The organism is Sphaerisporangium album, from assembly GCF_003323745.1.
GTDB classification, from domain to species: domain Bacteria; phylum Actinomycetota; class Actinomycetes; order Streptosporangiales; family Streptosporangiaceae; genus Sphaerisporangium; species Sphaerisporangium album.
Genome location: NZ_QOIL01000011.1, coordinates 1 through 57,671, shown reverse-complemented (window position 1 = coordinate 57,671; position 57,671 = coordinate 1). Strand labels below are relative to the sequence as shown.

General features: G+C 71.5%; 52 protein-coding genes (1 of these 52 running past the window's edge). 20 read left to right on the top strand and 32 right to left on the bottom strand.

Going from position 1 to position 57,671, the window contains the following annotated elements; all coding sequences use genetic code 11:
• Positions 1-735: the 3' portion of an aggregation-promoting factor C-terminal-like domain-containing protein gene (locus DQ384_RS44205; RefSeq protein ID WP_181871301.1), read on the top strand. The gene continues 462 nt to the left of window position 1, outside the view; only the last 735 of its 1,197 coding nucleotides appear in the window; its start codon lies off the left edge, out of view; it ends in the stop codon at positions 733-735.
• Between the two features lie 53 nt (positions 736-788).
• Here the strand turns inward: DQ384_RS44205 and DQ384_RS20110 are convergent, their stop codons facing one another.
• Positions 789-1,520 carry a TetR/AcrR family transcriptional regulator gene (locus DQ384_RS20110; protein ID WP_114030404.1) on the bottom strand — a complete coding sequence of 244 codons (732 nt, stop codon included), beginning with the start codon at positions 1,518-1,520 and terminating at the stop codon, positions 789-791.
• Between the two features lie 89 nt (positions 1,521-1,609).
• Here DQ384_RS20110 and DQ384_RS20105 point away from each other — a divergent pair, with 89 nt between their 5' ends.
• Positions 1,610-2,725: a ferritin-like domain-containing protein gene (locus DQ384_RS20105; RefSeq protein ID WP_114030403.1), complete on the top strand. Its 1,116-nt coding sequence runs from the start codon at positions 1,610-1,612 to the stop codon at positions 2,723-2,725.
• Positions 2,726-2,788: 63 nt separating this feature from the next.
• Here DQ384_RS20105 and DQ384_RS20100 read toward each other — a convergent pair whose 3' ends face one another.
• From DQ384_RS20100 to DQ384_RS20075, 6 genes are all read right to left on the bottom strand, one after another.
• Positions 2,789-3,124, bottom strand: a complete 336-nt coding sequence (locus DQ384_RS20100) for a DUF202 domain-containing protein (protein ID WP_114030402.1) — start codon at positions 3,122-3,124, stop codon at positions 2,789-2,791.
• 93 nt (positions 3,125-3,217) lie between these two features.
• Positions 3,218-3,559 (bottom strand): YidH family protein, encoded by a 342-nt coding sequence (locus tag DQ384_RS20095; RefSeq protein WP_114030401.1) that lies wholly within the window; start codon positions 3,557-3,559, stop codon positions 3,218-3,220.
• A gap of 58 nt (positions 3,560-3,617) precedes the next feature.
• On the bottom strand, positions 3,618-3,983 hold the full coding sequence (locus DQ384_RS20090; RefSeq protein ID WP_114030400.1) for a hypothetical protein: 366 nt from the start codon (positions 3,981-3,983) through the stop codon (positions 3,618-3,620).
• A gap of 24 nt (positions 3,984-4,007) precedes the next feature.
• A complete protein-coding gene (locus DQ384_RS20085) occupies positions 4,008-5,204 on the bottom strand; it encodes a Gfo/Idh/MocA family protein (RefSeq protein ID WP_114030399.1) in 1,197 nt (398 codons plus the stop codon).
• Between the two features lie 63 nt (positions 5,205-5,267).
• Positions 5,268-6,887, bottom strand: a complete 1,620-nt coding sequence (locus DQ384_RS20080) for a Na+/H+ antiporter (protein ID WP_114030398.1) — start codon at positions 6,885-6,887, stop codon at positions 5,268-5,270.
• Positions 6,888-7,042: 155 nt separating this feature from the next.
• Entirely contained in the window at positions 7,043-8,917 is a 1,875-nt protein-coding gene (locus tag DQ384_RS20075; RefSeq protein WP_147268837.1) for a hypothetical protein, read from the bottom strand.
• Between the two features lie 293 nt (positions 8,918-9,210).
• Between DQ384_RS20075 and DQ384_RS20070 the strand changes: the two genes are divergently transcribed.
• Positions 9,211-11,460: an ATP-dependent DNA helicase gene (locus DQ384_RS20070; protein ID WP_245966629.1), complete on the top strand. Its 2,250-nt coding sequence runs from the start codon at positions 9,211-9,213 to the stop codon at positions 11,458-11,460.
• Positions 11,461-11,511: 51 nt separating this feature from the next.
• Here DQ384_RS20070 and DQ384_RS20065 read toward each other — a convergent pair whose 3' ends face one another.
• From DQ384_RS20065 to DQ384_RS20025, 9 genes are all read right to left on the bottom strand, one after another.
• Complete coding sequence (locus DQ384_RS20065; RefSeq protein WP_114030396.1) at positions 11,512-12,315, bottom strand: SGNH/GDSL hydrolase family protein; 804 nt, start codon at positions 12,313-12,315, stop codon at positions 11,512-11,514.
• Entirely contained in the window at positions 12,312-12,746 is a 435-nt protein-coding gene (gene aroQ / locus DQ384_RS20060; RefSeq protein ID WP_114030395.1) for a type II 3-dehydroquinate dehydratase, read from the bottom strand. Before aroQ ends, DQ384_RS20065 begins: the two co-directional genes overlap by 4 nt.
• Before the next feature lie 36 nt (positions 12,747-12,782).
• Positions 12,783-13,859, bottom strand: a complete 1,077-nt coding sequence (gene aroB / locus DQ384_RS20055) for a 3-dehydroquinate synthase (RefSeq protein WP_114030394.1) — start codon at positions 13,857-13,859, stop codon at positions 12,783-12,785.
• Positions 13,856-14,389: a shikimate kinase gene (locus tag DQ384_RS20050; protein ID WP_245966628.1), complete on the bottom strand. Its 534-nt coding sequence runs from the start codon at positions 14,387-14,389 to the stop codon at positions 13,856-13,858. Before DQ384_RS20050 ends, aroB begins: the two co-directional genes overlap by 4 nt.
• Positions 14,386-15,564 (bottom strand): chorismate synthase, encoded by a 1,179-nt coding sequence (gene aroC, locus DQ384_RS20045; protein ID WP_220183030.1) that lies wholly within the window; start codon positions 15,562-15,564, stop codon positions 14,386-14,388. The genes DQ384_RS20050 and aroC overlap by 4 nt, the downstream gene beginning before the upstream one ends.
• Positions 15,565-15,769: 205 nt before the next feature.
• Entirely contained in the window at positions 15,770-16,486 is a 717-nt protein-coding gene (locus DQ384_RS20040) for a prepilin peptidase (protein ID WP_114030392.1), read from the bottom strand.
• Positions 16,487-16,587: 101 nt separating this feature from the next.
• Positions 16,588-17,163: an SseB family protein gene (locus DQ384_RS20035; protein ID WP_114030391.1), complete on the bottom strand. Its 576-nt coding sequence runs from the start codon at positions 17,161-17,163 to the stop codon at positions 16,588-16,590.
• 78 nt (positions 17,164-17,241) lie between these two features.
• Entirely contained in the window at positions 17,242-18,348 is a 1,107-nt protein-coding gene (gene bar, locus DQ384_RS20030) for a barbiturase (protein ID WP_114030390.1), read from the bottom strand.
• Between the two features lie 164 nt (positions 18,349-18,512).
• Positions 18,513-19,430, bottom strand: a complete 918-nt coding sequence (locus DQ384_RS20025) for a carbamate kinase (protein WP_245966627.1) — start codon at positions 19,428-19,430, stop codon at positions 18,513-18,515.
• 209 nt (positions 19,431-19,639) lie between these two features.
• On the opposite strand from DQ384_RS20025, the gene DQ384_RS20020 reads away from it, so the two are divergent.
• The gene (locus DQ384_RS20020) at positions 19,640-19,978 is read left to right on the top strand and encodes a hypothetical protein (RefSeq protein WP_114030389.1); all 339 of its coding nucleotides are present in this window, start codon (positions 19,640-19,642) and stop codon (positions 19,976-19,978) included.
• A gap of 182 nt (positions 19,979-20,160) precedes the next feature.
• Positions 20,161-23,388, top strand: a complete 3,228-nt coding sequence (locus DQ384_RS20015; RefSeq protein ID WP_114030388.1) for a S8 family serine peptidase — start codon at positions 20,161-20,163, stop codon at positions 23,386-23,388.
• 115 nt (positions 23,389-23,503) lie between these two features.
• Here DQ384_RS20015 and DQ384_RS20010 read toward each other — a convergent pair whose 3' ends face one another.
• A complete protein-coding gene (locus DQ384_RS20010; RefSeq protein WP_114030387.1) occupies positions 23,504-24,670 on the bottom strand; it encodes a pyridoxal phosphate-dependent aminotransferase in 1,167 nt (388 codons plus the stop codon).
• Between the two features lie 78 nt (positions 24,671-24,748).
• Here DQ384_RS20010 and DQ384_RS20005 point away from each other — a divergent pair, with 78 nt between their 5' ends.
• From DQ384_RS20005 to DQ384_RS19980, 6 genes are read left to right on the top strand one after another with little or no spacing between them, the layout of a single operon-like run.
• Positions 24,749-25,789, top strand: coding sequence for a DUF418 domain-containing protein (locus DQ384_RS20005; protein WP_114030386.1), 1,041 nt, complete (start codon positions 24,749-24,751; stop codon positions 25,787-25,789).
• Positions 25,790-25,814: 25 nt separating this feature from the next.
• Entirely contained in the window at positions 25,815-26,636 is an 822-nt protein-coding gene (locus DQ384_RS20000; RefSeq protein ID WP_181871300.1) for a carbon-nitrogen hydrolase family protein, read from the top strand.
• Positions 26,637-26,646: 10 nt separating this feature from the next.
• A complete protein-coding gene (locus tag DQ384_RS19995) occupies positions 26,647-27,105 on the top strand; it encodes a hypothetical protein (RefSeq protein WP_245966626.1) in 459 nt (152 codons plus the stop codon).
• On the top strand, positions 27,102-27,530 hold the full coding sequence (locus tag DQ384_RS19990) for a hypothetical protein (RefSeq protein WP_220183029.1): 429 nt from the start codon (positions 27,102-27,104) through the stop codon (positions 27,528-27,530). The genes DQ384_RS19995 and DQ384_RS19990 overlap by 4 nt, the downstream gene beginning before the upstream one ends.
• Positions 27,527-28,036, top strand: coding sequence for an RNA polymerase sigma factor (locus DQ384_RS19985; RefSeq protein WP_245966625.1), 510 nt, complete (start codon positions 27,527-27,529; stop codon positions 28,034-28,036). Before DQ384_RS19990 ends, DQ384_RS19985 begins: the two co-directional genes overlap by 4 nt.
• Positions 28,029-29,294 carry a hypothetical protein gene (locus DQ384_RS19980; protein ID WP_114030383.1) on the top strand — a complete coding sequence of 422 codons (1,266 nt, stop codon included), beginning with the start codon at positions 28,029-28,031 and terminating at the stop codon, positions 29,292-29,294. The genes DQ384_RS19985 and DQ384_RS19980 overlap by 8 nt, the downstream gene beginning before the upstream one ends.
• On the opposite strand, the gene DQ384_RS19975 is transcribed toward DQ384_RS19980, so the two are convergent.
• The 3 genes from DQ384_RS19975 to DQ384_RS41335 form a co-directional block, all read right to left on the bottom strand.
• Positions 29,258-30,772: a carboxyl transferase domain-containing protein gene (locus tag DQ384_RS19975; RefSeq protein WP_114030576.1), complete on the bottom strand. Its 1,515-nt coding sequence runs from the start codon at positions 30,770-30,772 to the stop codon at positions 29,258-29,260. The genes DQ384_RS19980 and DQ384_RS19975 overlap by 37 nt on opposite strands.
• A gap of 11 nt (positions 30,773-30,783) precedes the next feature.
• The gene (locus DQ384_RS19970) at positions 30,784-31,941 is read right to left on the bottom strand and encodes a CaiB/BaiF CoA transferase family protein (protein ID WP_114030382.1); all 1,158 of its coding nucleotides are present in this window, start codon (positions 31,939-31,941) and stop codon (positions 30,784-30,786) included.
• Positions 31,942-32,239: 298 nt separating this feature from the next.
• Positions 32,240-32,386, bottom strand: a complete 147-nt coding sequence (locus DQ384_RS41335; RefSeq protein ID WP_181871299.1) for a hypothetical protein — start codon at positions 32,384-32,386, stop codon at positions 32,240-32,242.
• A 224-nt stretch (positions 32,387-32,610) separates the two neighbouring features.
• On the opposite strand from DQ384_RS41335, the gene DQ384_RS19965 reads away from it, so the two are divergent.
• The gene (locus tag DQ384_RS19965) at positions 32,611-33,570 is read left to right on the top strand and encodes a DUF2786 domain-containing protein (RefSeq protein ID WP_181871298.1); all 960 of its coding nucleotides are present in this window, start codon (positions 32,611-32,613) and stop codon (positions 33,568-33,570) included.
• A 249-nt stretch (positions 33,571-33,819) separates the two neighbouring features.
• Positions 33,820-34,140, top strand: coding sequence for a hypothetical protein (locus DQ384_RS19960; protein WP_147268836.1), 321 nt, complete (start codon positions 33,820-33,822; stop codon positions 34,138-34,140).
• A gap of 125 nt (positions 34,141-34,265) precedes the next feature.
• On the opposite strand, the gene DQ384_RS19955 is transcribed toward DQ384_RS19960, so the two are convergent.
• On the bottom strand, positions 34,266-35,468 hold the full coding sequence (locus tag DQ384_RS19955) for a S8 family serine peptidase (RefSeq protein WP_220183028.1): 1,203 nt from the start codon (positions 35,466-35,468) through the stop codon (positions 34,266-34,268).
• Between the two features lie 184 nt (positions 35,469-35,652).
• Positions 35,653-36,876 (bottom strand): S8 family serine peptidase, encoded by a 1,224-nt coding sequence (locus tag DQ384_RS19950; protein WP_220183027.1) that lies wholly within the window; start codon positions 36,874-36,876, stop codon positions 35,653-35,655.
• Positions 36,877-37,503: 627 nt separating this feature from the next.
• Here DQ384_RS19950 and DQ384_RS19945 point away from each other — a divergent pair.
• Both DQ384_RS19945 and DQ384_RS40470 read left to right on the top strand, forming a co-directional pair.
• On the top strand, positions 37,504-39,528 hold the full coding sequence (locus DQ384_RS19945) for a hypothetical protein (protein WP_147268835.1): 2,025 nt from the start codon (positions 37,504-37,506) through the stop codon (positions 39,526-39,528).
• A gap of 574 nt (positions 39,529-40,102) precedes the next feature.
• Positions 40,103-40,405 (top strand): hypothetical protein, encoded by a 303-nt coding sequence (locus DQ384_RS40470; RefSeq protein ID WP_147268834.1) that lies wholly within the window; start codon positions 40,103-40,105, stop codon positions 40,403-40,405.
• Between the two features lie 304 nt (positions 40,406-40,709).
• Here the strand turns inward: DQ384_RS40470 and DQ384_RS19940 are convergent, their stop codons facing one another.
• Entirely contained in the window at positions 40,710-42,056 is a 1,347-nt protein-coding gene (locus DQ384_RS19940) for an NsdA family TPR-like regulatory protein (RefSeq protein WP_147268833.1), read from the bottom strand.
• 240 nt (positions 42,057-42,296) lie between these two features.
• On the bottom strand, positions 42,297-43,634 hold the full coding sequence (locus DQ384_RS19935; protein WP_147268832.1) for an NsdA family TPR-like regulatory protein: 1,338 nt from the start codon (positions 43,632-43,634) through the stop codon (positions 42,297-42,299).
• A gap of 304 nt (positions 43,635-43,938) precedes the next feature.
• On the opposite strand from DQ384_RS19935, the gene DQ384_RS19930 reads away from it, so the two are divergent.
• The 3 genes from DQ384_RS19930 to DQ384_RS19920 all read left to right on the top strand — a co-directional run bounded on the left by DQ384_RS19930 (position 43,939) and on the right by DQ384_RS19920 (position 45,728).
• Complete coding sequence (locus DQ384_RS19930; protein WP_114030376.1) at positions 43,939-44,361, top strand: ATP-binding protein; 423 nt, start codon at positions 43,939-43,941, stop codon at positions 44,359-44,361.
• 171 nt (positions 44,362-44,532) lie between these two features.
• Positions 44,533-44,964, top strand: a complete 432-nt coding sequence (locus DQ384_RS19925) for a hypothetical protein (RefSeq protein ID WP_114030375.1) — start codon at positions 44,533-44,535, stop codon at positions 44,962-44,964.
• 41 nt (positions 44,965-45,005) lie between these two features.
• The gene (locus tag DQ384_RS19920; protein WP_342769443.1) at positions 45,006-45,728 is read left to right on the top strand and encodes a sulfotransferase family protein; all 723 of its coding nucleotides are present in this window, start codon (positions 45,006-45,008) and stop codon (positions 45,726-45,728) included.
• A gap of 162 nt (positions 45,729-45,890) precedes the next feature.
• Here DQ384_RS19920 and DQ384_RS19915 read toward each other — a convergent pair whose 3' ends face one another.
• The 3 genes from DQ384_RS19915 to DQ384_RS19905 form a co-directional block, all read right to left on the bottom strand.
• Positions 45,891-46,418 carry a hypothetical protein gene (locus DQ384_RS19915; protein ID WP_114030373.1) on the bottom strand — a complete coding sequence of 176 codons (528 nt, stop codon included), beginning with the start codon at positions 46,416-46,418 and terminating at the stop codon, positions 45,891-45,893.
• A gap of 147 nt (positions 46,419-46,565) precedes the next feature.
• A complete protein-coding gene (locus DQ384_RS19910) occupies positions 46,566-48,395 on the bottom strand; it encodes a hydantoinase B/oxoprolinase family protein (protein ID WP_114030372.1) in 1,830 nt (609 codons plus the stop codon).
• Positions 48,392-50,632, bottom strand: coding sequence for a hydantoinase/oxoprolinase family protein (locus DQ384_RS19905; RefSeq protein WP_114030371.1), 2,241 nt, complete (start codon positions 50,630-50,632; stop codon positions 48,392-48,394). Before DQ384_RS19905 ends, DQ384_RS19910 begins: the two co-directional genes overlap by 4 nt.
• 155 nt (positions 50,633-50,787) lie before the next feature.
• Between DQ384_RS19905 and DQ384_RS19900 the strand changes: the two genes are divergently transcribed.
• A complete protein-coding gene (locus DQ384_RS19900) occupies positions 50,788-52,077 on the top strand; it encodes a YncE family protein (RefSeq protein ID WP_147268830.1) in 1,290 nt (429 codons plus the stop codon).
• 149 nt (positions 52,078-52,226) lie between these two features.
• The gene (locus DQ384_RS19895; RefSeq protein ID WP_245966623.1) at positions 52,227-52,901 is read left to right on the top strand and encodes a thymidine kinase; all 675 of its coding nucleotides are present in this window, start codon (positions 52,227-52,229) and stop codon (positions 52,899-52,901) included.
• Between the two features lie 80 nt (positions 52,902-52,981).
• Here the strand turns inward: DQ384_RS19895 and DQ384_RS19890 are convergent, their stop codons facing one another.
• The 5 genes from DQ384_RS19890 to DQ384_RS19870 all read right to left on the bottom strand — a co-directional run bounded on the left by DQ384_RS19890 (position 52,982) and on the right by DQ384_RS19870 (position 57,092).
• A complete protein-coding gene (locus DQ384_RS19890; protein WP_114030572.1) occupies positions 52,982-53,884 on the bottom strand; it encodes a hypothetical protein in 903 nt (300 codons plus the stop codon).
• 302 nt (positions 53,885-54,186) lie between these two features.
• On the bottom strand, positions 54,187-55,008 hold the full coding sequence (locus DQ384_RS19885) for an SRPBCC family protein (RefSeq protein ID WP_114030369.1): 822 nt from the start codon (positions 55,006-55,008) through the stop codon (positions 54,187-54,189).
• 168 nt (positions 55,009-55,176) lie between these two features.
• Positions 55,177-55,428, bottom strand: a complete 252-nt coding sequence (locus tag DQ384_RS19880) for a hypothetical protein (protein WP_114030368.1) — start codon at positions 55,426-55,428, stop codon at positions 55,177-55,179.
• A gap of 12 nt (positions 55,429-55,440) precedes the next feature.
• Entirely contained in the window at positions 55,441-56,349 is a 909-nt protein-coding gene (locus tag DQ384_RS19875) for a hypothetical protein (RefSeq protein ID WP_114030367.1), read from the bottom strand.
• Positions 56,346-57,092 (bottom strand): Crp/Fnr family transcriptional regulator, encoded by a 747-nt coding sequence (locus DQ384_RS19870; RefSeq protein WP_114030366.1) that lies wholly within the window; start codon positions 57,090-57,092, stop codon positions 56,346-56,348. Before DQ384_RS19870 ends, DQ384_RS19875 begins: the two co-directional genes overlap by 4 nt.
• Between the last annotated feature and the right edge of the window lie 579 nt (positions 57,093-57,671).

The window sequence follows — 57,671 nt, the reverse complement described above, 5'->3', positions numbered from 1 at the left end:
AGCGCGGCCATCGCGGCGACCGCGCCGACCGCAGCGGAGCCGGCAGAAGCGCCCGCGGCAGTACCCGCGGTTCCCGCGGCAGCGCCCGAGAGCGTCCCCGCGGCCCACCCGGCCTGGACGCCCGTCCGGCCGGTCTGGACGCGGGCGGGCGCGGTGAGGCTCCCGTCCAGCCCGGCCCGGCCGCCGGTCGCGCAGGCGGGGCTGAGGTCCAAGGCCGTCTCGAACGCCATGGCGTGGACGCCCGCCAAGGCGCGGGCGGCGAAGAAGGCAGCGGCGGGCAAGGCCGCGGTGAAGGCCACAGCGAAGGCCCCAGTCAAGGCCCCAGTGAAGGCCGCGGTCGCGAGGAAGGCGTTGCCCTACCGGGTGCACAGCCGCCTCTGGACGACCTCGGCCCGCCCGGCCGTGCGGGCGGCGTGGGCGCCCAAGACGCCCAAGGGCAGGAACAAGGCGATCGCCTATCGCCTGGTCACCAAGCGAGCCTGGCCGGTGACCCAGTTCCACTGTCTCGACAGCCTGTGGACCAGGGAGAGCAACTGGAACCACAAGGCGCAGAACCCGTCGTCCGGGGCCTACGGCATCCCGCAGGCGCTGCCGGGCGACAAGATGGTCGGCGTCGGTCACGACTGGCGCGTCAATCCGGCCACCCAGATCCGATGGGGGCTGAAGTACATCCGGGGCCGCTACGGCTCGCCCTGCGGCGCGTGGGGCCACTTCCAGTCGCACAACTGGTACTGAGGCCGCGCGTGGGAGTGCCCAGGGGAAGGACGCACTCCGGGCGCCCGGGGGGATCACCCCCGGGCGCTTCCGTTTCCCCCGCTCCCGGCGACCGCCGCGTCCCCCCGGCCCTTGACGCCGCCGCCCGCGCCCGCCTCGCCCGCCGCCCGGGCCTCCTTGACCTCCTGGAGGCGTACGACCGCGGCCCGGATCAGCATGTCGAGCCCGTATTCGAACGCCTCCTCGTGGTCGCACTCCCCCAGCAGCGACGCGAGGCCGTGCACCTCCGGGAACAGCGCGGGGTCGGCGTGCGGCGTGTGGTCCTGGCCGGGCACGGGGGCGAAGGTCGGCGTGACCCCGACCTCCCGCAGCAGCGAGCCGATGATGTAGGCGATGAACGTGCGCAGCATGCGCACGGCGTCCTCGCCGTCGAACCCCGCCTGGCGCAGCGTCGCGAGCGCGTGCTCGACGGGCAGCAGCCCGGCCGGTGACCTGAGCTGGCGGCTGACCACGACCATGGTCGAGCGCGGGTAGTGGTGGGCGATCTGCCGGAACGCCCTCGCCTGGACGCGGACCCGCGCGGTCCACTCGGCCGAGGGGTCGTCGGTGAACTCGATCCGCGAGTAGACGCTCTCGGCCACCGCGTCGAGCAGGGCGGCCTTGTTGGGTACATGGTTGTAGAGGGACATGACGCCCACCCCGAGATCGGCCGCGATGCGCCGCATGGAGATCGCGTCGGCGCCCTCCCGCTCGATCAGATCGATGGCGGCGGCGACGATGCGGGCTCGGGTGAGAGGTGTGGGCATGAGCTGATCGTCTCCTCGCATTGACGTACGTACAGCGTACGTGTCAGTCTCCACGTATACGTACGGTGTACGTCCCCTCTGGAGGACCCGTGTCGACCCACGAGATCTACACCATCCCCGCCGAGCTTTCGACCTGGGATGTGACGATGGCCGGCTCTTCCCGGTTCACCTGGGAGTACGACGAGGGCCGCGACCGCATGCTCGCCCTGTACCAGAAGGGCAAGGACAAGCAGTGGGACTCGGTCAAACGCATCGACTGGGGCCTCGAGGTCGACCCGTACGACGTGCTCGGCATCCCCGACCAGTCCATCGCGATCTACGACACGCCGCTGTGGCACAAGATGGACGAGGCCACGCGCAAGGAGGTCAGGCGGCACGGCGCGTCCTGGCAGTTCTCGCAGTTCCTCCACGGCGAGCAGGGCGCGATGATCTGCTCGGCCCGCATCGTCGAGTCCGTCCCCGACCTGGACTCGAAGTTCTACGCCGCCACGCAGACGATGGACGAGGCCCGGCACGCCGAGACCTACGCCCGCTTCCTGCAGGAGAAGGTCGGCATCGCCTACCCGATCAACAAGTACCTCAAGGCGCTGCTCGACGACACACTCGGCGACTCGCGCTGGGACATGCCCTACCTCGGCATGCAGGTGCTGATCGAGGGCCTGGCCCTCGCCGCGTTCGGCGTGATGCGCGACATCACCACCAAGCCGCTGCCCAAGCAGATCCTCGCGTACGTCATGCAGGACGAGGCCCGGCACGTCGCCTTCGGCCGGATGGCCCTGCGCGACTACTACAAGCAGCTGTCCGACGCCGAGCTGCGCGAGCGCGAGGACTTCGTCATCGAGGGCTGCTATCTCATGCGCGACCGGCTGCGCGGCGTCGAGCAGTGGGAGAACCTCGGCCTCTCGCCCGCGGAGGTCAAGGACGCGATGAAGGCCGTGGACGAGTCGCAGTACCTGCGGCTGTTCCGGTCCCTGCTGTTCAGCCGCATCGTGCCGTGCGTCAAGGACATCGGCCTGTGGAGCGAGCGCCTGCAGAAGGCGTACGCCGACATGGGGGTGCTGGACATGGCCGGGCAGAACCTCGACGCGCTGATGAGACAGGACGAGGAGATCGCCGAGAAGCTCGACGTCGAGCGGTTCGCCGCCGAGGAGGCCGAGCGTCAGGAGGAGGTCGCCGCGACGATCGAGCTCGGGGCCACGACCTGACGCCGCCCGGCGGCTCCGCCGCACACCCTCGGGTGCGCACCCGGCCCGCGGGGGGGCGCGGGCTCAGGACGTGAGCACGAAGGCGACCGCGCCCGCCGCCACGGCGAGCGCGCCGAACCAGGCGAGGAGCGCGTCCGCCTGGTCGTCCAGGGAAAGGCCGTCGCGCAGCGCCCGGTGCACTCGGCGGTGGCGCACGCCGGTCCGCGCGAGTAGGATCGCGCCGCACAACGCGGCGAGGACGAACGGGATCGCGGCGCCGCCGTGCCCGAGGTGACGCCCGGCGGCGCCCGCCGCGACGAGCCCGCCGGCGGCCAGCGCCGCGGCCGTGCGGATCCACGCCAGGAGGGTGCGCTCGCCGTGCAGGCCGGGGCTCTCCTCCCGCCGGCCCGGCCCCGTCACCGCCTCACCTGGGGGCTCCGATGTCGCCGGCTCTCATCCGGTCTCACCCCGTCTCATCCGGTCTCACCCCGTCTCATCCGCTCTCATCCGCTCTCATCCGGCGACGACGATGAGGACGAGCGCGAGCAGGGCCACCGCCGCGACCCCGTAGCCGAACACGGGGGCCAGCGCGAGCCCGGGCAGCGGTGCCTGGTGCCGTAGCGCCCGCTGGACGTTGCGCCAGCGCGGGTAGGCCAGCACGGCCGCGACCGCGGCGAGCACCACCAGCACGACGGCGAGCGCCGTGCGCATCCAGGGGACGAAGATGCCCCTCGGCACCGCCGCCATCGCCACGCCGCCTGCGCTGAGCGCGAGCGAGGTGCTGAGCCACGTCAGAAACGTGCGCTCGTTGGCGAGCGTGAACCGGGGGTCCGGCTCCCTTCCTTCGACGTCCATGGAAATGAGATTAATTCACGCCCATTTCCGCTAGTGATGTCGGGTTTTCAGGTCGGAATCAGGTGCATTCCTCGGCGATGGTGCGCACCGTCCGCGCGGTGTCCGTGGTCACCTTCTGCGCCGCGGCCGCCGCCTCCTCGGGGTTGTCGATGTTCAGCTTCTTGAGGCTGTCCGCCAGGCTCTGCAGGGCCTCGTTGAGCGTGGTGTTCCCCGCCGTGCCGGCGACGTCCTCCAGCTTCGCGGCCCCGTCCTTCAGGGCCTTCTCCATCGCTGCGGGATCGCCGGCCACCTCGGTGACCTTCGCCCCCATGTCGGCGAGGGCCTTGTTGGCCTCGATGCAGGCCTGGGCCTTGTCGACGGTGCTGCATCCGGTCAGGACGGTGAATCCGATTGCCGCGGCCGCGGCCAGGGGGAGGCTTCGCATACCAACGACCCTATCCAAATTCGCTCAGGACTGGCCGTTCCCGAAATACTCCACCAGCTCCGCCGGCAAGGGCGGCACGTCCAGCGGCACCGAGCCGTTGCGCAGCGACTCGGTGGCGAGCAGACCGGCGGCGACGCTGTCCCTGGCCGCCACCGGGGAGGTGTCCGTGCGGCCGCCCGTCCGCGCGAACCGGACGAACTCGTCGACCAGCTCCTGGTCGGCCCCGCCGTGCCCGCCCTCCCCCGTGACGACCGGCACGGTCAGGTCGCCCTCGGGGTCGTAGGCGCGGCGGCCCGCGTTCCAGACGCGCACGACGCTGCCCGCGCCGAGGTCGCCGAAGTTTTCCAGGCGGCCCTCGGCGCCGATGACGGTGTAGTTGCGCCAGTAGTCCGGGGTGTAATGGCATTGCTGGTAGCTGGCGTACACGCCGTTCTCCAGCCGCATGTGCATCATCGACAGGTCCTCGACGTCCACCACGGGGTTGAGGCCCTTCTGCGCCAGCGGGGGCCAGTTGCGCGCGGGGTCGTACCAGTCCTCCGGCAGCTCCGGCGTGCGGTCGGCGATGCCTCCGTAGAGGGTGAGGCCGCCCATGCCGGTGACCCGCGTCGTCCGCGACCCCGCCAGCCAGTGGATCACGTCGATGTCGTGGGCGCCCTTCTGCAGCAGCAGCCCGCCGGTGTTGCGCCGGTCGGCGTGCCAGTCCTTGAAGTAGTAGTCACCGCCGTCGCCGACGAAGTGACGGCACCACACGGCCTTCACCTCACCGATCGCCCCCTCGGTGATCAGCCTCCGCATGACGCGCACCACCGGCATGTGGCGCATGTTGTGGCCGACGTAGAGCCGGACGCGCCGCTCCTGGGCGGTGCGCAGGATCAGCTCGCAGTCGGCGAGGGTGGTCGCGAGCGGCTTCTCGACGAAGGTCGCCTTGCCCGCCGCCAGGGAGCGCACGGCGAGCCCGGCGTGGGTGTGGTCGGGCGTGAGGATGAGCACCGCGTCGACGTCCGGGCCCAGCAGCTCGGCGAACTCGCCGGTCATGCGGGCCTCGGGGCCGATCTCGCGGCGGGCGGCCTCCAGCGCCGCCGGGGAGGTGTCGCAGACGGCGACGACCCGGCTGCCGCGCCCCGGCCGGTGCGCCTCGACGGCCACCGACCGGCGCAGGCCGAAGCCGGCCACGCCGATCCGCAGATCCGCTCCTTCGAAGCCTTCCACGTCCTGCGTCATCACGCCTCCTGCCTGTTTATGCCGCTTTATAGGCACAAACAGGCAGATTATGGCAGACGACCGCTACTCGCGCGCCAGGGTCGCCTCTTCGTAGTCCAGCTCGCGGGTCACCCGGCGCAGCACCTCGTCGTCGATGCGCCGCTCGTCGCGCATGCGCACCAGCACCGAGCGCTCGGCCTCCAGCATGGCCCGCCGCAGCCTGCGGTACAGCGCGCTCGGCGTCTCCTCACCGTCAGGGCCGGTGCCGCCGCCGAGCCGCTCCCACGCGCCCATCGCGCGGCGCTCGGCCAGCGTGCGCAGTCGGTCGACCACCTCGGTGTGCGTCTCCAGCACGCCGTCCTGCGTCAGCTCGTCCAGCCGCGCCAGCGCCGCCCCGGCCGCCGCCTGCTGCGCCGCCGCCTCCGAAAGGTTGTCGCGGTAGGTTTCGCCCTCGCTGGTGACGCGCAGCCGCCGGATAAGCCACGGGAACGACAGGCCCTGCACCAGCAGCGTGCCGGTGACGACGACGAAGGTCAGGAAAAGGATCAGGTCGCGGCCGGGGAAGTCGGCCGCCAGCGTGAACGCGGCCGCCAGCGACACCACGCCCCGCATCCCGGCCCAGCCGATCACCATGATGTGCGAGGCGGGCGGCCGTTCCTCCCGCTCGCGGATCTTGCTGGAGAGCACGCGCGGCAGGTGGGTGCCGGCGAACACCCAGACGACGCGGGCGACGATCGCCGCGGCGAACACGACCGCCGCGTACCCGGCGACCCGCCACGGGTCCTGCCCGGCGAGCCCCTGCAGGATCAGCGGGAGCTGCAGGCCGATGAGCAGGAAGACCACGATCTCCAGCAGGAAGTCGAGCACCTTCCACACCGAGTACGACACCACCCGGGTGCCGTACGTCGTGCGGTTCATCCGGTGGCCGAGGTAGACCCCCACCACCACGACGGACAGCACCCCCGACGCGTGCACGGCCTCGGCCGCGAGATAGGAGGCGAAGGGGATCAGCAGCGAGACGGCGTTCGTGATCAGCGGGTCGCGCACCTGGTTCATCAGCCAGCCGAAGGCGAGCGCCAGCACCAGACCGATGGCCAGCCCCGCCCCGGCCGCGTACAGGAGCTGGCCCGCCGCGCTGAGCAGGGTCACGCCCACGCCGCCGGTGACGACGCCCAGCCCTCCGGCCGCGGCCACCGCGACGCGGAAGGCCGTCAGCGCGGTGGCGTCGTTGAACAGGCTCTCGCCCACCAGGATGGTGATGATCTTGCGCGGCAGGCCCAGCCTGCGGGCCACCGCGACCGCCGCCACCGCGTCCGGCGGCGCCACGATCGCGCCCAGCGCGAAGGCCGCCGCCAGGGGCAGGCCCGGCACCATGGCGTACGTCAGCAGGCCGATCACCGCCGCGCTGAACAGCACGAGCCCGACCGACAACAGCGCGACCGGGCGGCGCACGTCGCGCAGGCGCAGGTAGGAGCTGTCCAGAGCGGCCGAGTAGAGCAACGGCGGCAGGAAGACGAAGAGCACGATCTCGGGGTCGAGCTCGTACTCGGGCATGCCGGGGACCCGCGCCGCGATCAGCCCGATCACCAGCCCGGCGAGCACGAGCAGCAGGGGCACCGACCAGCCCCGCCAACGGGCGAAGCCCGCGACCGCCACCGCACACGCCGGGAGCAGCACGAGCTGGAGGACCGTCGTTACATCCATGATCCGAAGGATATGTGGGAATCAGGTGCGGGACAGCTGGTCACCCGGGCGACGGCCTCGTACGCCCCGGACGGCCGCGCGCCACCCGCCGGGAGCCCACCGGTGAGGGACGCGCGCCCCTCACCGGCCGCGGCGGGCGCGCCCGCCGGCGCCGCTCACCACTCGCGGCCCTTCTCCTCGGAGTACGGGCGCCCGCCCTCGTCCGGCCGGGGACGGCCCGCCTCCGGGCGCGCCCGCTCCCCCGTGCTGTTCATCGCGTCGGGGACGTACGGCCGCGAGAGCTGCGGATCCGTGTGGTCCATGGGTCGCTGGCCGATCGCGCCGAGCCCGAGCGGGTCCGCCGGGTCGACGGACCCCTGTCCCTGCCGTGGAGTCCCCCAGCCGTATGCGGAGGGGTCCGCGCCCGGCTGGTAACCCGGGTCCGCGTGCCCGGCGGGCGGCGAGCCGTAGGGCAGGGAGTCGTTCACGATGAGGTTCTCCCTCGGCACGACGTCCCCCGGATCGGCACCGTACCGCGCCCCGCCGTACTCGCCAGGAGGCGGGTACTCCGTCGAGTCGGGGTAGCCGGGACGGCCGGAGTAGTCGAGGGGGGGCGTGCCGTAGCCGCCACCCGGGTACGGGTCGCCCGGCTCGCCGCCGCGGCCGTAGCCGCCCGGCTGGAAGTCTCCCGTCGTGCCGTAGCCCGCCGGGGAGTACTCCTCCCGGGTCGCGTACTCGCCCCCGGGGCCGTACTCGCCGCGCGGGGGCCGCCGCTCCTCGCCGCGCGGGGCGGCCGGGTCGGGCGTGAGCTGCTCGGCGGAGAAGCTGTAGCCGGTCGGCGGTGTGAAGTCGGGGTTGACGCCCGCGTCGGGCGAGCCTCCCGGCTCGGGGTACTGAGCATCGGGGTACTGAGCATCGGGGTACTGGGCGCCGTACTGGGCAGAGCCCGCGTACTCCGGACGGGCGCCGTACTGCGCCGGGCCGCCGGGCTCGGGGGCGCCGCGGTACTGCGGCGATCCGTACTCGGCGGGGGTGGCGGGATCGGCGTATCCCGGTCGCGCGCCGTACTCGGGCTGGGGCGCGGCGGCCCCCCGGCCGTAGTCGGGCGGGCCGTAGTCGGCGGACGGCTCGTACCCGGCGGCGGGCGCACCGTACTCCGGGGAGGCCGCCGCGTACTCCGGAGACGGCGCCCCGTACTCGGAGGCGGGCGGGACGTACTCGGGCTGGGCGCGGCGGCCCGGCGCCTCGGCGGGCGCACGGCGGGCGGAGGGCTCGCCGTACCCGGACGGGACGCCGTAGTCGCCCGCGCCCGGCGGGACGGCCTGCGCGCCGGTGCTCGGCATGGGCACGCCCCCGGGGAACTCGGCCGGCGACGGCAGGGCCTGCGGCGGCACGTGGTGGGCGGCCCGGTCGCGGAAGTCGACCGGCGGCGCGGGGCGCTCACCCTGGGGCGCCTCGGCGGGACGGCCGCCGGAGGCGACCAGCTTGTCGGGGGCGGGCGCCGCGCCGCGCGCCACGAGGACGTCCTTCGGCCCGCGCGCGGGGACCGGGGCCTCCGGGTCCTGCGGGACCCTCCCCTGCGCGTACGCGGGATCGTGCCCGTAGTCGCCCTGGTCGTCGGCGTAGGGCTCCTGGTAGGAGTCGCCGTAGGAGTCCTGGTAGGCGTCGTCATAGGACATGGCCTGGGTGTACTCGCCGTCGTCCGGCGCGCCGGCCGGGCGGGCGTACTGCCCGGTGCCCGGATACTCCCGGTACTCGCCGTACTCGCCCTCGTCGGCGTACTCGCCCTCGTCCCCGTCGTCCTGGTGCCCGTGCTCGCCTTCGTGGCCCTCGGCGTACTCGCCGCCCGCGTCGGCGTACCCCTCGTCAAGGGTGTCGAGGAGACGCCCGACGTCCTCCATCGGCATGCGGAAACTGGCGGTGCACATCTCGCCCCGCCACAGGCTGAGAACGAGCGTGCCGTCGTGCCAGGTGACCCGGAGGACTCGCTCCTGGCCCCGGGCGTCGAAGAACACCTCACCGAACGATGGCAGTGGGACAACTTCCGACATGGCAGACATGTTGCTTTAACCAGCCTTTATTCGTCCACTCAACCTCAGGAAACCCTACCGAACCCATAACGCCAGCGTCATGCCAGACCCCATGGACCACTCCGGACACATGCGCCCTCGGCACGGGCAGGCGTATGGTAGATCGTCATTGACCCCCCAGAACCGGTGCGGCAAGTCTGCCACGCGCAGAGCCGTCCGGCTTCCGGAATGCCGAGATGCACCCGGAACGCACCGCGAGTCGCGGGACCGCTCCAGGCACGGCGACCCCTCCGGGGCGGGTAGCGTTGCGTGTCGTGCTCGACGACTCCCTCAACCCCATGGACACCTCGGATACCTCTCACATCTCAGGCACCTCCGGCACCGTGGACGCGACCGGCCCGGCGTACGACGCCCTGGACGACCACGAGGAACTCTCCGGCGACCTTCCCGGCGACGCGGACGAGGACGCCTTCGAGGACGAGCCAGAGGAAGACGAAGAAGAGGAAGAGCTTCCGTCCGTCGAGCAGTTGCTCGGCGCGGCCGTCGAGGGGGTCGGAGGCGCCGAGCGTCCCGGCCAGGTGAAGATGGCGCAGGCCGTCCGGCACGCCATCGAGAACGACGAGCACGTCGCCGTCCAGGCCGGCACGGGCACCGGCAAGTCGCTGGCGTACCTCGTCCCCGCGATCCGCCACGCGATCGAGTCCGACAGCGCCGTGGTCGTGTCCACCGCCACCATCGCCCTCCAGCGTCAGCTCGTCGACCGCGATCTGCCTCGCCTTTCGGAGGCCCTGGCCGATTACCTACCCCACGAGCCACAGTTCGCCATCCTCAAGGGAAGGCGAAACTATCTGTGTCGGTACAAGGTCACCGCCGCGTGGCCGGAGGACGAGGACGAGCAGCTCTTCGACCCGCGCGAGGTCAGCGCCACCGGCCGCATGGTCCAGCGCATCCAGGACTGGGCCGAGGAGACCGAGACCGGCGACCGCGACGAGCTGGTGCCGGGTGTCAACGAGCAGGCGTGGCGGCAGTTCTCCGTCAGCGCCCGCGAGTGCCTAGGCGCGCAGCGCTGCCCGAGCGGCGCCGAGTGCTTCGCCGAGCGCGCCCGTGAGCGGGCGGGCAAGGTCGACGTCGTCGTCACCAACCACGCGCTGCTCGCGATCGACGCGATGGAGGAGTTCGCCGTCCTCCCCGAACACGACGTCGTCATCGTGGACGAGGCCCACGAGCTCGTCGACCGCGTCACGAGCGTGGTCACCGACGAGCTGTCCGAGATCTCCGTCTCCACCGCCGTGCGCCGGGTCGGCCGGCTCATCGAGCAGGCCGTCGCCGACCGCCTCCAGGAGGCCGGGGAGGACCTGAAGGCGTTGCTCGCCGCCGCGCCGCCCGGCCGCATCGACCAGATCCCCCAGGTGCTCGGCATGACACTGTCGCTCGTGCGGGACGCCGCGTGGGCGTGTATCACCGCGATGGGCCCGCGCGGCGGCGACATGTGGGGCGGCGGCAAGAACGACGACCCCGAGAAGGCCGGGCAGCGCAAGGCCGCCTTCACCGCCCTGGACGAGGTGCACGACACCGCCGTCCGCATCCTGGAGGCGTTCGGCGGCGACTCCGAGGTCGACCGGGCCGAGGTCGTGTGGCTCGACGGGGCGACCGACCGCCGTCCCCCGGTGCTGAGGGTCGCGCCGCTGAGCGTCGGCGGCATGCTGCGCGACAAGCTCTTCGCCGACCGCACCGTGATCCTCACCAGCGCCACGCTCGCCCTCGGCGGCACGTTCGACGGCATGGCCCGCCAGTGGGGGCTCGGCCCCGCCCGCGCCGAGCAGGCCGCCCCCGCCGAGACCGAGCAGAAGCCCGACACCCAGCAGAAGCCCGACTCCGGGCAGAAGCGCAAGCCGTGGATCGGCCTGGACGTCGGCTCGCCCTTCGACCACGCGCGCAGCGGCATCCTCTACATCGCCAAGCACCTGCCCCAGCCGGGGCGCGACGGGCTGCCCAAGGAGTACCTGGACGAGATCGCCGAGCTCATCGAGGCGGCGGGCGGCCGCACGCTCGGTCTGTTCTCCTCCATGCGCGCCGCCAAGGCCGCCACCGAGGCGCTGCGCGACCGCCTCGGCACGCCGATGCTGTGCCAGGGCGACGACTCGACGTCCTTGCTGGTCAAGCAGTTCGCCGAGGATCCCGCCACGTGCCTGTTCGGCACGCTGTCGCTGTGGCAGGGCGTCGACGTGCCGGGCCCGTCCCTGAGTCTGGTGATCATCGACCGGGTGCCGTTCCCCCGGCCGGACGACCCGCTGGCCTCGGCCCGGCAGCGGCACATCGCGGCCAGGGGAGGCAACGGCTTCATGGCGGTCGCCGCGACCCACGCGGCGCTGCTGCTCGCCCAGGGGGCCGGGCGCCTGCTGCGCAGCCAGAACGACAAGGGCGTGGTGGCCGTCCTGGACCCGCGCCTCGCGACCGCGCGCTACGGAGGCTTCCTGCGCGACTCGCTGCCGCCGTTCTGGACCACCAGCGACCCCCAGAAGGTACGCGCGGCCCTGCGCCGCCTCACCTCGACCGCCTCGTGAGGCTCAGGGCGTGCGCGCCCTGAGGTACAGGGCGGTGGCGCGCCGTAACGCTCAGGGGGTGCGCGCGTCCCCAAAGGGGGAGTCGGCGTCGGCCATGGTGAGATACGGGCCGAGGGAAGGACGCTTGGGGTCCACCGCGTCGCCCGAGGACGTGCCGCGCAGGCGGCGGCCGACCCAGGGCAGCAGGTGCTCGCGCAGCCAGAGACGGTCCTCGCGCAGCTTCACCCTGCGGTCGACGCGCTCGCGCGGCGGCCAGGTGTGGCGCCAGTCGTCCTCGGAGGGAACGCCGAGCACCTCGCACACCTTCGCGGCCACCAGGCGGTGCCCCTCGGCGTTCATGTGCAGGCGGTCCTCGCTCCAGGCCCGCCAGTCGCGCAGGGACTGCATCGACCACTGGTCGACCACCCGGCAGCCGTACAGGTCGGCGATGGACCGGACGTGCAGGTAGAAGGTGGCGCAGCGGCCGCGGACGTGGCGCATCAGCGGCGTGTCGCGCGGGTCGACCCCGGTGAACAGCACGACCTCGGCGCCCGTGGCACGCAGGTCGCGCACGGCGCGCGCGAACGTCTTGGCCATGCGGTCGGGGTCGCCGCCGGGCCGTAGCAGGTCGTTGCCGCCGGCGCAGAGGCTGACCAGGTCCGGCTTCAGCTCGACGGCGGCCGGCACCTGCCGCTCGACGATCTGGTCCAGCAGCTTGCCGCGCACGGCGAGGTTGGCGTACCGGAAACCGGGCTCCAGCGCGGCCAGCCGCTCGGCCACCCGGTCGGCCCAGCCGCGGAAGTGCCCGTCGTGGCCCGGGTCGTTGAGGCCCTCGGTGAAGCTGTCGCCGATCGCGACGTAGGACCTGTACGTCACGCGGCCTCCTCGGCGATGGCGCGCAGCGCGAGCTCGTACGAGCGCAGGCCGAACCCGGCGATCGTCCCCGACGCCACGGCCGCGACCACCGAGGTGTGGCGGAACTCCTCGCGTGCGGCGGGGTTCGAGATGTGCACCTCGATCAGCGGGGCCGTGCGCTGGGCGATAGCGTCGCGCAGCGCGTACGAGTAGTGGGTGAAGGCGGCCGGGTTCAGCACCACGGGGACCGCGCCGTCGGCGGCCTCGTGGATCCACCCGACCAGCTCGGCCTCGTCGTCGGTCTGCCGGACGTCCACCGACAGGCCGAGCTCCCTGCCCGTCCGCCGGCACAGCGCCTGGAGGTCCTCGAACGTCTCCGCGCCGTACACGTCCGGCTCGCGCGTGCCCAGCCGCGACAGGTTGGGGCCGTTGAACACGAACACTGTCCTCATCGAACCGTCCTCATCGCACCGTCCTCATCGCACCGCTCACCGGGCGACCTCGTGGTAGGCCGCCTCCAGAAGCTCCTCCGGCGGGTCCTCCAGCCGGGTGACCTTCGCGACGTCGTCAAGGATCACGAACCGCCGCTTGGCGCCGCGGTTCTTCTTGTCGACCCGCATGTGGTCGCGCAGCTCGGGCCATGCCTCGCGGCGGTAGGCGGTCGGCAGGCCCACCGACGTCAGGATCGAGCGGGTGCGCTCGACCAGGTCCACCCCGGCGTGCCCGGCCAGCCGGGACAGCTCGGCGGCGTACACCATGCCGATGGACACGGCCTCGCCGTGCCGGATGTGGTAGCTCTCGACCCGCTCGATCGCGTGCGCGAGCGTGTGCCCGTAGTTGAGGATCTCACGCAGGCCCGACTCACGCAGATCGGCCCCGACCACGTCGGCCTTGATCTGGATCTTGCGCTCGATCAGGGCGCGCGTGTGGCGGCCCTCGGGCAGCCGGGCGCCCTCGGGGTCGTCCTCGACCAGGAGCAGGATCGTCGGGTCGGCGATGAAGCCGCCCTTGATGATCTCGGCGAGCCCGGCCACGTAGTCGTCACGCGGGACGGAGACCAGGGTCGCGAGGTCGCACAGGACCCCGGCGGGCGGGTGGAAGGCGCCGACCAGGTTCTTGCCCTCGGCGGTGTTGATGCCGGTCTTGCCGCCCACCGCGGCGTCCACCATGCCGAGCAGCGTGGTCGGCATCTGGACGACCTCGACCCCGCGCAGCCAGGTGGCCGCGGCGAACCCGGCGAGATCGGTCGTGGCGCCCCCGCCGACGCCCACCACGGCGTCCGACCGGGTGACGCCGTAGCGGCCGAACGCCGACCACAGCTCGGCCGCGACCTCCACGGACTTGGCGTGCTCGCCGTCCGGGACGGGCAGCTCGACCACGGTGTACCCGGCGGACCGCAGGACCCCGCAGACCGGGCGGGCGATCTCCGGCAGGCCGGCGGGATGGACCACCGCCACCGTGCGCACGCCCTCGCCGAACAGGCCGGGCAGCTCGGCGAGCACGCCGGTGCCGACGACCACGTCGTACGGACGCTCGCCCTTGACGGTGATGCGGGTGCTGGTCACGCCGTGAGCCCCTTGACGATCTCGTCGGTGATGTCCTCGGGAGTGCGCCCGTCGGTCGCCACGATCAGGGACGCCAGCCGCTCGTAGATGGGACGGCGCTCGTCCATGAGCTGCTTGAGGCGGCTGCGCGGGTTCAGCACCAGCAGCGGGCGCGCCGAGGCGAGGCCCACGCGCTGCACGGCGTCCGCCAGGCCGACCTGCAGGTAGACCACCGGGTGCCCGGCGAGCAGGCTCTGCGTGGCCTCGCTGAGGATCGCGCCGCCGCCGAGCGACAGCACCCCGGCGTGCTCGTCCAGCGCCCGGCGCACGGCCTCGGCCTCCAGCTCGCGGAAGCGCTCCTCGCCGTCGTCCACGAAGATGTCGGAGACCGGCTTGCCCGCCACGGCCTCGACGTCGGCGTCGGTGTCGCGGAACGACGTGCCGAGCCGCTGGGCCAGCAGGGTGCCGACGGTCGACTTGCCCGACCCCGGCGGGCCGATCAGCACCGCCCTGGGCGTCGCGCGTTCATCGCCGGGTGCAGGAGACGTCACTTGATCACCATAGACGAGAGGTAGCCGGACACGTTGCGGGCAACCTCCTCCACGGAGTCGCCGCCGAACTTCTCGACGGCCGCGTCGGCGAGCACCAGCGCGACCATCGCCTCAGCGACGATACCGGCGGCCGGAACGGCGCACACATCCGACCTCTGGTTGATCGCCTTCGCGGGCTCGCCGGTCAGCACGTCGACCGTGGACAGGGCGCGGGGCACCGTGGAGATCGGCTTCATGGCGGCGCGCACCCGCAGCGGCTCGCCGTTGGTCATGCCGCCCTCGACTCCGCCCGCGCGGTTGGTGACGCGCCGGACGCCCTCGGGGGTGTTCTCGATCTCGTCGTGGGCCTGCGAGCCCCGGCGGCGCGCGGTCTCGAACCCGTCCCCCACGCCGACGCCCTTGATCGCCTGGATGCCCATGAGCGCCGCCGCGAGGCGCGCGTCCAGGCGCCGGTCCCAGTGGACGTAGCTGCCCATGCCCGGCGGCAGGCCGTACGCCACGACCTCCACGACACCGCCCAGCGTGTCGCCCTCCCTCTTGGCCGTGTCGATCTCTTCGATCATGGCGGCCGCGGCCTCGGCGTCCAGGCAGCGCACGGGGTTCTCGTCGATCACCGCGAGGTCGCCGGGGCCCGGGATCACCCCGGGAGGCGCCTCGGCCGCGCCGACGGCGATCACGTGGCTGACGATGTCGACGCCGAGCGCCTGCTTGAGGAAGTTCCGCGCGACCTGGCCGAGCGCGACGCGGGCCGCGGTCTCACGGGCGCTGGCGCGGTCGAGGACCGGGCGGGCGTCGTCGAAACCGTACTTCTGCATGCCGGACAGGTCGGCGTGGCCGGGGCGGGGGCGCGACAGCGGGGCGTTGCGCGCCTGCGCGGCGAGCAACTCGGGGTCGACCGGGTCGGCCGCCATCACCGTCTCCCACTTGGGCCACTCGGTGTTGCCCACGCGGATCGCCACCGGGCTGCCCAGCGTGCGGCCGTGGCGGACGCCACCGACGATGGTCACCTCGTCCTGCTCGAACTTCATGCGCGCGCCCCGGCCGTACCCCAGCCGGCGCCTCGCCAGAGCGTCCTGGACATCGGCGGTCGTCACGGCGACGCCGGCGGGCAACCCTTCGAGGATGGCGACGAGCTCGGGGCCATGGGACTCGCCTGCGGTCAACCAGCGCAACATGATGACAAGTCTTCCATGCACGGCCCACTGCCCTCACCCACCTCCCGGCGACGCCCCGCGGCAGCACGTACCCGCACGCCACGTACCTGGACGCCCTCGGACCCTCCTTCCCGCACGGACACGCCACCCCGGACGGCGCCGAAGCGGTGAGGAGGGACGACGGCGAATCCGGCGCCTTTTCGGGGGCGGTACCGATGGCTTTCGTTCAGGTGAGGATGGGGGCGAGGGTTCCGAGGAGGATGAACGGGCCCAGGGGGAACTGGGTCTTGGCGGTCGCGCGGCGGGCGAGGAGCAGGGTGACGGCGTACAGGGCGCCGAGGAACTGGCCCGCGAGCGCGCCGACGAGCCAGGCGTCCAGGCCGAGCGCGCCGAGGAGCATGCCGACGAGCCCGGCCAGCTTCACGTCCCCGAACCCGAGCGCGTCGGGACGGACGAACCACATGATCGCGTACGCCCCGGCCAGCGCGAGGCCGCCGAGCAGCCCGCCCCCCAGGTGCCCGGTCGGGACGAGCAGGATCGCGAGGATGGGATAGGAGGGCAGCGTGATCGCGTCCGGCAGCCGTCGCGTACGCCAGTCGATCATCGCGAGCGCACAGCCCGCGAGCGCCGCGTACAGCCAGGCGGCCAGCTCCCACGACCCCGCGAACCTCCAGGCCACCACCCCGCACGCGACGGCGGCCCCTGCCTCGGCGACGGGCGGCCACACGGGCCTCGGAACGGCGCGCACCAGAGCGCGGAAGGCGTGCCGCGCTTCCTCCCGGTGTGCCCGCCGCATCGCCTCACGAGCCGTTGCCTCGTCCGGGCCCGGCCGGGCGGCGGCCGGGGCGGTGAGCTCGGAGGGGCCGAAGCCGTGCGCCAGGGCGCGGATGTAGGGCCCGGCGAGGAAGCCCATGAGGGCGGCCCCGGCGACGATGAAGCTCACGAGCCGACCCTAGCCGCCGTCATCGCCCGGCGAGGCTCGGCCGCAGTCTCCGCGCGGACGCCGGAACGACCCGCGGTCGGCGGGAGGGACGCGGGCGACGGTCAGCCGCGGTCTCCGCGCAGGCGGCGGAACAGCCCGCGCTTGGCAGGGGCGACGCGGGCGACGGTCACGTCGGCGTGCGGGGCGAGTCCTCGCAGGAGCGCCTGGACACCGTCACGGTCGGCGGAGGTCTCACCGATGGAGGCCAGGGCGCGCAGCACCCCTCCCTCGATCGCGAACGGCACCGGACCGGCCACGTCGATCATCACGGCGGCGGCGTCCTCGCCCAGCGCGGCCCGGCAGACCTGAGGAGTGAGGGCCTGGATCGGCCGCGCGTCGGCGCGCCACAGCCGCAGCGACTCGGCCCCCGTGAACGCCGGCACCGCCTTCCTGCCGTCGGCGCCCACCAGGACCGGCAGCGCCATCTCGCTTTCCTTCTCCCGCCGGAGCCCGTTCTCTCCGAGCTCGGACTCGGTCAGCAGCGCCACCACGGGCACGAGCAGGCGCGCGGTACTCAGGGCGGACGCCACCTCGGCGGCACCCCCCGTCCCGGACGCGAACGCGGCCAGCGCGGCGGCCACCGACGGATCGGCGCCACCGTCGTCGCCGGGAACCAGCGGCTGCGGAATGCTCGGCACGACCCGCGAGCCTACCCGCCACCGCGCCGGCCCGACGCCACGAGACCCGCAGGGCCGCGCTCCCACCGGACGGGCGGGTCAGCCCAGGTCGGCGATGGCGGCCACCGGACCGCCGCCCGAAGGGCCCTGGTGGACGGCGGCCACCGAGACGAAGACGGCCGGGTCGCCGGTGACGCAGGCGGCGACGCCGCCGACCGTGGCCTTGATCTGGCGGTGCCAGTGGACGTCGGAGTCGTCGAGCATGATGTTCCTGCGCCCGCGCACCCGCCCGCTCGGGTCGGCCTCGCACTTCATGAACACGTTGACGAGGCGGCCGCCGAGGTCGCTCGGGTGGGGACGACCGGGCAGGTCTATGCCGCTGGCGCGGATCGCCTCCCAGATGCCGTCGGCGTCCAGGGCGTCCTTCATCACGCTGTGCCCGATGCGGTACCGGCCGCCGATGCCGCGCACGTTGCCGACCACGACGATCTGCGCGCGGTCCAGTTCGACGCCCGAGGAGCAGGAGGCGACGCTGGAGTACAGGGAGAGGTCGCGGTGGATCTGCTCGGCGCTCGGCATCTCGATCTCGCCGAGCGCGACGGCGATGCCAAGGGCGGTCGTGGAGTTGGAGATGTCCATGGAGGGGCCGGTGTCCTCGATGACGACCTCCTGCCCGCGCGACCTCGCGTCGGTGATCGTGGCGAGGGTGAGCAGCGGCGTCTTGGTCTGCACGTAGTGGACGTCGGCCGGGTCCTCGATCCCCGCGATCTTCATGGCCTCCCGCACGCCGGCGGCGACCTTCTCGACCATCGCGGGGCGGCCGATGTCCTCGGGGAGGATGACGTCGCTCATCGCGACGCCGACCGAGACGCGCGGCTCCTCGGACGGCTCGACGGTGGCGGGGTCGACCGAGGCGAAGATCGTGGCGTGCGGGCTGAGCACGCCGTCGGTCCCTCCCGACCACACCAGCGGCACCTGCGCGACCTCCTCGGGCGTCCGCGTCCCCTTGGCGATCAGCACCTCGCGGAAGGCGCGGTCGGCCAGGATGCGGGTGTAGTCGTTGACGCCGCCGTTGCCCTCGGTCTTGCCGATCACGGCGAGCACGCGGTCGGCCTCGATCACGCCGTCGTCGATGAGCTTCTCGAGCCCGGAGGCGTCGGTGACGCTCTCGATGGCGACCTTGCGCACCTCGATCGGATCCGGCATATCTCTTTCCTCTCCCTATCTCCCGGTCACCGCCCGGTCACCGCGCACGCGCGGGGCCGGTCGTCCCTTCACGGCCGGACGTTCCCGGCCGGTACGGTCACCACTCCCGGCACGCCGGGTCCTTGCCCTCGTCGCCAAGGGGAAGTCCCGGGCCGGGGTCGGCCTCACGGCGCGGTCCCGTCCACGACGGTGCCGGCGTCGCCGGTCAGCGCCTCGCCGATGAGCTCCAGCGACGTGATCACGGCCCGCCCGCCGGCCTCGGCGAACCGGAGCACGGACTCGACCTTCGGGCCCATGCTGCCGCTCGCGAAGTGTCCCTCGGCCTGCAGGGCGCGCAGTTCGGCGACGGTGGTCCCGCCGATCGGCCGGGCGTGGGCGGTGCCGAATCCGGCGACGGCGCCGGGCACATCGGTGGCGATGACGAGGACGGTCGCCCCGACGGCCCGCGCGAGCACGGCGGCGGCGCCGTCCTTGTCCACCACGGCCTCGACCCCGGCCAGGGTGCCGTCCGCGGCGCGGACGACGGGCACTCCCCCGCCTCCGGCGACCACGACGGTGTACCCGGCGTCCATCAGGGCCAGCGCGGCGGGGGCGTCGAGGATCTCCAGCGGCTCGGGGGAGGCGACCACGCGCCTCCACCCCTTGCCCGGGAACTCGCGCCAGGTCTGGCCGAGTTCCTGGAACCTGCGGGCCTCGGCCTCGCTGAAGTACCGGCCGATCGGCTTGACGGGGTCGGCGAACGCGGGATCCTCCGGGTCGACCAGCGTCCGGGTGACGAGGACGGCCGCGCGGTGGCCGAGCGCGTTGAGGATGAGCACGCCGATGGTGGCCTGGGTCTGCGCGCCGCACCAGTCGAGGGGGACGGGCGGCACCACCCCGGCGGCGAGCTGGTTCTTGAGCAGCAGGTTGCCGACCTGCGGGCCGTTGCCGTGGGTCAGGACGACCTCGTGGCCCGCGGAGATCAGCGCGGAGACGTGGGTCATCGCGCCCTCGACGGCCCGCCGCTGGTCGCCCGGTGACGCGCTGCCGTCCGGGGCGGTCATCGCGTTGCCGCCCAAAGCGATCAGTATGCGTTCGCCCACAGCCCGAAGCTATCCACACCGCGGTCCGGCCTCATTGGCCATCATTGCCCACTGATTCCGGTTTCTTAGGAACATTTCGCCGAAAAAGATCAGGGCATACCACCATGTACCACTCCACGCGCCCCCTCCCGCATATCGATCCGACGGAGAAGCCACCCGAGGCGCGGATTCCTCGCGCTCGCAGGCTGTCAAGATGCAGAATCGGAGGCGTGGAGTCCCAGAAGCTGGAACGCGACGAGGTCGCCGCCGCCATGTCCGCACGCCGCGAGCTCGGCCCCCAGTACGAGCTCGAACTGGCCGAATCCCTGGTCGACCGGGTGAACGCGGTCATCGACGCCAGGCTGGCCGCCCGGCCCAGGCGCCAGGGCCCCGACTGGGCGCAGATGACGCTGGGCCTCGGGTCGCTCGCGCTCTCGGTGCCCCTGACCGTGATCGTGGTGGTGAACACCGAGAAGACCATGCCGCTCCTGCTCGTGTTCGCGCTCATCGCCGCCGTCAACTTCGCGTACGCGATCACCAGGACGGGCGGACGCGGCAACAGACAGTGACCACCGCCCCGGCCGGGCACACCCTCGCCCCCTCTCCCATCGAGCGCTAAATCGTTCTATATACCTTTAAGTCGCTAAAGTCCGACTTTTTCTAAAAATATTTCGCGGCGGGAGGCAACCTCCCGTCGCTTTTTCGTGTCCTAGTGGATTGACCGGTAGTAAACAAACCGCAAAGGACGACGATGAAGCGAAAAGTCGCAACAATCGCCCTCGCGGCCGTGACCGCGCTGGGCGTGACGGCGGTGCCCTCGGCCGCCGGGACGGCCACGGCACAGCCTGGCGCGAAACAGCCCGGTACCAAGCAAGGCGGCGCGAAGAGCGTGTCCGGCAGTGTGTCGGGCACGGTCACGCTCATCACGGGCGACAAGGTGACCGTGTCCGGCGCACCGGGAGATCCGAACGCGTACCAGGTCCGGCCGGGGGCCGGACGCAGGGCGTCCTTCTCGGTCCAGAAGTTCGCCGGCCACGTGTACGTGATCCCGTCGGACGCGGCCTCCCTCGTCGGCAGGGGCCTGGTCGACCGGCGCCTGTTCGACGTCACGCAGCTGCTGGAGTGGCGCTACGACGACGCGCACCGCGCCGACATCCCGATCATGACGCAGGGCGGCACGGCCCCGAAGGCGGCAAGGGCCGGGCGCACGCTGGACGACGTCGGGCTGGCGGCGGCCCGGGTGCCCAAGGCACAGGCCGCCGCCGTCTGGAAGGACCTGCGGCCGGGCGCGGAGGCGGCCAGGTCGCTTACGGCCGGCGTGACCAAGCTCTGGCTGGACGGCAAGCTGTCCTACTCGCTCGACAAGAGCGTCCCGCAGATCGGCGCCCCGGAGGCCTGGAAGAAGGGCCTGACGGGCAAGGGCGTGACCGTCGCGGTCCTCGACTCCGGCTATGACCCGAACCACCCCGACCTCAAGGGCGTGGTCACCCAGTCCGCCAACTTCTCCGACGAACCCGACACCAGCGACAACGTCGGCCACGGCACCCACGTGGCCTCCATCGTCGCGGGCTCGGGCGCGGCGTCCGGCGGCAGGTACAAGGGCGTGGCACCGGAGGCCAAGATCGCCCTCGGCAAGGTCGGCGGCGCCTTCGGCATCGCCGAGTCGGCGCTGATCGCCGGCATGGAGTGGGCGGCGACCGAGGTCAAGGCCCCGGTGGTGAACGTCAGCATCGGCGGGCCGGACGGCCAGGACATCGACCCGGTCGAGCAGGCGGTGAACACGCTCAGCGAGCGGACCGGCACACTGTTCGTCATCGCGGCCGGCAACTCGGGGCCGCGGTCCATCGGCAGCCCGGGCAGCGCCGACGCCGCGCTCACCGTCGGGGCGGTCGACGTCGGCGACCGTCTCGCCGGGTTCTCCAGCCAGGGCCCGCGCGTGGGCGACCGCGCCGTCAAGCCGGACATCACCGCGCCGGGCGTGGAGATCACGGCCGCGGCGGCCGAGGGCACCGCCTCGGGGCCCTACGTGGCCCACAGCGGCACCTCGATGGCGACCCCGCACGTCGTGGGCGCCGCCGCCATCCTGGCCCAGCAGCACCCGGACTGGAAGGGAGCGCGCCTCAAGGCCGCACTGATGGCCTCGGCCGAGCCCGGCGCGGACCTGACGCCGTACCAGCAGGGCACCGGGCGGGTCGACGTGGCGAAGGCCGTCACCCAGACGGTGGTGGCCGACACCCCGAACGTCTGGGCCGTCGTGCGCTGGCCCGGAGGCGGCCCGGCCGTCACCAAGCAGATCACCTACGCCAACACCTCGGCCGCGCCGGTGGACCTCGCGCTGACCGAGGACGGCCCGTTCGCCCTCTCCGCCGGCCACCTCACGGTCCCCGCGGGCGGCAGCGCGTCGGTGACGCTGACCCTGGCCTCCGGGCTGGCGCCCGGCACCTACCCCGGGGTCGTCACCGCGACGGCGGACGGCGTGAGCGTGCGCAGCCTGGCGGGGGCGTTCGTCGAGCCGGAGTCCTACGACGTGACGGTGAAGGCGACCGGCAGGGACGGCGCGCCGCTCGACGACGTCTTCGCCATGTTCTACGACCTCAAGACCGGCGAGTTCAACGACCTGCGCTTCAGCGGCGGGGTCGCCAAGACGCGCCTGCAGCGCGGTGACTGGAAGCTCATCGCCGACCTGCTGGAGGAGAACGCCTACACCTTCACCCACCGTACGGTGACGGTCGGCACTCATGACGAGACCGTGGAGCTGGACGCCCGCAAGGCCGGCCTCGTCAAGTTCTCGCTGGACGACCCGGCGGCCACGTCCACGGGGTTGGTCCAGATCAACAGCCGCATGGCGGACGGTGACGCGACGTTCGAGAGCATCTTCCTAGGGGCCGAGCCGCAGGGCTGGGGCGCCTACCTCCTGCCCTCCCGCGAGCCGGACATGGACTACGCGGCCCGCTCGGTGTGGGAGAAGGGCTCGCCGGTGACGAGCCGGTACGACCTGGTCGACTACCGGAAGGGCGGCCTTCCCGCCGACCCGGGAGGCCGGTTCAGGAAGGCGGAGCTGGCGAAGATCACGGCCACCCTCCGCGCCCAGGACGTCGCCGCCCCGGCCGAGTTCGACCGGGTCGCGAGCCTACCGGGCCAGTCGTTCCTCATCATCGGGGCGTCGCCGTCGGCCGTGGCGGTTCCGAGCACGCTGACCAACTATGCGACGCCCGGGGCCGGCCTGACCTGGAACGCCGCCTTCGCGCACGACGCGGGGACCTACCTCCTGGCCGACGCGCAGGGGCGCACCGTGCGGCGCGGCAACACCTCCGAGACGTGGAACGCGGCGGCCACCGGCCCGTCCGCTCCTCCGGTGCTGCGGTTCGAGGACGAGCTGGTCTACATCCTCGACGGCCTGTTCACCGACTCGCGCGCCGGCCGCCTCGGCTGGGACGGCAACGTCACGGGGACGGCGAGCCTCAGCAAGGACGGCACCGTCCTGCAGAGCACCGAGCTCGACGACTGCGACTTCGGCGGCTGGTGCGGCCTGCAGGCGACGGTCCCGGCCGAGGCGGCGACGTACACGGTGAACGTGTCGGCCCGCCGCACGGCCCCGTACTCCACGCTGGCGACGGGAGTCGACGCGACGTGGACGTTCAAGTCGGCGCACACGGCGGACGTGGCGGAGGTCCCGGTGCCCGCCGTGAAGTTCAACCTGCTGGGGGTCGACGCCTACAACCGGGCGAGGCCCGGCTCGATCACCGCGATGGGGATGACCACCGAGGGCGGCGAGCTGACCGCACTGAAGGTGGAGGCGTCCTTCGACGACGGCAGGACCTGGCGGACGCTGCGGGTGGACCGGGTCGGCGGCGGGTGGGCAGCCTTGGTGGCGAACCCCGGCTCCCCTGGCTTCGTGTCGCTGCGCGCCACGGGCACCGGCGCCGACGGCTCCCAGCTCAAGGAGACGATCACCCGGGCGTACGCGGTCCGGCGCTGAACGGACACGCTGACCGGCGCTGACCTGCGCTGAACAAGGGCCGGGTGTGGCGCGGATCCGGGGAAAGTCCACCGGCCGCCGCCACACCCGGCGCGAGTAGTCCCGGTCCGGCCGGTCAGCCGTGCAGGCGGGCCAGCCGGGCCACGGCCTCGTCGATGATCTCGTCCTTCTTGCAGAAGGCGAACCGCACGAAGTGCCGCCCGAGCTCCCGGCGGTCGTAGAAGACCTGCGTGGGGATGGCGACGACGCCGGCGAGCTCGGGCAGCCGCCGCGCGAGCTCCAGGCCGTCGGTGAAGCCGAGCGGGCGGATGTCGGTCTGCACGAAGTACGTCCCCGCGGGCCGGTACACCGCGAAGCCGGCGGCCGTGAGCCCGGCCATCAGGCGGTCGCGCTTGCCGGCGAGCTCGTCGCGCAGGCCGCCCACCCAGGGCAGCTCCTCGCGCAGGGCGTGGGCGACCGCGAGCTGCCAGGGGGCGCCGGAGGTGAACGTGAGGAACTGCTTGACCGTCTGGGCGGCGGTGACGAGCGCGCGCGGCGCGCAGATCCAGCCCGTCTTCCACCCGGTGACCGAGAACGTCTTGCCCGCCGAGGAGATCATGACGGTGCGCTCGCGCATGCCCGGCAGCGTGGCGAGGGGGATGTGCTCGACCCCGTCGTAGGTGAGGTGCTCGTACACCTCGTCGGTGACGGCCACCAGGTCGTGCTCCTGGACGACGGCGGCGATGGCCGCCAGCTCGTCGTAGGTGAAGACGGTGCCGGTGGGGTTGTGCGGGGAGTTGACCAGGATCGCCCGGGTGCGCGGGCCGACGGCGGCGCGCAGCTCGGCGGGGTCGAAGGTGAAGCGGCCGTCCACGGGGCGCAGCGTGACCGGGCGGCGCACGGCGCCCGCCAGCGAGATCGCGGCGGCGTAGGAGTCGTAGTACGGCTCGAAGACGATCACCTCGTCGCCGGGCTCGCACAGGGCGAGGACGGACGCGGCGAGGGCCTCGGTCGCGCCCACGGTCACCAGGATCTCGCCGTCCGGGTCGTAGTCCAGCCCGTAGTGCTGCTTGCGGTGCTCGGCGACGGCCTGCCGCAGCTCGGGCACCCCCGGCCCGGGAGGGTACTGGTTCAGCCCGTCCCTGATCGCGGCGACGGCCCGTTCGAGCATGGCCGGGGGGCCGTCGGTGTCGGGAAAGCCCTGCCCGAGGTTGATCGACGATGTGCGGACCGCCAGCGCGGTCATCTCGGCGAAGACCGTAGTGCCGAACTCGCGCATGCGCGCCACCAGAGGTTCGCTCACGTCGGCAGCCTATCCGCCCGTCAGGCATTAGCCTCGTCGGGTGGATGCCTGGATTGCCCCCTTATATGAGACCTGTGAGTGGCGGCGGCACGGGTGACGCGGGTCCGGGAACTCGACACGCTGCGCGGCTTCGCCGTCTGCGGCATCACCGTCGTCAACCACTGGCAGCACACCGCCGGCGCGCTGGAACGGCGTGTCCCCACCCCGGCCGACTGGGTGGTGGAGAACCTCCTGCAGAGCCGCTTCTACCCCGTCTTCTCCTTCCTCTTCGGCGTCAGCTTCGTCCTGTTCCTGCGCTCGGCCGCCCGCAGGACCCCGCGCCCGTGGTGGCCGCTGCTGCGCAGGCTCGGCGTGCTCGCCTGCCTCGGCCTGCTGCACCGGCTCGTCAGCCCGGGCGAGGTGCTGCTGCCGTACGCGACCGCCGGCGCGCTCGTGCTGCTGCCCGCCTCCTACCTGCCCCGATGGCTCGTGCTCACCGCCGGGGTGGCCGGCACGCTGTGGGCGGTGCTCGCCGAGGCCGGCGGCATCTGGCTGGTCCCGGGGCTCTTCCTGCTCGGCATGGCCGTGTTCGAGTACGGCCCCGGCCCGCGCGCCCTGACGCCCGCCTTCGCGGTGAGCGCCCCCCTGGCCGTCGTGCTGACCGGCGCATGGGTGTACCTGTGGGCACACCCGGAGACGTTCCGCTTCCCCTACACGGTCGCCGTCTACCCGCTCGCCGGGCTCGCCGCCGCCGTCGCGTACTGCACCGGCGTCCTGCTGCTCGCCCGCCGCGCCCCCGTTCTCGCCGGCTTACTCCAGCCGCTCGGGCGGATGACGCTCACCGCCTACCTGGCGGGCAGCGTCTCGGCCGCCGCCCTCGCACCCCTGCTCGTGCTGGACGGCACCAGGCTCGGCGCCCTGGGCGCGGCGGCCGCCGTCCTGGCGATCTTGACCGGGTTCGCGCACTGGTGGCAGGCGCGCTTCCGCCATGGCCCGCTGGAGTGGGTCTGGCGCTGCCTCACCTGGGGGGAGTTCGTCCCCAACCGCCGCTCCCCCGGCGGAGAGACGCCCGGGACCGCCTCGGACGGGACGCCGGGCGACCGCTCCGAGGGACGGGCGCCGCGGGATCTCGGCAACTGACGCCCTCCCCGCTTACGCTGGTGTCGTGACCCGCATCGCCCTGTGCCAGATCCCGGTGTCCGAGGACCCGAAGACGAATTTGGAACGCGTCCGCGACGCGCTCGGCAGGGCCGCCTCCAAGGGCGCCACCCTGGCCGTCTTCCCCGAGGCGACGCTCACCCGCATCGGCAAGCGCGTCGCCGACTTCGCCGAGCCGCTCGACGGCCCCTTCGTGACCGCCGTGGCCGACGCCGCGCGCACGCACGAGGTGGCGGTCGTCCTCGGCACGTTCGAGCCGGTGGAGGGCCGGGTCCACAACACCGCCGTCGCCCTGGACCGCCGCGGGCGGCGCGTGGCGGCGTACCGGAAGATCCACCTGTTCGACTCCTTCGGCGCCCGCGAGTCGGACCTGGTCGCGCCCGGGGACACACCGGTCGTCGCGGAGCTCGCCGGCCTGCGCCTTGGCCTGATCACCTGCTACGACATCCGCTTCCCCGAGCACGCCCGCGCGCTCGTCGACCTCGGCGCCGACGCCTTCGCCGTGATCGCCGCCTGGGGCACCGGGCCGATGAAGGAAGAGCACTGGACGACGCTCGTCAAGGCGCGGGCCATCGAGAACACCATGTGGACGATCGCGGTCGGGCAGGCCCCGAACCCGCAGGCCCTGGACGGGTTCGGCGTGGGCAGGAGCATGCTCGCCGACCCGATGGGCGTGGTGCGGGCCGATCTCGGGCCCGGGTCCTGCGTCCAGGTGGTCGAGCTGGACCCCGCCGAGACCGAGCGCGTGCGCGCCACCCTGCCCAGCCTTTCGCACCGGCGCGCAGATATTTATCGCGCCGTGGGGAAAGCCGAGGTCGCCAGATCGTAAAATGCCGAGTGTGAGCGAGCCGGCGCCAAGAACGCAGATGCAGAAGGTCATCCCTCCTCGGCTGCTGGTGCCCTACCTCGCGGGCCAGCGCACGATCATCTCGGGGTACGTCTACCGCGTGCAGGACTGCTCGCGGCTGTCCACCCCCGAGCAGATCATCTCCGCGCTGGACCTCACCTTCGAGGGCTCGGAGCTGAACCCCACGGTGCCCGAGCTGTACATCCTGCGGTGGCACTCGCGCGAGACCGACGTCTACGTCGTTCCCTACGGCCCGCACATGGGCGGAGATTGGAACGATTCGCCCCCCTTCGCGGGCAACGGCTTCACCACCTCGCGCCAGCACGTCGTCCCGCAGTTCCACACCACGCCGATGCCCATCCCGGCGGGCGCCGAGATCCGGCACCTCACCACCCGCGGTGAGCGGCACTTCGCCGAGTACGACGGGCTGACCTGGCGGCCGGCGGCATGAGCGAGATCGAGCCCGTGGGCCTGGGCTTCATCGCCCGTCTGCACGACCAGACGTACGCCGCCGCCCTCGGCCCCGGCCCGGGCGACGTGGTCCTGTTCAGCGAGGAGCCCCGCGAGGGGTTCGACCAGGTGGGCGGCTACTGGCGGCGGCGGGTCCGGCGCGACGAACTGCAGTGGCTGGTGCTGCTGCGCACGGTCGGCGCGTTCGGCGGCGAGCCGTGCGTGGTCCTCGACGAGGACGAGGACGGCCTGCACATCGCCTACACCGGCCACAGCGGCCCCAAGGCCGAGGCCCTCGGCTACTGGATGGTCGATCACGGCGCGTACGAGGTCGTCGTGCCGCACGAGGAGGTCCACTCGATCCGGGTCGAAAGAATCCCGGTGCCGAGTCAACCGGCCCAGGGCGCGAGTGTCTCCAACATGTGACCCACACTTCGACCGCCTCGCGCGAGCGCCCCACGTTCGCCGAGATCTTCGCCGCGCACTACCCGGCGATGGTCCGGCTGGCCGGGCTGCTCGGCGCGGACGATCCCGAGGACATCGCGCAGGAGGCGTTCGCCCGCCTGCACCGAAGACAGGGACGGCTGCGCGATGACGCCGCCGCCGTCCCCTACCTGCGCGCCATCGTCTGCAACCTGACCCGTAACCGCGTCCGCCACCTGCGGCTCGTACGCCTGCGCCGCCCGGACCCTCCGCCGCCCGTGCCGAGCGGCGAGCAGGCGGTACTGGTCGCCGAGCGCCACCGCGCCCTGCTCGCCGCCGTCGACCGGCTGCCGCGCCGCCAGCGCGAGGCCGTCGTCCTGCGGTACTGGCTCGACCTGTCCGAGCGCGAGATCGCCGACGCCATGGGCGTCACCACCGGCTCGGTGAAGAGCCATGCCAGCCGCGCGATCGCGGCCCTCGGACGCGCCCTGGAGGAGAACGATGATTGAGGACGACCTTCGCGAGGCCCTGGACGCCCGCGCCTCCGCCTACGAGACCGATCCGCGCGCGTGGATCGGCGTCCAGCGCCGCGTCTCCCGAAGGCGCCGCCTCGCGTGGGCGAAGGCCGCCACCGTCCCGCTCGCGGCGGGGGCCGTGCTGGGCGGCGCGGCGATCGTCGTCACCGGCGCGGGGCAGGGGGACGACACGGCGACGATCACCGCCTCTCCCACGGTGTCCGCCACCGCCCCGCGGAAGCGTCACGACGACGCGTACTCGTCGGTCACCGCGACCGCGCCTCCGATCGGCGGCACGCTGACGGTGGACGACCCCGGCGTCGGCAGGCCCATGCGGCTCTGGTTCGCCGAGGAGCGGCGCGAGGACGGCACGACGTACATCGCGCTGTGCACGGCGCGGCAGACCCCCACGGGGGGCAGCGACGCGGGTTGCGGGGCGAGGGATGACGAGACGGGCCACCCCGGCGAGCGGGCCTGGTTCGGGAGCCACACCGGTCATGGCTGGCCGCTGCCGGAGAAGCGGACCGCCTACGGCGCGGCGCGCGAGGACGTGACCAAGGCGGAGGCCGTGACCGCCGACGGCACGCGCTTCCCCGGTGAGATCCACCGGTTGCCCGGCGCGCCCCTGTCCGTCTGGACGGTGACGTACCCGTACGAGGAGAAGATCAAGGGATGGGAGTTCTCCGACGCCCGAGGCAAGGTCGTCCAGTGGGTGGCGAACCCCTTCTACCCGGGCTTCCCCGATCCGGTGGGCGCGTCCGACGCCAAGCCGGTGGGGCCCGCGCTCGACCTGCCCGGAGGGCCGGCGGCGCGCATGTACGACGACGGGTCGCTGGTGTGGCGGCTCGGCGGCAGGATCATGGGGGCCGATTCAGCTGGAAAGATGGGGATATCGCCGTCTGATGGGCGTCTCTCGGATGGAGTGATGGATTCTCCGGTCGTGTCGCATTTCGAGGCCAGCAGGTGGTTCGGCTACGCCAGGGCGCGCACGGCCCGGGTCGAGGTCACGTTCGGGGACGGGCGCTCCGCCCGCGCGCGAACCGTCCGCGATCCGTGGAAGCAGGGCGTGGTCATGTTCTCGGTCCCCTTCGAGCCCGCGGGCGACGTGTACCTCTCGGGGTACCGGGTCGTGGGTTTCGACGCCCGCGGCAAGGAGGTGTGGCGGCACGACGAGCCCGCGCATCCGCCGCTCTGGCAGGAGGATCCCGCGTCGGCTCAGCCGGACGCGCCTCCCACGCCGAGCCCGCGGTAGCGGGCGAGCCGGGTGGCCAGGCGGTCCCCGGCCGGGCGTTGGAGCAGACCGATGATCTCGTACTCCAGCGCCCTGGCCACCCGCTCGCAGAAGGGCCTGGGCTCGTAGGCGGCATCCGGGTATTCCGGAATTATCCGGTCGACGATGCCGTCCCGCTGGAGGTCGGTCGCCCGTACGCCCTGCGCCTTGGCGATCTCCGGCGCGAAGTCGATCGTCCGGTACAGGATCGCCGAGGCGCCCTCGGGCGGCAGCGGGGACAACCAGCCGTGCTGCGCGCACAGCACGCGGTCGGCGGGCAGCAGGGCGAGCGCCGCGCCGCCCGCGCCCTCGCCGAGCAGCAGGCAGACGGTGGGCGCGTCCAGCACCACCAGGTCGGCCAGGCTGCGGGCGATCTCGGCCGCCAGCCCGCCCTCCTCCGAGGCCCTCGACAGCTCCGCCCCCGCCGTGTCGATCACGGTGACCAGCGGCAGGCCCAGCTCGGAGGCCAGGCGCATGCCCCGGCGCGCCACCCGCAGCCCCGCCGGGCCGAGCCTGCGGCCCTGGCGCCTGCGGTCCTGGCCGAGCACGACGGCGGGCGCCGCGCCGAACCGGGCCAGCGCCAGCAGCACGCCCGGGTCGCTCTCGCCGACGCCCGTTCCGTTGAGCGGCGTGACGTCGGAGGCGCCGAGCTTCAGCAGCGCCCTGACGCTCGGCCGGTCGTCGCGCCGCGAGCGGCTGATCGCCTCCCACGCCTCCACCGTCACCGGGCGCTCGGGCGGCTCGGGCCCCCGTTCGAGCTCCGGCCCCTTCGGGGCGCACAGCACGGCCAGCGCGCGGATCGCGATCTCCCTGGCGTTCTCGGCCGACACCACGGCGTCGACCAGGCCGTGCTTGAACAGGTTCTCCGAGACCTGCACACCCTCGGGGAACGCGTAGCCGTACAGCGACTCGAACACCCGGGGGCCGAGGAAGCCGATGAGCGCCCCCGGCTCGGCGGCGGTGACGTGCCCGAGCGACCCCCATGAGGCGAACACCCCGCCGGTCGTCGGATGCCGCAGGTACACGATGTACGGCAGGCCCGCGGCGCGGTGGGCCGCCACGGCCGCGCCGATCTTGATCATCTGGACGAAGGCCAGCGCGCCCTCCTGCATGCGGGTGCCGCCCGAGGCGGGGGCGGCCAGCAGCGGCAGCCGTTCCGCCGTCGCCCGCTCGACCGCGCGGACCAGGCGTTCGGCGGCGGACACCCCGATCGACCCGGCGAGGAAGGAGAACTCGCAGGCCATCACCGCCACCCGGCGCCCGGCCAGCAGGCCCTCGCCGGTGACCACGGACTCGTCGTAGCCGCTCTTGGCCCGTGCGGAGGCCAGCTCCTCGGCGTAGGCGGACCCGGGCGGGGCCGGGTCCACCGGGGGCTCGTCCCACGACTTCCACGAGCCGCGGTCGAGGACGGTGTCGATGAGCGTGCGGGCATCAGGGCGGTCGGGACTCGTCGGCGACACGGTCGGCCCGGTCACCCTTCCCGCTCGGCCAGCCAGTCAAGCACGGCCCGGGTGTCCTGGCCGAGCTCCGGCGGGGGCGCGTGCTCGGCGGGCGGGGCGCCGTCGAACCTGAGCGGCGACCCCGGCAGCTCGATCGTCCCGAGCACCGGATGCTCCACGGTGACGACCAGGCCCTGCGAGCGGGTCTGGTCCCAGGCGTAGACCTCGTCCAGCGAGCGGATCGCCCCGGCCGGGATGCCCAGCTCGGCCAGCGCGGCCAGCCAGTGCGCCCGGTCGTGGACGGCGAGGGCCTTCTCCACGTCGGCGATCAGCTCGTCGCGGTGCGCGAACCTCTGCCGGTTGACCGCGTACCTCGGGTCGGCGGGGTCGATGCCCAGCACGGGCGCGAGCTTGCGCCACTGCGCGTCGTTGGCGACGGCGATCTGGATCATCCCGTCGGCGCAGTGGAACGCCCCGTACGGCGCGATCGAGGCGTGGTGGTTGCCCGCCGCGGCCGGGACCTTGCCGCCCACCGTCCAGGCCGTCCCGTGGTAGGAGTGCACGCCGACCACCGACGCCAGCAGGGACGTGCGGACGACCTTGCCGAGGCCGGTGCGCTCGCGCTCGTACAGGGCCGCGAGCACGCCGTAGGCGCCGTGGATGCCCGCGAGCAGGTCGGCGATCGACGCGCCCACGCGGTACGGCTCGGCGGGCGAGGGGCCGGTGAGGCTCATCAGGCCGGCCTCACCCTGGGCGATCTGGTCGTAACCCGGCCTGCCGCCCTCGGGACCGTCGTGGCCGAAACCGGTGATGGAGAGGATCACCAGGCGGGGGTTCAGCTCGTGCAGGCGCTCGACGGGGAAGCCGAGGCGGTCGAGCACGCCGGTGCGGAAGTTCTCGATCAGGACGTCGCTCTGTCTCACCAGGCGGGTCAGCAGATCGGCGCCCTCGGGGGACTTGAGGTCGAGGGTGATGGACTTCTTGTTGCGGTTGGCCGCGAGGAAGTACGTCGAGATGTCACCCGAGGGGCCGGCGAACGGCGGCCCCCAGCCGCGCGACTCGTCCCCGCCGTCGGGATGTTCCACCTTGATGACCGTGGCGCCCAGATCGCCCAGCATCTGCGCTCCGTGCGGCCCGGCGAGCGCCCGGGACAGGTCGAGCACCACGATGTCGCTGAGAGGTCCCTGCAAGGTCAGCCTCCACGGGGGTCGGGGGGAGAATCATAGTCTCCACCGGCAAGCCTGCCAGGTCCGGCCGTCCGATCCGAACCCAGCTCGCCCCACGATTCCGTGTCGCCCGGCCGCCGCCCGTGTGCCGAGCCGGTGACGACCCCACGGCACGGGCTCCGGTGGCGCCGCCCGGCGCGTTCCGGGCGGCGCCGGCCCACCCGATGCCGGAACGATCGGCGAGCCGCGCCGCGCCCAGGGCCGCACATGAGGGCCGGCCCCGGTCCCCTGCCGCTCGTGCTGTCCCGTCGCGTGGTCTCTCCTAGTGGGTCGTCTTGCGCGCGCGCCAGCGGTCCACCATCTCGCGAAGCTTGCGCTGGTTGTGAGGGTCACGAGCCATCGTCTTCGCCTTCTCGACGTGCTCGCGGCCCTTCGCGCTGCGCAGGTACTCCTTGATGCGCTCAAGCATGGACGCCATACTCTTCACCACCATCTGTCGGTCACCGTTTCCACTGAACGGCTACCCTCCACATCCCCCGCCAATCACGCATTGTGCCCACTAGCTGCAAAAACAGGACAACCAGTGACGATTGCGGGATAGAACCACGACGTTCGCGGGATCACGCCATGACGCGCCACGCCGTGACCTGCGATTCCCCGGCGCCGTGCCGCACGCCCCCCGGGTGCGTTACCTTGGTCACCCGGTACGGGTACGAGCGGAATCGGCGGGAGGCGCGCGCACATGGGAACCCCGGCGCCGGCAACGCCTACCGGCGACGCGCGCCAGGCCACCCGTCCCCGCCTCGGCGACGTTCGCCTCGCCGGGAGGACCCGCTGAACCGCGGCGGCGACCCGGCCTCGACCAAGATCTTGGAGCGCGTCCGGCGGCTGCTCGACCTCGCCGAGCACCCCGGCACCGGCGAGGAGGAAGCCGCCGTCGCCTCCGCCCACGCCGCCGCGCTCATGCTCCGGTACGGGCTCGACGCCTCCGCCGTACGCCGCGGCTCCACCGGCCGGGCCGAGACGATCGACGGCATCGAGTTCGAGGTCTCCAACCGCGGCGGCCACGCCCGCGAGCGGTGCTGGGCCCTCCACCTGGTGTGCGAGGCGCTCGGCTGCAAGGGGGCGCAGCGCTGGACCGGCGTCAAGGGCCGCGGCATCCGGGCCGCCACGCGCGTCACCATGACCGTCATCGGGCCCGAAGCCGTCCTGGACGGCCTGCGCGTGCTGCTGCCGTCCCTCACGCTCCAGATGGAGAACCAGGTCAGGCCCGCGCTACGGCGGTTCGCCCTCACCGCACTTGAGACGGTGACGGACAAGGACCGGCGCGCCCGGGCGTCCGCCGACTTCCGGCGCGCGTTCTACGTCGGATTCGGCACGGGCGTGTCCGCCAAGCTCCGCGAGCGCGTCGCCGAGGTCGCCGGCGAGGTGCGGGGAAGCGGCGCGGAACTCGTCCTCCTCGACCGCGCCGCCCTGGTGCGCGAGGAGTTCGACCGCCGCTTCCCCGGCCTGAGACCCGCCCGCACCACTCCCCTGGACCGCGACGGCTTCTACACCGGCCGCGAGTCCGGCCACCGCGCCGACCTCAGCGACCGAACCCTCCCCGACCCCCTCGCCGCACAACTGCCCGCCCCGCGCGACGACCGGCCATAGCGTCCCGCGCCGCGACGGCGTTCAGGCATGACGAGCCAGCGAGGCGTACGCCTGCTCTGGGGTGAAATCGTGACGGAACCACCGGCTCCGGCGCCCGTTCTCGCGAAGGAGGCGCCCTCGTGAACGTCCACGGCCGGTGATGGCCGCCAGGCAACAGAACTATGGAGGGCCGGTAGCTCCTCACTCCCGCGTATCGGTGATTACCTGAAAACGCCCCCTTTTCGATGGATCCGTAAGGAGTCGTCCCCAGTGCGAATCCGCAGATTACAAGCCGCGGCGGCACTCGCCGTGGCGGTGAGCGCCGGCGCCCTCGCCACCGCCGCACCTGCCGTCGCCTCGGCCTCCACCCATGTGTCCGCGTCCAGCCACGCGCCCGCCTCCGCCGAGGGCCGCCTGGCCCCGCTGCCGCCGGACTGGTATCGCCAGGGCCCCTATCCGACCAAGGCGGCCTGCGATGCCGGCCTGTTCGACGCCGGCGACGACGGATACACCGGGTACAGCGCCTGCTACTACTACAACGGCGACCGCTCCTATGCACCGGGCTACTACTTCAACGTGTACATCCCCTGAGCGTCCTTTCCCCCTCATCGTGATCGCCACGTCCGGCATGCCGCCCGGCCGGGCCGTCGTGAACAGCGCGGGCCCATGGACACGACGTCGGTGTCCATGGGCCCGCCCCTGTCTGTCGGCCGGCGTCAGAAGGTGGCGACGTTCAGCAGCTTCTCCGGAATGCCGAGAACCGGGACGGCCGCGGCCTGGAGCGACGTCCTGACCGACGCCGGAGTCGCGGCCGGGTGCGTGGCCTTCCAGAGCGCCGCGCCCCCCGCCACGTGCGCGCTCGCCATCGAGGCACCCGAGAGGGTCTTGTACAAGCTGCCGATCCAGGTGGAGTAGATACAGAAGCCCGGAGCGATGAGGTCGACATCGTCGCCGAAATTGGAGGTGGGGCTCCGAGTGTCGTCGGGAGCGCTGGAGCAGCCGGTCGCTCCACCGCCGGGAAGCCCGTTGTAGTCGGCCAGCGTGCTGACGGTGATGACCTCGTCGTAGGCCGCGGGAACGAAGAGGGCCGCGTCCGAGGCGCTGTTCCCTGCCGCCACCGCGTACGTCACGCCCGCCGCGACGGAGGTGCAGATCGCCAGGTGCAGGGCGTCGCCGTTGGTGCGGCCGCAGTCGCCGTCGTCGAAGCCGGACCCGCCGAGGCTCATGTTGACGACCTCGATCTCCGAGGCGTGGGCAGTGACGTAGTTGATGCCGCAGATGACCTGCGCCCATGTACCAGTTCCATCGCGGTTCAGCACGCGCACCGGCCACAGCCGGGCCCCCGGGGCGACCCCGACGACCCCGGCGGTGTTGTCGATCGCGCCGATCGTCCCGGCGACGTGCGTCCCATGCCCGTTGAGGTCGTTGGCGCTGGTCCCGTCGTTGCAGTTCTTGGCGCCCGCCGTGTAGACGTTCAGCTCGGGGTGGGTCAGCTGGATGCCGGTGTCGATGACCGCCACGTCCACGTTGACCCGTTCGTCGACGTTGTTGATCCTGGCGGTTGGGCTGAGGTCGGCGTCCACCCGGTTGACCCCGGTGGGCAGCGTCTGCGCGGCGATCGAGACCGTCTTGTCGGGCTGCACCCACTGCACCAGGGGGTCCTTGGCAAGGGCCGCGGCCGCCTCGGCGGTCATCTTGGCCGAGTAGCCGCTGAGCGCGTGGCTGTAGATGTCGTCCACGCCGACGGCCCGGGAAGCCGCCAGCGAGTTGCGCACGAACGACGTGGCGTCGGTTCCGTCCTTGAGCACGACGATGTAGTGGCCGACGGGTTCGGGAGCGGCGGCGATGGCGGCTGTGGCCGTAATCGACGCCATGGCCAGGGAAGCGGTGAAAAGTGCTGCGAAGAGCGTTCTGCGCACGGGGCCGATCCTCTACTCAGTGGTCTATGAACCGATGAGGCCGGGGCGAACCGGGTGGGACGTCGGTGGCCCGCCTCGCGAAAAGGACCCACGGGTCGGCGATCCCCGTGGGTCCTTCGTATCTCGATCAAGCCTTCGTCTCTCGGTCAGGCCTTCCGTATGGGGACGGAGGGCTCAGTCGACCTCAGAAGGTCGCGACGTTGAGCAGCTTCTCCTTGATCCCGTCGGGGTCGTCCACGTTGTTCCAGTTCGTGGTGCCCGCGGTCTGCAGCGCCGACTTCACGGCCGCCGGGGTCGCCGTCGGATGCGTCGCCTTCCACAGCGCCGCGCCGCCCGCGACGTGCGGGGACGCCATCGAGGTGCCGGAGATGGTGTTGTACGAGCTGCCGGTCCAGGTGGAGTAGATGCAGACGCCCGGAGCGATGATGTCGACGTCGGCGCCGTAGTTGGAGAAGTTGGCCTTGGTGTCGTCCACGTCGCTGTAGCAGGTGGCCGCGCCGCCGCCGCCGGGCGTCCCGTTGAAGTCGGCCAGCGCGCTGACGGTGATGACCTCGTCGTACGCCGCGGGCACGAAGCTGGCCGAGTTCGTGTTGTTGTTCCCCGCCGCCACCACGAAGGTCACGCCCGCCGCGACCGCGGCACAGATCGACTTGTGCATGGCATCGGCGTTGTTGTTGCCACAGTTGCCGTCGTCGGTGCCGGACCCGCCGAGGCTCATGTTGGCGACCTCGATCTGCGAGGCGTTCGCGGTGACGTAGTCGATGCCGCAGATGACCTGCGCCCACGTACCGGATCCGCCGGCGTTCAGCACGCGCACCGGCCACAGCCGGGCACCCGGCGCGACCCCGACGACGCCGTTGGCGTTGTCGATGGCGCCGATCGTGCCCGCGACATGCGTGCCGTGACCGTTGCCGTCGTTGGCGCTGGTGCCGTCGTTGCAGTTCTTGGCGCCCGCGGTGTAGACGTTCAGCTCGGGGTGGGTCAGCTGGATGCCGGTGTCGATGACCGCCACGTCCACGTTGACCCGCGTGTCCACGCCGTTGATCGCGGCGGTGGGGCTGAGCTCGGCGTCGATCCGGTTGATTCCGGTGGGCAGCGTCTGCGCGGCGATCGAGACCGTCTTGTCGGGCTGCACCCACTGCACCAGCGGGTCCTTGGCGAGGGCCGCGGCCGCCTCGGCGGTCATCTTGCCCGAGTAGCCGCTCAGCGCGTGGCTGTAGATGTTGTCCACGCTGATGGCCTGCGATCCGGCCAGCGAGTTGCGGACGAACGACGCGGCGTTGGTTCCGTCCTTGAGCACGACGATGTAGTCGCCGACGGGGTCCGGCGCCGCCATCGCGGCCGTGGCCGGGATCACCGGCAGGGCCAGGGCGGCGGCGAACAGGGCTGTGAGGAGCGTTTTACGCACGGGGGGATCCTCCAGTCTGCGGTCCGTCCGTGTTGCGGACCGACAAAGAGGAGATTGACCTGCCTTACCCCCTCATTCCAGAGCGGAACGGAATCTGTTACCTGGAATTGACATAATGTAGTCAGATGAGTCTGAAGTGACGTAAAACAGCCTTTGAAACTGAAAGGTCCAGCTCCGACCCGGCATTCCGGAATACCAAAATCACGGCCGACCATAGGACGACGTGCATAGCCCTATAAAATATATGCGCCAGAGGCCCGCCGACTGAACAAAAGACCCCAACCCCGCAACCCGCCATGCGTTACCCATCCCCCGACCATCCCCGGCTTACGATGATCCCTCTTTCTTCACCCCTCCTGCGTTACTTTGGTCGTCCAGCACGCACCACGGGGGACACCGGAGACCGCGAACACGACCGTCAGGGCACGACCCCGCCCATGGGGCCGGTAGAGGTACGAGCCGCGGGCAGGACGCGGCCACGTGGGCGGAACGGACGGACGGACGAACGGAACGCCGGACGGGATCGGCCAATGGGGCGGCACGCACGGCCGACGGGGCGTCGGTAAGACCAGCGGACATGACCGAGAGCAGGGGACTGAACAATATGAGCGCAGGGGGCGTGAGCGCATGAGCACCGTGCCACCAGGGACAGGACCGCTGTCACCCGACTTCACGGGCATCGACCCGAACCTGATGGACGGTTTCATCACCGAGGTAGAGCACGCCCGGGGCGTCATCGGCGAGCGCACCGAGGCCATCCGCCGAGTATTCGCCGCCAACGGCGTACCCGCGACCTCCCTTGACCCCATCGGCGAGGTCGAACACTGGCTCGACGAACGCCTCCCCGACCTCAGACGCCGCAGCAAGCTGGCCCACGACACGGCCAAGCTCCCCGACTGGTCGCCGGGCGCGGGCGGCGGCTTGGTGCCGTACGAAGAGAAAAGCATGCTTCCGGCGGCGGAGGCACGACGGCTCGGCACAGATCTGGCGGCCCAGTACAAGAAGATCGACCCGGATGTCTTCTTCGACCCGGGCCTGGATGAGAAGTACCAGAAAATCGTCGATGCCCTGGCAGCCCATGCCAATGATCCCGCGTTCACCGCAGCCTTCTTCGCCAGCCTCGGCCTGGACCGGACCTTGCGGCTTCCCGAGCGACTGCGGCACGCCCTCCAGGAGGGCGACCAGTCGGCGGTCGACACGGTCAGCAAGGCGCTGGGAACGGCCCTCAGCGCCGGAGGCGCCGCAGTGGCCGGCCTAGCCGCGATCAGCAATGGCATGAAGAACAAGGCCGCGAACCACGACGAACAGACGGCCATCGGAGAGCTGCTGTCCGCAGGACGCTTCCCCACCGAGTGGCTCGCCCAAGTGGTCGCCACCCAGATCTTCATACCTGGCGAGAAGGCCGTGGGTTCGACACTCACGCCGTATCTCAAAGCGCTCGCCAGAGACCCCGGCGCGGCCCGCCTCGCGATCAGCCTGGCCACCCGCGACAGCCCGCTACCAAGGGACGTACTCGCCAAGTTCTCGATCCCCGGCATGCCCTCACCCGGCCGTTCAGACCAACGGCCCGACCTGGTGACCTTCCTGAAAAACCTCAACGACCGCTCGGCGGTGGACGCCACATCCGCCGACGCGTTCGGACGCGTCCTGGCATCGGCCTCCGGCGCCTACGACGAAAAAGACGGCCACCACAGCGACCCGGCCGCCCGCTTCGCCTTCACCGTAATCACCACAGCAGACGACCTCAAACTATCCGAACCCACCAGAATCCACCTCTCCGAAATCGCTGGGGCCTACGCCACCGAAATCACCGAGGGTGCCAACCTCGGCGACGCCAACCACGTCCTCCCCAGCGCATTCGGAAGCGTCAGGTCGCAGATTCCCGGGCTGAAACCCACCTTCCGGTTGAGCCCCGAAGACACCTACAAGTTCATCAAGACCTTCGCCGACAGCCTTGACAATCAGATGCCTTTCCAAGCGGGTATGGACATTCTCACTGCTCGACTGATCGGCGAAGGAGTGTCCGACATGATGAAGAACGACGACTCCACTCGGTTGGATGACACCTTCGCTGCACTTGGCAACGTCCGCGGCCTCCAACTGGCAGCCCGCGAAAAGCTCGGGAAAGCTGTAGACGACGCCGCCGAAGAATTCGACAAGATGCGAAGCTTTGCGATCGGCACCGGAATGGGACTAGCGGGACTCTTCCCTCCATTCGAAGGCATTCCGATCACCTGGACTGCTCTGAGTACCGCCTGGTCGGCCGTGGATGGATTCAAGCCAGATGATCTGAAAGAGGTCGAAAAGATTCGCACAGCCGATGAACTGGAAACTCTAGGTCGACAACACGCCATCGCTCAAGCATTGTTAAGGTCAGGCTTTAAACCCAAAATATCGCCACAAGAATACCAAGACGCATGCCCACCAGGCGTCTCCATCACCGACGGAGGCGGCCGCCTACGCCCGTTCGCCGACATCCTGAAGTTCGGGAACGATGGCCTCAACGCGCTGGACCGCTGGTTCACAGAAAACGGTCTGGACAGAGATAAAAACTCCCTGGGAGGAACCACCCGCTTCTTAGCCGACCGTTTCGACGGACGCAAGGACTATGCAAGGAACCGCACACACCTGTTCGACGGGCCGCTCAACTAACTTCCAAGCACGAGGTTTCCCCTCGGACCAAATATTCGCCATTCCCTGGCGAACTTAGGATCAAAATTGTCTGCGTGCCCCTATTCTGCACACGAACAGGCTGACCCGGATCACCTGTCGAAATAATGTCATAGGGTGCAACCCGCCTTAGCGCCCCCAGCAACGCGTCTACAAGCGCATCAGGCTTCCTTTGCGGGAGGTCTCGCCCTGTGGCAGCAAAGGTTTGTTTTACCTTACCATCAGCACAGGCTATGTTCTTGCCCCCAGGGTCAGTGATAGTCACATCGTCTGCATTTCGTTCCTTCAGCAGTTGTAGGATGTGACTTTTTAGGGTTTGACCGGCTTCGGCGACAGTGGGGCCTTTGTCCCATGTGCAGGCGGTCAAGGCAACGGGCGTCAGAAGAACAAGTAGGGCCGCCTTACACCAGAGCTTTGCGGGACTGGACAGGATGAGCATCGTCTTCGCCTCCATCTGGCTGGAACCCGGTCGCGCACCACATAATCTCAGTGAGAACCGCCGCGCCACCTAGTATCTACATCCTGACCGACGCATTCACCGCAGCAGGAGTCCGGCTTGCCCATCGACGACGATCTGGTGCCCAACCCCCGGCATCAGGATCTGGAAGCGGCTCTCGCCGCCGTGCGCGCACACGTACACGTACTGGAGACCGTTCTGGATCCGGCATGTGCGCAGTTCGGCGGCCAAGCGGTGTGGGTTGGGCCGACGGCTCGCGCCTTCGGCCAAGAGTTGAACGGCCGGAGGGCGCGGATGAAGACGGCCGTACAACACGTACTCGCCGAACTTGAGGCCGAGCTGCGATCCACTCCACTCAAGGTTTCGCGAGCGGTGGCAACCGGGATGAGCGGCTGGTCATAGTCGACGCTTAAGGCCGCCGCGACCTTCCACAAGTGCCTTGCTAGTCCCACCAGTACGTCGGCGGGGCGTCGGCAGCGCGTCTGGAGGGGAGGGCAGTACGTCGGCGGTGCGACGCCCGGTTGCTGTCGACCTCCTGGTCGCTTCTCCCCTTGCTTACGGTCACCCCTGGTCAGGGCCGCTCCCTCGTGACTGACGTGGTCTTGTACCGGCGCCGGTACGGTGGGGCGCGGCACGGCGAAATCGGCACCGCCGTACGGCGGGCCACCGATGGACCTTCGCCTAAAACACCGATGCGACGACGAAATCAGGTTCGCGGCGGCGACAGAGGCGGCAGTGTTGTCGGGTCAGGCGCCCGGACCTCGGATAGCGCTTCTCGCCAATCGGCGGTCACTGATCCCGAAGGCGCGAGCAGGGCATCGAACTCGTGGGCACGTACCACGACGACATGGCTGTGGCAGGTGTACGGATCGCGGATCGCGGCGGTGGCGATCCGGCAGGCCTCCTCAACCTCTCCGGCCTTGACGAGGGCGCATGCGTAGGCAAACCGCACCAGCGCGGGATCGGCGTTGTCGGTTGGGTCGTACGCGGCGAGCGCACGCGTCGCCACCTCCGCCGTGCCTTCGAGATCGCCGAGGTCAGCTCGGCCTCGCGTCTCGTAGAACATCTGTCTTTCCCGCTGGAAAGACAAAGCACCGGGCTGTTGTAGGGCCGGCTCGCACCGATCCAACGTGGTACGCGACCTGCTGATCGCCCGCTCGAAGGCGGCACGGTCTCCCAGGGAGGCATGCGCAAGGGCGGCGAAACCCCACATCCAGGCAATAGCCGGAGTAGCCCCCACCACCTGTTCCAGACGCGGTGTCACCAGCGCCAATGCACCGCGAGCATCGCCCGAATAGGTCGGTATGAGCAACGTACTAGACAGTGCAAGATCGGAGATGTAGCGGTCCCCGGCCTCGTCCGCAGCCCGCGTGGCTGCCGTATACCAGCGGCGGGCGAGCGCGAACTGATTGGCGCAAAACATGGTGACGCCGACCACGATGGACAGCTTGGCTCCGACACGAACCAGGCGGCGCTGCGATTCTGTGGGCTGCCGATGCCCGAGCAGTTCCCGCACGCTTGCCAAGCAGAGCAACGTCTCGGAGAGCAAGCTCGCAGGTGGGACCTTCTCCATTCTCTCTGCGAGCCGGTCGACTTGAGACTCCAAGAAGTGGAGGCGCGCTTCGCCAACGTTGCTGGCGTCGAGGGCCTGTTCGAAGAGGTCGGGGCCGCGCCAGAGGCTTTCTGCCAGGCCCAGGGCCATGGTCGTGGCGCCGAGTTGGAATACCTCTCGCCGGTTCGTGGCCGCCTCCCGGGGGTTGGGGGGCGTCTGGGGGACGCCGGAGTTGTTGCTTCCAGGGTCGTACGGGGCGAGGAGTTCCGCAACGGCGTGGCCCGGGAACATGCGCTCCAGGACCCGGCAGTGGTCGGCCTGAGGCTTCGTCTTCAGGTGGCCCTTCAACCACCGCCCAAAGGCCTCGCGGCTGGGCGAGGACCCGATCAGGCTCCGGTCGATGCTCCGCGCCACCTTCTCGTACTCCAGGCAGAACGCCCGATGCGATTCCTGATGACGCTTCATCAGCAACACCTTCAGCAAGGTCTGCCGGCCGGACATCGCCCCCACCTGCCCTTCACCATCGAACGAATACGTACAGCAACTATCCGCTCACAGTAAAGTCCTCGCCCACCGGGTTCAGCGGTTTCCCTGCAACGACACAGACAAGACACCCCGGCGACTGCCCGGCGACCCGGCCCCGAGCCCGAACGGCCACCACACGGCCCTACACGGTGAGGTGCCCCGTGGGACGCAGCACGGCGGGCGACCAGGTCACTTTGTCGTGACCGCGCGAACCAATCAGGGGCGCGGCGACGACAGCGTTGGCAGCGTTGTCGGGTCGGGGGCCCGGAAGTCGGACAGTGCCTCTCGCCAGTCAGCGGTTGCCGAGCCTGAGGGAGCGAGCAGCGCGTCGAACTCGTGGGCGCGCACTACCACGGTGATGCTCCGTCCCGGGGATGTCTCACGGATGGCGGTGGTGGCGAATCGGCAGGCTTCCTCGATTTCTCCTGCCTGTGCGAGGGCGCATGCGTAGGCGAAACGGACAAGGGCGGGATCGTTGGAGTCGCCCGAGTCGCAGGACGACAACGCACGGGTGACCGCCTCGGCCGTGCCCTCAAGATCACCGAGGTCGGCCCGTCCACGCGCCTCGTAGAACACGTGCCTTTCGGGCTGGAACGACAGAATTCCCGGTCGAGGCGTGTCGACGGAGCAGCGATCCAGCGTGTAACGGGACCTGTTGATGGCTCGTTCGAAAGCCATGGTGTCGCCAAGGGACGCGTGTGCGAGCGCGGCGAGGCCCCACATCCATGCGAGAGCCGGTGTCGCTCCGACTGCTTGCTCCAGCCGTGGCTCCAGCATGGCAAGAACCGCCCGCGGTTCCGAGGAATAGGTGGGCATGAGAGCCGAACTGGCAAGAGTCAGGTCAGCGAGATGGCGGTCCCCGGCCTCGTCCGCCGCGCGAGCCGCTGCCGCGTACCAGCGCCTGGCTAGCGGGAAGTGATTGGCGCAGAACATGATCTCGCCGATCACGATGGACAGCTTGGCTCCGACGCGGATGAGCCGACGCTGGGCCTCGACGGGCTGTCTGTGCGTGAGCAGTTCCCGGACGCTCGCGAGGTGGAGCAGGGCATCGGGCAACAGATTTGCGGGGGGTACCTTCTGTCCGAGCCGGTCGGCTTCGTTCTCCAGGTGGAGCAGTCGAGCTTGGCCCACATTGTTCGAGTCAAGAACCTGTTCGAAGAGGTCGGGGCCGCGCCAGAGGCTTTCTGCCAGGCCCAGGGCCATGGTCGTGGCGCCGAGTTGGAATACCTCTCGCCGGTTCGTGGCCGCCTCCCGGGGGTTGGGGGGCGTCTGGGGGACGCCGGAGTTGTTGGTTCCAGGGTCGTACGGGGCGAGGAGTTCCGCAACGGCGTGGCCCGGGAACATGCGTTCCAGTACGCGGCAGTGGTCGGCCTGAGGCTTCGTCTTCAGGTGGCCTTTCAGCCAGCGACCGAACGCCTCCCGGCTGGGTGAGGACCCGATCAGGCTCCGGTCGATGCTCCGCGCCACCTTCTCGTACTCCGCGCAGAACGCCCGATGCGATTCCTGGTGGCGCTTGAGCAGCAAAGCCTTCAACAGCGTTTGATGGCCTGACATGGACAGCCCCGCTTCCCTGATCGGATAGTGACCTACTGTCACGACACGACCACGGTAAGTCGGAGCACTTTCCGGCGTCGGCCTTTCCGGTCACTTGATCGCGTACGACACGCGCGAGACGCCTGGCCGACGTTCCCACGACAGGCCGTGACACCCCCGTGCACTGCTCACGGCCGGAATCGTCTTCTTAGCGTTGGGCCCTGCCGAGGCGACAAGGGCAAAGAGAACACAGCGGCGGCCGCGAACGGCGCCTTGCCCGCTTCGTCGATCACGACCTCGTGCACCCCTCACACGAAGGAAACCCATGCAGAAGGACGCCACCGGTTACTGCGCGCCTGAAACGCGTCTGCTCGAAAGGGCCGCCTTCACCGCGGCCCAGGCTTCGGTGGGCGAGGCACGGCGTTGGCTGCGGAAGATGATCGGCGGCCATCCCCGCTGCGACGACGCCGTACTGCTGCTGTCGGAGACGTTCACCAACTCGGTGGTGCACACCCGCTCGGCCGCGATCGGCGTCGTCCTCCTCGTCGACGTGAACGACGGGCTGCAGGTCGAGGTGGTCGACGAGGGCGCGGAGACATCACCGTGCGTGTGCCGTCATTCCGGCGACGATCTCGCGGAGTCGGGCCGGGGCATCCGCCTGCTGCGAGCCCTTTCCGATCGATGGGGCTTCATCGAGGAGCATCCGCGGTGCGTCGTCTGGTTCGTCCTGGGTCCGCCGGCGGTCTGAGGGCGCGCATTCCTCGCGGCGCATTCCTCGCCGCGCATCCCTCGCGAAAGCCGTGGTTCGGCGTGCCCCCTCCCGTCCAGACGCGATTTCCCTCTCGTTCATTGGAGCTGCAGGTATGGTGATCATCCACACGATTCCGCGCGGCGTGTTCGTTACGCGGCGGCGTGGTGCGTGAGTCTCTGCATCATCGTCCTCGTCACGAGCGCGCAGACGTGGGTGCGGTATCGAACGGCCGATTTCGCCGAGGTCGAGGCGTCGTTATGGGAGGTGCCGGGAGTAGGTGTCCGCGCCGTCGGCGATGCCGGGATCTGCGCCTTGTGGATGCTGGCGCTCACCGTGGCCCTGATGCTGTTCACGGCTTTCGTTCCCCGACGCCCGGCCGTCGCGGCGACCTGCCTCGCAGCGACGTTGAGCGCCCTGTACTCGATGTGGCTGCATCAAGCGGTGACCCGGGCGCACGACGATCTCGTCGGCACCGTGGCATGGGTGGCTCCGGGGTGGGGGGCGGTGGTCTCGTTCGGAGAGATGTGCGTCCTTGTGGCCGGCCTCGGCGTGCTGACAGCGGCCGATGCCGCCCGCCGGGCCCCGGGGCGCCATCGTTGAGCGCTGCTCTCGCGACGGTGAAGCCGCTCTCGCGATATCGCATGGTGCTGGCGATTCGTCTTGCCCGGCACATCCCGGTCTGGTGGTGTGACTGCTGGGGGGATGTCATGGTGCGGGTCATCGGGGTTGGGCTTGGGCGTACGGGGACGATGGCGCTGAAGATGGCGCTGTGTCGGGTCGGGTTCGGGCCGTGTTATCACTTCACGGAAGTGTTCGCTCATCCTGAGCATCTGTACGCCTGGGCGGCCGCGGCGAGCGGTCGTGAGCCGGAGGCCTGGCGGGTGCCACTCAAGGGGTACGCGGCCACGACGGACTGGCCGGCGGTGGCGTTCTGGCGGGAGATCGTCGAGGCGTTTCCTGACGCGAAGGTGATTCTGACCACGCGGGATGCCGCACAGTGGTTCGAGTCGGTGAACGGGACCGTGTTCGCTGCCATGGCCGGCAAGCTCCCCGGCACCGAGGAGCGCTACCGCGAGTTCGAGGCGGCCGAGCAGCTGACCGAGTTCGGGCGTATGGGAGTGGTGGGACGGACGTTCGGCGGGCGCATCGACGACCGCGACCACGTCATCGCCTGCTACGAGCGGCACAACGAGGAGGTACGCCGGACCGTCGCCCCGGACCGTCTGCTGGACTTCCAGGTGAGCCAGGGCTGGGAGGCCCTGTGCGCCTTCCTCGGGGCGCCGATCCCTGACGAGCCGTTCCCCCGCACGAACGAACGGGCGTCGTTCGCCGACACGGTGCTCCGAGACCCGGGAATGCCATAACGGCACCATCCGGATTTAAATACACAACGGACAGCACCAAAGCCAGCTAATTGAACTCTATGTCCGCATAAATCGGGATCTAGGGTTCTGTCGCCTCCCCTGCGAGATGGCCCGGGTCGGGTCGGATCGATTTCAGCGTCCATCGACCGTGCCAGGGCCGCATCACTGTGGCTTCAGGCGCCCCAGGTATCGAGGCCCGTTCTCGCCCTCACGGGTGACCTCGAAATAGAGGCCGCCGGCTTCCTGACGGACGAGCGTGAGGGTTCCCGCGTAGCAACTCGCACCCGTCACCTCGTTGAGAGTCAGCGTCGCCTTCTTCGCCGAACCTCCGGCCCACTTCAGCCGGGCCCAGCAGTGCAGGTCGCTGCCCCACCGCATGGTGCCCGACTCGGTTCCGGACGCGATGGTGTCCGGCATCCAGATGTTCACCGGGAACTCGACCCCGGCGGTGGGATGCGTGGCGGTCCCCGTCCATGTCCCGGCCAAGGGGGCGCCCCGGCCGTCCGGGCTGTGCGGCACGGGCCGCGTGGGTGCCGGCCCGTCCACGTCCGTGTGCTCGGTGGGCGTGGACGGCTCCGGGCCCGCCGAGCGGGAGCCGGTGAACGCGCTGTACGCGCCGATGGTCGCCGCGAGAACCGTTGCGATCGCGCCTATCCAGGCCGCCTTGACCGTGGACTCTCTGCCGCCCAAGACTCCTCGCCCCCACGAACCGCGCCGCCGTTGAACGGGTTAACGGAATACCTCTCTATACGGCGGCACGGCTGAAACGTTACGGACGGCGGAGCTCCGTAATGAGAATTCCTGAGGCCGGCGCGGAAACCGGGCAATCGGGTGAGGTCAAACGATGTCGACGTCCGGGTGGGGAAGGCCACCGGAGAGGGTCTTGTAACCGGGGCCCCGGTCGAAGAAGCGAGAAGGGTTGGTGGCGCGGAGGGCCGTCCGGACGTTCTCGGTGGCGAGCACGTCGATCTCGGGGGCGTCCTCGGGGCCGGTCAGGGCGACGCCGTAGTCCTCTCGGGCGGCTTCCCAGGAGACCTTGCTGTCGCGGACGTCGGCGGCGACCAGAGCCGGGTCGCGGTCGTAGGGTGAACCCCAGCCGCCGCCGCCCGTGGTGCGGACGCGGATGACCTGGCCCTCCTTCACGGGGAAGTCGTCCACCAGGCCCTCCATCTCCTGGCCGTCCACCGTGACGAGGAAGGGACGTCCGGCCCGCCCGCCGTTCACGCCCCAGCAGGACAGGATCGAGCGGTCGGCGATGGACATGAACGAGGCGTCGCGCAGCATGCGGATGTGCTTGTCGTAGCCGAGCCCGCCCCGGTAGAGGCCGGGGCCGCCGGAGTCGCGGGCCAGGCCGAGCCGTTCGACGCGGAACGGCCAGCGCGACTCGGCGAACTCGACGGGGATGTTGCGGGAGTCCGGCACGACGTGGATGGTGTCCTCGCCGTCGGCGTACCAGCGTCCGCCGGAGCCGCCGCCGAGCACCTCGCGCATGAGGTACGGACGCCCGTCGTGGTCGTCGCCGTAGACGCCGGTGTAGCGGATGGTCTCCTGGTCGGCGGGCATGCGTCCGCCCGTGGCCTTGGCGAGGACGCCGGCGAGGACGCCGAGCAGGCGCAGGATGACGAAGGTGCGCGCGTTGGTGGGCGCCGGGAAGATCGGCGTGAGCAGGGTGCCCTTCTCGGGGAAGCGCATCTCGATCAGCGGGACGACGCCCTCGTTGACGTCGAGCTCGGCCATGCGCTCGGGGGTGTCGGCGAGGTTGCGCAGGATGGGGGCGAGCCACTTCTTGAGGAAGACGCCGCCCGCGTAGTCGCCCGCGTGGTTGATCGGGCCCTTGGCCTGCGGGGACGTGCCCGTGAAGTCGATGACCAGCGGGGTGTCCGCGGAGTGGTCGACGGTGAGGGTGATGCGCTGGGCGTGCAGGCGGGGCTCGTCGACGCCGTCGTGCTCGGCGTAGTCCTCCCAGACGTGCACCCCTTCGGGGATCTTGGCGAGCAGCTCCCGCCGGAAGGTCTCGGTGGTGGCGGCGATGATGGCGTCGAAGCACGCCTCGACGGCCGCCCTGCCGTACCGGTCGAACAGCTCGCCGAGGCGGCGGGCGCCCATCAGGCAGGCGGAGCACTCGGCGTCCAGGTCGCCGGCGAGGGAGTCGGGCATGCGGGAGTTGCGGGTCATGATGGTGAGGGCGGCCCGGTTGGGGACGCCGCGGTCCCAGAGCTTGATGGGCGGGACCATCAGCCCTTCCTCGAAGGCGCTGCGCGCGTGGGAGGGCATCGACCCGGGGACGGCGCCGCCGATGTCGTCGTGGTGGCCGAACGCCTGGACGAAGGCGACCACCTCGCCGTCGTGGAAGACGGGGACGGTGACGCACAGGTCGGGCAGGTGGCCGATGCCGCCCTCGGACAGGTAGACGTCGTTGTGGAAGAAGACGTCGCCCGGGTTCATCTCCGTGACGGGGAAGTCGCGCACGATGGGCTGCACGAGCGCGGAGTACGAGCGGCCGGTGAGCTTGCGCAGCCGGACGTCGTGGATTCCGGCCCGGAAGTCATGGGCGTCGCGGATCATCGGTGAGCGGGCCGTGCGGGCGATGGCGGTCTCGACCTCCATCTCCACGGAGGCGAGCGTGCCTTCGACGATCTCGACCAGTACCGGGTCGACCGCTGTCATTCGCCCACTCCGTCCGCGATTCTCGTGATGTCCGCCGTGTCGGCCCTGTCCGCCCTGCCGGCCCGATCCGAACTGTCCGCCCGATCCGAACTGTCCGAACTGTTCGCCCTGTCGCCGCTGGGACCCGTACCCGTCTCGGGGCCCGCGCGGCGGACGACGAGGTTGCCGTAGGCGTCGGCCTCGGCGGTGAAGCCGGGGTGCAGCGGCAGCGTGGAGCCGTACTCCTCGATCACCGCCGGCCCGGTGAGGACGTCGCCCCGCCGGAGCTCGTCGCGGCGGTACACGGGCGCCGTCCACCAGCCGTCCCCGTGAGGCACGCCCTGATCGGGCACCCGCCCGGCAGGCACGTCCCCGCCGGGCGTGAGCCCCTCCTCGAAGTACACCCGCCGCTCCCCCGCCGCGGTCGCCGTGCCGTCGGCGCGGGCGGGCAGCTCGGGGATGGCCGGGCGGGTGATCGGACCGATGCCGGAGACGCGCAGGTTGACCCATTCGACGGCGTGCCGCGGGTCGTCGCGGTACCCGTACCCGTACAGCTTGTGGTGGGCCTCGTGGAACCGGTCGAGCACCTCGGCCCGCCACGCCTCGTCGATCGTCCCGGCGGGCGCGGGCACCCGCACCTCGTACGCCTGCCCGTAGTACCGCAGGTCGGCGCTGCGCGCGTACACGTGCCGGTCGCGCGGGAACCCCTCGCGGTCGAGGGCGTCCCGCGCCTGGGCTGCCAGCTCGCCGAAGATGCGAGCTGCCGTGTCGAGCCCGAGGTCGCGGGTGACGTGGGTGCGGACGTAGTCGTTCTTGACGTCCACGGTGAGCAGCCCGAACGCCGACACGTTGCCCGGGTTGGGCGGCACGACGACGGCCGGGAGGCCGAGGATGTCGACCAGGCGGCAGACGAGCAGCGGGCCGGAGCCGCCGAAGGCGACCATCGGGAAGTCGCGGACGTCGAGGCCGCGCTTCACCGTGATCTGCCGGATGGCGTTGGACTGGTTGAAGGCGCTGATCTCCAGGATGCCGGCGGCGGTGCGCTCCGGCGTGAGGCCGAGCTTGCCGGCGAGCGCCTCTACGGCCGCGCGCGCCGCCCCGGCGTCCAAAGGGATCTCGCCGCCGAGCAGGTGGGGCGGGACGCGGCCGAGGAAGACGTGCGCGTCGGTGACCGTGACCTCGGTGCCGCCCTTGCCGTAGCAGACGGGCCCGGGATCGGCTCCGGCCGAGCGCGGCCCGACCTTGAGCGTGCCCTCGGGCGAGGTCCAGGCGACGGAGCCGCCGCCCGCGCCGACGGTCACGATGTCGATCATCGGGATCTTGCACGGGTACCGGCCGATGGAGCCCTCGGTGGTGAGGGACGGCTCGCCGTCGACCACGACCGCGACGTCGGTGGAGGTGCCGCCGCCGTCCAGCGTGATCACGGACGGGTGCCCGGCGGCGCCGGCGATCAGGGCGGCCCCGAGCGCCCCTGCGGCGGGGCCGGACAGCACGGTCGTGATCGGCTGGTGGACGACCTCGGCCGCCGACAGCACGCCGCCGTTGCTCTTCATCACCGAGAACGGCATGCCGAGGCGGGCGGCGAGGTTGTCGATGTACCGGCGCATGGTGGGCTTGACGGCGGCGTCGACCAGCGTGGTGACCGAGCGCTCGTACTCGCGGTACTCGCGCAGCACGTCGCTGGACAGGGACACGACGGCCTCGGGGTGCTCGCGTTCGAGGACGGCGCGCATGCGGTGCTCGTGCGCGGGGTTGGCGTAGGAGTGCAGGAAGCAGACCCCGATGGCCGTGACGCCCTGGTCGCGGAACCAGCGAGCCACCCGCGCGGCGTCCTGCTCGTCGAAGGGCCGCACCTCCTCGCCGAGGTGGTCGAGGCGCCCGCCGACGGTCTTCACCCGGTGGACGGGGACGATGCGCGGCGGCTTGACCCAGAAGTAGGAGTTGCCGTAGCCGTCGGGGACGCTCTGCCGGGCGATCTCCAGGATGTACTCGAAGCCCTCGGTGGTGACGAACCCGAGGTCGAGCGGACGGTCCTCCAGGAGCTGGTTGGTGGCCACGGTGGTGCCGTGCACGATGCCGCCGACGTCCTCGAGGCTCAGGCCGGACAGGACCTTGTGCACGCCGTTCATGAACCCGACCGCTGGGTCGGCGGGCGTGGAAGGGGTCTTGGTCGTGGTGATCTGACCGGTCTGCTCGTCCACCGCGACCACGTCGGTGAACGTGCCCCCGGTGTCGACGCCGATACGGACGCTGCGCATGCTCTCAGTGTTTACTGAAACGCTCCAGCCACGCGAATCAGCAACCTTCGCCAAGGAATCGTCGTGTCGTCGGCAGTTGTCCCCTGGCCTCCGAAGGTCTCGGAATCGTTCCGCCCCGTCTGGAACCTCCCGGCGGCGGGGACGGTATGCAGGGCATGCAGCGACGCGACTTCCTCAGGTTCACGGGCGGTCTGGCGGGTACGGCACTGCTCACCGCCTGCACCCGGTCCCCCGTCGTCCCCCGCGTCCCCAAGGTCCACGCGGCGAGCCCCACAGGGGCGGGCACGCCGCGGCCCATCGGGCACATCCTGTACGCCGACGTCTCCTCCCATCTGTCCGCGATCGACGGCTCGGCCGGGACGACGATCCTGTCGGCGGAGCGGACCGTCCCGAGCGCCGACTGGACGCGCCTGTACACCGTGACCCCGGCGAACCGGCTGGTCATGCTGAACGCCACGACCGGCAAGGAGCTGGCCGGCACCGCCGTCCCGCCCGGCCTGGTCGTCCGGACGGTCTCCGGAACCGGGGCCCTGGTGGCGCTCGGCCCGCCTCCCCCGGCGTCCCCGTACGGCGGGCCGGGACGCCGGAGCACGACCATCGTCGTCGCGGACCCCTCCGGCGGCACTCCGCCGAGGACCCTGCGGCTGGACGGCAACTTCGAGCCGGACGCCTTCTCCAGGGGCGGCGACGCGCTGTTCGTCCTGGAGTACCTGCCGGCCACCGCGCCGGACCGCTACCGGGTGCGCATGTACGACTTCGTGAGCGGCACGCTCGGGCCGTTGTGGACGCGCCAGAAGAAGCTCATCCCCGAGGGCGCCGAGGAGACCATGCGCGGGGAGGGCCGCGCGGCGGTGCTCGCGCCGGACCACCGGCGGCTCCACACCCTCTACACCCACCAGCCCGGCCACCTGCACACCCGCGACCTGCTGGCCGGGCGCACCGCGCCGGGGGAGAAAGAGCCGGTGCACGCGTTCGTGCACGTCCTGGACCTGGAACAGCGGTGGGCGTACTGCGTCGACCTGCCCGAGCCGTTCGGCCGCGGCCCCGCCGAGCGGCACACGGCGGCGGTCTCGGCCGACGGGCTGTTCGTGTACGACGGGAGCAGCGGGACCCTGGTGAAGGTCGGCCTGGAGTCCCTGGCGATCGAGCGGAAGGCACGGGTCGGCAGGGCGTCCGGCACGGCGTGGGCGGCCGCGTCCGCGGACTCGTTGTACCTCGCCGCCGGGTCGTCGGTCCGGGTCGTGGACGGCGTCTCCCTCAAGGTGCGCGAGGAGTGGCGGCTGCCGGGCGCGGCCATGGGCGTCGCCGTGAGCCTGGACGGCGGCGTCTACGCGGGATTCGACAGCGGCGTCATCGGGTTCGGGTCCGGCGGCGGAGGCCGGGAAACGTCCCGGGTGCCGGTCGCCGGGATGTCCCGGCTGCGGCACGTCGCGACGCGCGTGTGAGGGACGTCATCGAGGGGCCACCCGTCCGTCCGGCTTCCGGCAGGCCGCCCGTTCCGGCGTCCACCCCACCCCGGACACCCCTTGGATCCCGGACCCGCCCCCGGAACCGATGGCAGGGGCCCGAGTGCCGCTCTGTATGCTGACGGGCCGTGAACGAAACGCCCGCCCTCTCCAGCGCCCCCGCGCATTCCCGCCGCGACGGCGTGCTGCGGTTCTTCCACGGTCCCATGGACTGCGGCAAGTCGACGCTGGCCCTGCAGATGAACTACAACCACAGCCGCCAGGGCAGGCGCGGGCTCGTGCTCACCAAACACGACCGGTCGGGCGAGGCCCAGGTCACCAGCCGCATCGGGCTGGGACTGGACGCCATCGAGGTCGGCGAGGAGCTCGACCTGGTGCGGCTCGTGGCCGCCCGCGACGGCATCGACTACCTGATCTGCGACGAGGCGTGCTTCTACACCGTCGAGCAGATCGAGCAGCTCGCCGACCTCGTCGACGATCACGGCGTCGACGTGTACGCCTTCGGCCTGGCCTCGGACTTCCGGTCGCGGATGTTCCCGGCGGCGCGGCGGCTGTTCGAGCTGGCCGACGAGGTGGTCCGGCTGCAGGTGGAGGTGCTGTGCTGGTGCGGCCGCCAGGGCAGGCTCAACGCCCGCGTCGCGGACGGGGTCATGGTGCGCACCGGCGAGCAGGTCGTGATCGCCGACACCGACGGCTCACAGGTGCACTACCGCGTGCTCTGCCGCCGCCACTACCGCAACGGCGACCTGGGCACCGGCGACCTGGGCGGCGCGGAGCACCCGCGCCTGGCCGCCCCGGCCTGAGTCCACCGGCGGCCTCCGAAGCGGGCACGCCGGGGCGAGGGGTCGCCTGAGCCGGACACCGGACTCCCCGGAGGAAGGATTCAGGGAGCAGAGGCGATGTCGTCCATGCGGGCGGCGATCTGCACGGGGTCGCCGCCGACCAGGGCCGAGGCCGCGCGCCACCAGGCGAACCACTCGCCGCTGCGCCACATCCAGTCGGCGCGCTCGACGGCGGCGATCACGTCCCCCTTGGCCTGCCACCACGGGCCGATCTGCTCGATCGTGGCGCCGTGGCGCAGCGCCCACTGACGCAGTGTCTCGGCCACACGCTGGTCGACCGTGACGGCGTACGGGTCGGGATCCTCGCCGGGGAGGGGGTGAGGGCCGAGGCCCGCGGCCACGCCCCAGCTCCACTGGGCCTCGGCGGGCCCGGCGTAGCGCAGCGACGAGAAGTCGAGGTTGGAGCCGAGCGAGCCGTCCAGGCGCTCCACCACGACGGCGTCCACGCGCCCGCCCGCGTCGAAGGCGGCCACGAGGCGCGCGCCGGCGGTGGCGCCGGGGGGCAGCTCGACGCGGTCCTCCGCCTGCCAGGAGTTGAGGTCGACCGCGCCGACCGGCGTGCCCCAGGCCTCGTCGGCGGCATCGTCGGCGATCCAGGCGGCGAGCATCTCCAGGACGGTGAGGTCGGTCCACGGCTCGATGGCGGTGCCGTCGGCGAGCACCTCGTCCGGGGCGGGGATCTTCCCGCCCCGCCCGGACGACCACCAGCCCGCGCCGAGCACGCCTGTGCCGACGAGCAGACCGGCGATGGCCGCGAGCTCGGACGATCTGCGGGTGAGCGGGGCGCCTTGGGCGAGCCCGGCGCAGCGTGCCGCCCGGTCGTCGCCGAGCGCGTCCCTGGCCGCGGCCAGCAGCGACGCGGCGGTCGGGTGGTCCTCGCCGAGCAGGTCGTGGATGAGCCGCCGGGCCTGCGTCCGGGCGTCCTCCGCACGGAACTCTCGCATGCCCACCACGTTACGCCGGGAGATCCTTCTCCGCGAGGCTCCGTAACAAGATCGGGATCTACCCCGTACGGGTGGCGGTCACGCCCCGGGCCGACCCACCCGGCCCCCGTGGCGGTACAACCGCAGGTGGGTAAAGCCTCCGGCCAAGGCGACGTCCCCCCACGCGGGAACGTCCCCGAGAGAATTGGAAAGATCTATCGAACGCGAGGCGACGCCCGCACCCGCGTCCGATCCATACGGTTCAGATCCGGCCGGACCGATCACTCGCGGTCTCGGCCGACGGCCGCCGGAAAGCGCCGGGGCTAGCGGCGGCCGGAGCGGCCGAGGAGCCAGCCGATCACGGCGCTGCCCAGTGCGACGCCCGCGCCCATGCCGAAGGCCGTCAGCACCGGCCACACGGGAGTTCCGGACGATCCCCGCTCGGCGCGCGGCCGTTCGAACACCTGACCCACGGTAGCGGGGACGGCCGTCGTGGCGGGGCTCGTGGCGGCCGGGCTTGAGGCGGGCACCGCGACGGCCGCGCCGGTGGTGGCGGGGCTCGCACCGGCGACGGCCGGGGTGGGACCGGGGACGGCGGCACTTGTACCGGGGGCCGCCGGGGTCGTGGCGGGCACGACGGGGCCGGCGGCGGCCTGCGCCGGGGTGGTCTCGGCGGGGGCCGGCTCGGCGGTGACGGTGGCGGCGCCTCCGCGCAGGTGGTGTTCCACGGCGGTGAAGAACTCTCCTGCGGTCTTCTTGGCGACCGAGCCGAGCATGCGCTGGCCCACACCGCCGATCATGCCGCCGACGACCGCCTCGGCGTCGTAGTCGACCCGGGTGGACCCGCCGTCGACCTCGCTGAGGCGGATGCGGACGGTCGCGTCGACCGTGCCGGGGGCTCCGGCTCCCCGGGCGCGGAGGGTGAACCCTTCGGGCTCCTCTGGGTCGGACAGCGCGACCTCGCCCTCGTAGACGCCCTTGATCGAGGCGACGCCCGCGGTGACCGTCATGCGGTAGGTGTCGGCGCCGGTCGCCTCCAGCCGCTTACAGCCGGGGATGGTGCGCACCAGAACCGCCGGGTCCTGCAAGGCGGCCCAGACCCGCCCTCGATCGACTCCGACCACGGCACTGCCGACGACCTTCATGGACACCTCCGATGCCGAGAGACTAGGGACTCGCCCGCGACGGCCATAAGGGCAACAACTGCCCGCCGGTGGCGCCGGGACTCGGCATGTCTCGCCGGGCCCCGGGACGCCCGTCCCGCAGGACGCCACGCTAACACCACCCCGCGACCCTTCCCTCACTTTCGCGGGTCACCGCCGGAGGCGCCGCCGCAGCGCCCCCCAGCGGCGGGCCACGAGGGACGCGCCACCGCGCGCGAGATCGCCTAGCCCGTGGCGGCCGCCGCGCAGGACGCGGCGGATCGCGTTGACGACGGCCGCGCGCCGGCGGGCCAGGCGCCTGTAACGTTCCACGGCGCGGACCAGATCGTAGAGCCCCTCGTGGACCTCACCGGGCTCGTGCCACGCCTGTGGCCTCCTGTCGCCGTCCGGTGTTCCGCTCATGCCGGATCCGTCTCAGTACTCGTCGATGCTGACGACCGGGACGGGACGGGCGGGCGGCGGCGCCGGGGCGCCGAGGACGCGGCCGTGCCGGAAGCTCCGCCGGTTTCCGTCGAAGACGTCCGGCACGCTGATCCACGCCTCGGAGAGCGGCCCCGGCGCGTGGGTCGTGAGCCGTCGGAAGGCGCGCCTCCTGAGGTCGCGGTGCTCGTGCTCGATCACGTCCTCGAAGAGCTGCGCCGAGATGATGACCGCCAGGTCGGCCTCGGGGTTGTGGCGCAGGGCGTCCTTGAGGACCTCGCTGTCGCGGAGCAGGCAGACGGCGTCGACCGCCTTGCCGGCGAAGCCGCCGTCGACCACTCGGGTGGGTCCCTGGTGGAAGGCCACGCGCATCCTGATCCGGTCCCGGTGACCGGCGGGACGCCCCCCGCGCACGTCGCCAGGGTCACGCCGGTCACGGGAAAGGGTGTCGCGACCGCCGGGGCGGCCGAGGGCGAGGCGCAGTTCGCTGAGGAGGCCGGCGACGACGCGGGCCTCGTCCACCCCGGGCGGCAGGACGAAGAGCAGTCCGCCGGAGGACCGGTGACGGCCCGGGAGGGAACCGCCGGGCCGCCGGGCGAGGTAGAGACGGTCCACGCCCGCCCGCCGGCTCGCGTCCGCGACGAGGCCGTAGAGGTGCTCGGGTCCGGCGAGCTCGGCGGGCCCGTCGGCGTCCACGGCGACGCACAGCCGGCGGACGGACCCGGACCAGTCGTTCGGCTCCGCCGATTTCCCCGCCTTGGCAGGGTTGCCCGGGTAGGCCAGGTCCACCTTCTCCACCACCTCGGCCGCGTCCGCACCCCCGCCCGCATCGGCCGGATCGGCCTTGGAAGGTGTTCTGGAGACGCAGCCGCCGAAGGCGCGCCAGCGCGAGGGCGCCCTCATGCCGGGACCTCGTACTCCCAGAGGCGGCCGCCGAGCCCGGCGAGGCCGCGCAGCCTGCGCACGTCGTGGACGACGATGCGGCGGGCGTCGGTGCCGAGGATGCCGCCGCGGCGCAACACGTCGAGGGCACGGTGGACGGTCGGCTCGCCGGCCCCCACCAGCGCGGCGAGCTCCGCCCGCGTGAGGTCGACGTCGATCATGAGCCCCTCGGGCACGTCCGTGCCGTGGCCCGCGAGCTCGACGAGGACGCGGGCCAGCCGCCTGAGGGCGGGCAGGGTGCCGAACTCGGCGTGGCGGCCGTCCGCGGGGCGCGGCCCGGCCCGGCCCGTGCGCTGGACGGCGGAGGCGGCCTCGGGGCAGCGCCGCAGGAAGCCGAGGAAGTCGTCCTGGGGTATGACGCGCACGAGGCAGTGCCCGGCGGCGGCGGCCGTGACGGCGCGCGGCCGGCCGTCCAGCGCGGCGAACTCCCCGGCCAGGTCGCCGCAGACGCGCAGGCCGAGCAGCGCGGTCCTGCCCCACTCGTTCGCCATGGTGATCTTCACGCACGCGTCGAGGAGGAGGAAGACGTCGGTCGAGCGGTCCCCTTCGGCGAAGAGCGTCTCGCCGGCCGCCAGCTGTCTCGGCCTCCCCAGCGCGAGGAACCCGTCCTTGGCCGCCTCGCCGAGCCCGCCCAGAAGGCTGCCCGGGGGCCAGTCCCCCACCTTGCGTATATCGCGGAGCCGCCCGAAATCGGGGCCGGTCATGGTCGTCCTCCAGTGCGATGTGGCCGGCGCCCAGGCCGGCGATCGGAGCGCGGGCCCCCACCCGTGCTTGTGCGGCGATGAGAGGGTCCCCCCGGCCGGTGCGGCGAGCCGGATGACCTTCACCAAGTGGACGTACTTGTGGCAGGCTTCGAGTACTGCGTCTGACGTTGTTATTCGTTTGTTTTTCAACTATGCGGGCGAGTCCTTGCGACGACCTTGCGGACGGGTGACCCGGCGGCCCCGATCGGGCCGCGGGAGGCTCCCCGCCTCCCCTCGCGGACGCCGCACTGGACGGCCGCCTGCATCCTGAGCGCCCCCGTCGCCTGGCTCCGGTCCCTCGGACGGCGTACCCGCGAATCACCCTCTGGGCGGACGCCCGCGCCGCCGTCCGGGGCCGATCATTGACACGCGGCCAGGACGGCACGTCCCCGGGGAGGGGACAAGGGGCCCTTTGCTAGCGGACACGCCGTTCTCCAGTTGAGCGGCCAGATTTCTCCCGGCTGGTGGCCATCAAAATTCCTGGTGTGGTCACCGGAAATCCCGGTGAGTGGCCAGGTCGATCTCCCGGTGGATGGTCAG

Bases quoted from the DNA above. Each gene is read 5' to 3' on its own strand.
- DQ384_RS20110 (WP_114030404.1), bottom strand. From the start codon at position 1,520: ATGCCCACACCTCTCACCCGAGCCCGCATCGTCGCCGCCGCCATCGAT.
- DQ384_RS20095 (WP_114030401.1), bottom strand. From the start codon at position 3,559: ATGGACGTCGAAGGAAGGGAGCCGGACCCCCGGTTCACGCTCGCCAAC.
- DQ384_RS20090 (WP_114030400.1), bottom strand. From the start codon at position 3,983: ATGCGAAGCCTCCCCCTGGCCGCGGCCGCGGCAATCGGATTCACCGTC.
- DQ384_RS20085 (WP_114030399.1), bottom strand. From the start codon at position 5,204: ATGACGCAGGACGTGGAAGGCTTCGAAGGAGCGGATCTGCGGATCGGC.
- DQ384_RS20080 (WP_114030398.1), bottom strand. From the start codon at position 6,887: ATGGATGTAACGACGGTCCTCCAGCTCGTGCTGCTCCCGGCGTGTGCG.
- DQ384_RS20075 (WP_147268837.1), bottom strand. From the start codon at position 8,917: ATGTCGGAAGTTGTCCCACTGCCATCGTTCGGTGAGGTGTTCTTCGAC.
- aroQ (WP_114030395.1), bottom strand. From the start codon at position 12,746: ATGAGGACAGTGTTCGTGTTCAACGGCCCCAACCTGTCGCGGCTGGGC.
- aroC (WP_220183030.1), bottom strand. From the start codon at position 15,564: ATGTTGCGCTGGTTGACCGCAGGCGAGTCCCATGGCCCCGAGCTCGTC.
- bar (WP_114030390.1), bottom strand. From the start codon at position 18,348: ATGCCGGATCCGATCGAGGTGCGCAAGGTCGCCATCGAGAGCGTCACC.
- DQ384_RS20015 (WP_114030388.1), top strand. From the start codon at position 20,161: ATGAAGCGAAAAGTCGCAACAATCGCCCTCGCGGCCGTGACCGCGCTG.
- DQ384_RS19990 (WP_220183029.1), top strand. From the start codon at position 27,102: ATGAGCGAGATCGAGCCCGTGGGCCTGGGCTTCATCGCCCGTCTGCAC.
- DQ384_RS19980 (WP_114030383.1), top strand. From the start codon at position 28,029: ATGATTGAGGACGACCTTCGCGAGGCCCTGGACGCCCGCGCCTCCGCC.
- DQ384_RS41335 (WP_181871299.1), bottom strand. From the start codon at position 32,386: ATGCTTGAGCGCATCAAGGAGTACCTGCGCAGCGCGAAGGGCCGCGAG.
- DQ384_RS19945 (WP_147268835.1), top strand. From the start codon at position 37,504: ATGAGCACCGTGCCACCAGGGACAGGACCGCTGTCACCCGACTTCACG.
- DQ384_RS19940 (WP_147268833.1), bottom strand. From the start codon at position 42,056: ATGTCCGGCCGGCAGACCTTGCTGAAGGTGTTGCTGATGAAGCGTCAT.
- DQ384_RS19935 (WP_147268832.1), bottom strand. From the start codon at position 43,634: ATGTCAGGCCATCAAACGCTGTTGAAGGCTTTGCTGCTCAAGCGCCAC.
- DQ384_RS19930 (WP_114030376.1), top strand. From the start codon at position 43,939: ATGCAGAAGGACGCCACCGGTTACTGCGCGCCTGAAACGCGTCTGCTC.
- DQ384_RS19920 (WP_342769443.1), top strand. From the start codon at position 45,006: ATGGTGCTGGCGATTCGTCTTGCCCGGCACATCCCGGTCTGGTGGTGT.
- DQ384_RS19910 (WP_114030372.1), bottom strand. From the start codon at position 48,395: ATGACAGCGGTCGACCCGGTACTGGTCGAGATCGTCGAAGGCACGCTC.
- DQ384_RS19905 (WP_114030371.1), bottom strand. From the start codon at position 50,632: ATGCGCAGCGTCCGTATCGGCGTCGACACCGGGGGCACGTTCACCGAC.
- DQ384_RS19900 (WP_147268830.1), top strand. From the start codon at position 50,788: ATGCAGCGACGCGACTTCCTCAGGTTCACGGGCGGTCTGGCGGGTACG.
- DQ384_RS19890 (WP_114030572.1), bottom strand. From the start codon at position 53,884: ATGCGAGAGTTCCGTGCGGAGGACGCCCGGACGCAGGCCCGGCGGCTC.
- DQ384_RS19885 (WP_114030369.1), bottom strand. From the start codon at position 55,008: ATGAAGGTCGTCGGCAGTGCCGTGGTCGGAGTCGATCGAGGGCGGGTC.
- DQ384_RS19880 (WP_114030368.1), bottom strand. From the start codon at position 55,428: ATGAGCGGAACACCGGACGGCGACAGGAGGCCACAGGCGTGGCACGAG.
- DQ384_RS19875 (WP_114030367.1), bottom strand. From the start codon at position 56,349: ATGAGGGCGCCCTCGCGCTGGCGCGCCTTCGGCGGCTGCGTCTCCAGA.
- DQ384_RS19870 (WP_114030366.1), bottom strand. From the start codon at position 57,092: ATGACCGGCCCCGATTTCGGGCGGCTCCGCGATATACGCAAGGTGGGG.